Annotated in this window: 48 protein-coding genes and 1 pseudogene; 15 read left to right on the forward strand and 34 right to left on the reverse strand. The window is 44.3% G+C overall.

What is annotated here, in order from left to right; translation table 11 throughout:
- From gpAD87_RS21420 to gpAD87_RS21430, 4 genes are all read right to left on the reverse strand, one after another.
- Positions 1 to 1,336, reverse strand: a 1,336-nt coding sequence (locus gpAD87_RS21420) for a hypothetical protein (protein ID WP_197521458.1), incomplete at its 3' end; no start/stop codon positions are given.
- 17 nt (positions 1,337 to 1,353) lie between these two features.
- Entirely contained in the window at positions 1,354 to 3,027 is a 1,674-nt protein-coding gene (locus gpAD87_RS21425; RefSeq protein WP_064640493.1) for a hypothetical protein, read from the reverse strand.
- A gap of 692 nt (positions 3,028 to 3,719) precedes the next feature.
- The gene (locus tag gpAD87_RS32275; RefSeq protein WP_197521459.1) at positions 3,720 to 3,869 is read right to left on the reverse strand and encodes a hypothetical protein; all 150 of its coding nucleotides are present in this window, start codon (positions 3,867 to 3,869) and stop codon (positions 3,720 to 3,722) included.
- 397 nt (positions 3,870 to 4,266) lie between these two features.
- Positions 4,267 to 4,782, reverse strand: coding sequence for a HEPN domain-containing protein (locus tag gpAD87_RS21430; protein ID WP_197521460.1), 516 nt, complete (start codon positions 4,780 to 4,782; stop codon positions 4,267 to 4,269).
- Positions 4,783 to 4,923: 141 nt separating this feature from the next.
- On the opposite strand from gpAD87_RS21430, the gene gpAD87_RS21435 reads away from it, so the two are divergent.
- Positions 4,924 to 5,265, forward strand: coding sequence for a helix-turn-helix domain-containing protein (locus tag gpAD87_RS21435; RefSeq protein ID WP_036606225.1), 342 nt, complete (start codon positions 4,924 to 4,926; stop codon positions 5,263 to 5,265).
- Between the two features lie 73 nt (positions 5,266 to 5,338).
- Here gpAD87_RS21435 and gpAD87_RS21440 read toward each other — a convergent pair whose 3' ends face one another.
- Both gpAD87_RS21440 and gpAD87_RS33010 read right to left on the reverse strand, forming a co-directional pair.
- Positions 5,339 to 5,878, reverse strand: coding sequence for a DNA/RNA helicase domain-containing protein (locus tag gpAD87_RS21440; protein ID WP_064640494.1), 540 nt, complete (start codon positions 5,876 to 5,878; stop codon positions 5,339 to 5,341).
- A 122-nt stretch (positions 5,879 to 6,000) separates the two neighbouring features.
- Positions 6,001 to 6,191: pseudogene (locus tag gpAD87_RS33010) on the reverse strand (hypothetical protein); the annotation flags it as partial.
- A 243-nt stretch (positions 6,192 to 6,434) separates the two neighbouring features.
- Between gpAD87_RS33010 and gpAD87_RS21445 the strand changes: the two are divergent.
- Complete coding sequence (locus tag gpAD87_RS21445; RefSeq protein ID WP_064640495.1) at positions 6,435 to 7,304, forward strand: hypothetical protein; 870 nt, start codon at positions 6,435 to 6,437, stop codon at positions 7,302 to 7,304.
- A 75-nt stretch (positions 7,305 to 7,379) separates the two neighbouring features.
- Here gpAD87_RS21445 and gpAD87_RS21450 read toward each other — a convergent pair whose 3' ends face one another.
- The 7 genes from gpAD87_RS21450 to gpAD87_RS21480 all read right to left on the reverse strand — a co-directional run bounded on the left by gpAD87_RS21450 (position 7,380) and on the right by gpAD87_RS21480 (position 14,586).
- Positions 7,380 to 10,517 carry a DUF3427 domain-containing protein gene (locus gpAD87_RS21450; RefSeq protein WP_064640496.1) on the reverse strand — a complete coding sequence of 1,046 codons (3,138 nt, stop codon included), beginning with the start codon at positions 10,515 to 10,517 and terminating at the stop codon, positions 7,380 to 7,382.
- 232 nt (positions 10,518 to 10,749) lie between these two features.
- Positions 10,750 to 11,148: a hypothetical protein gene (locus gpAD87_RS21455; RefSeq protein WP_064640497.1), complete on the reverse strand. Its 399-nt coding sequence runs from the start codon at positions 11,146 to 11,148 to the stop codon at positions 10,750 to 10,752.
- Positions 11,145 to 11,411 carry a hypothetical protein gene (locus gpAD87_RS21460; protein ID WP_064640498.1) on the reverse strand — a complete coding sequence of 89 codons (267 nt, stop codon included), beginning with the start codon at positions 11,409 to 11,411 and terminating at the stop codon, positions 11,145 to 11,147. Before gpAD87_RS21460 ends, gpAD87_RS21455 begins: the two co-directional genes overlap by 4 nt.
- A gap of 104 nt (positions 11,412 to 11,515) precedes the next feature.
- The gene (locus tag gpAD87_RS21465) at positions 11,516 to 12,004 is read right to left on the reverse strand and encodes a hypothetical protein (protein ID WP_064640499.1); all 489 of its coding nucleotides are present in this window, start codon (positions 12,002 to 12,004) and stop codon (positions 11,516 to 11,518) included.
- 314 nt (positions 12,005 to 12,318) lie between these two features.
- Positions 12,319 to 12,792 carry a hypothetical protein gene (locus gpAD87_RS21470; RefSeq protein ID WP_064640500.1) on the reverse strand — a complete coding sequence of 158 codons (474 nt, stop codon included), beginning with the start codon at positions 12,790 to 12,792 and terminating at the stop codon, positions 12,319 to 12,321.
- A gap of 64 nt (positions 12,793 to 12,856) precedes the next feature.
- The gene (locus tag gpAD87_RS21475) at positions 12,857 to 13,339 is read right to left on the reverse strand and encodes a hypothetical protein (RefSeq protein ID WP_064640501.1); all 483 of its coding nucleotides are present in this window, start codon (positions 13,337 to 13,339) and stop codon (positions 12,857 to 12,859) included.
- A complete protein-coding gene (locus gpAD87_RS21480; protein ID WP_231952699.1) occupies positions 13,336 to 14,586 on the reverse strand; it encodes a WXG100 family type VII secretion target in 1,251 nt (416 codons plus the stop codon). The genes gpAD87_RS21475 and gpAD87_RS21480 overlap by 4 nt, the downstream gene beginning before the upstream one ends.
- A gap of 173 nt (positions 14,587 to 14,759) precedes the next feature.
- Here gpAD87_RS21480 and gpAD87_RS31925 point away from each other — a divergent pair, with 173 nt between their 5' ends.
- On the forward strand, positions 14,760 to 14,900 hold the full coding sequence (locus tag gpAD87_RS31925) for a hypothetical protein (RefSeq protein ID WP_157258502.1): 141 nt from the start codon (positions 14,760 to 14,762) through the stop codon (positions 14,898 to 14,900).
- Between the two features lie 71 nt (positions 14,901 to 14,971).
- Positions 14,972 to 15,358 carry a VOC family protein gene (locus gpAD87_RS21485; RefSeq protein WP_064640503.1) on the forward strand — a complete coding sequence of 129 codons (387 nt, stop codon included), beginning with the start codon at positions 14,972 to 14,974 and terminating at the stop codon, positions 15,356 to 15,358.
- Positions 15,359 to 15,488: 130 nt separating this feature from the next.
- Here gpAD87_RS21485 and gpAD87_RS21490 read toward each other — a convergent pair whose 3' ends face one another.
- Positions 15,489 to 15,959 (reverse strand): DUF4362 domain-containing protein, encoded by a 471-nt coding sequence (locus tag gpAD87_RS21490; RefSeq protein WP_064640504.1) that lies wholly within the window; start codon positions 15,957 to 15,959, stop codon positions 15,489 to 15,491.
- A 199-nt stretch (positions 15,960 to 16,158) separates the two neighbouring features.
- On the opposite strand from gpAD87_RS21490, the gene gpAD87_RS21495 reads away from it, so the two are divergent.
- On the forward strand, positions 16,159 to 17,730 hold the full coding sequence (locus gpAD87_RS21495) for a stalk domain-containing protein (RefSeq protein ID WP_064640505.1): 1,572 nt from the start codon (positions 16,159 to 16,161) through the stop codon (positions 17,728 to 17,730).
- A 179-nt stretch (positions 17,731 to 17,909) separates the two neighbouring features.
- Here gpAD87_RS21495 and gpAD87_RS21500 read toward each other — a convergent pair whose 3' ends face one another.
- The 3 genes from gpAD87_RS21500 to gpAD87_RS21510 form a co-directional block, all read right to left on the reverse strand.
- The gene (locus gpAD87_RS21500) at positions 17,910 to 18,725 is read right to left on the reverse strand and encodes a putative phage abortive infection protein (RefSeq protein ID WP_064640506.1); all 816 of its coding nucleotides are present in this window, start codon (positions 18,723 to 18,725) and stop codon (positions 17,910 to 17,912) included.
- A gap of 187 nt (positions 18,726 to 18,912) precedes the next feature.
- Positions 18,913 to 22,392, reverse strand: coding sequence for a glycoside hydrolase family 2 TIM barrel-domain containing protein (locus gpAD87_RS21505; protein WP_064640507.1), 3,480 nt, complete (start codon positions 22,390 to 22,392; stop codon positions 18,913 to 18,915).
- Between the two features lie 223 nt (positions 22,393 to 22,615).
- Positions 22,616 to 23,773 (reverse strand): epoxide hydrolase family protein, encoded by a 1,158-nt coding sequence (locus gpAD87_RS21510; RefSeq protein WP_064640508.1) that lies wholly within the window; start codon positions 23,771 to 23,773, stop codon positions 22,616 to 22,618.
- A 160-nt stretch (positions 23,774 to 23,933) separates the two neighbouring features.
- Here gpAD87_RS21510 and gpAD87_RS21515 point away from each other — a divergent pair, with 160 nt between their 5' ends.
- Entirely contained in the window at positions 23,934 to 24,512 is a 579-nt protein-coding gene (locus gpAD87_RS21515) for a hypothetical protein (protein ID WP_064640509.1), read from the forward strand.
- 256 nt (positions 24,513 to 24,768) lie between these two features.
- Positions 24,769 to 26,538 (forward strand): alpha-glycosidase, encoded by a 1,770-nt coding sequence (locus gpAD87_RS21520; RefSeq protein ID WP_064640510.1) that lies wholly within the window; start codon positions 24,769 to 24,771, stop codon positions 26,536 to 26,538.
- A 211-nt stretch (positions 26,539 to 26,749) separates the two neighbouring features.
- Here the strand turns inward: gpAD87_RS21520 and gpAD87_RS21525 are convergent, their stop codons facing one another.
- From gpAD87_RS21525 to gpAD87_RS21535, 3 genes are read right to left on the reverse strand one after another with little or no spacing between them, the layout of a single operon-like run.
- On the reverse strand, positions 26,750 to 28,171 hold the full coding sequence (locus tag gpAD87_RS21525) for an ANL family adenylate-forming protein (RefSeq protein WP_082935213.1): 1,422 nt from the start codon (positions 28,169 to 28,171) through the stop codon (positions 26,750 to 26,752).
- Positions 28,168 to 29,589, reverse strand: a complete 1,422-nt coding sequence (locus gpAD87_RS21530; protein WP_064640511.1) for a hypothetical protein — start codon at positions 29,587 to 29,589, stop codon at positions 28,168 to 28,170. The genes gpAD87_RS21525 and gpAD87_RS21530 overlap by 4 nt, the downstream gene beginning before the upstream one ends.
- A gap of 2 nt (positions 29,590 to 29,591) precedes the next feature.
- Positions 29,592 to 30,965 (reverse strand): alpha/beta hydrolase, encoded by a 1,374-nt coding sequence (locus tag gpAD87_RS21535; protein WP_064640512.1) that lies wholly within the window; start codon positions 30,963 to 30,965, stop codon positions 29,592 to 29,594.
- Positions 30,966 to 31,639: 674 nt separating this feature from the next.
- Here gpAD87_RS21535 and gpAD87_RS21540 point away from each other — a divergent pair.
- Positions 31,640 to 33,799, forward strand: coding sequence for an alpha-amylase family glycosyl hydrolase (locus gpAD87_RS21540; protein ID WP_064640513.1), 2,160 nt, complete (start codon positions 31,640 to 31,642; stop codon positions 33,797 to 33,799).
- A 99-nt stretch (positions 33,800 to 33,898) separates the two neighbouring features.
- On the opposite strand, the gene gpAD87_RS21545 is transcribed toward gpAD87_RS21540, so the two are convergent.
- From gpAD87_RS21545 to gpAD87_RS21560, 4 genes are all read right to left on the reverse strand, one after another.
- Positions 33,899 to 35,185 (reverse strand): MFS transporter, encoded by a 1,287-nt coding sequence (locus gpAD87_RS21545; protein ID WP_064640514.1) that lies wholly within the window; start codon positions 35,183 to 35,185, stop codon positions 33,899 to 33,901.
- A gap of 159 nt (positions 35,186 to 35,344) precedes the next feature.
- A complete protein-coding gene (locus gpAD87_RS21550) occupies positions 35,345 to 36,181 on the reverse strand; it encodes a sugar ABC transporter permease (RefSeq protein ID WP_024628944.1) in 837 nt (278 codons plus the stop codon).
- Positions 36,178 to 37,533 (reverse strand): carbohydrate ABC transporter permease, encoded by a 1,356-nt coding sequence (locus tag gpAD87_RS21555; RefSeq protein WP_064640515.1) that lies wholly within the window; start codon positions 37,531 to 37,533, stop codon positions 36,178 to 36,180. Before gpAD87_RS21555 ends, gpAD87_RS21550 begins: the two co-directional genes overlap by 4 nt.
- Positions 37,534 to 37,627: 94 nt before the next feature.
- Entirely contained in the window at positions 37,628 to 38,914 is a 1,287-nt protein-coding gene (locus gpAD87_RS21560; protein WP_064640516.1) for a sugar ABC transporter substrate-binding protein, read from the reverse strand.
- Positions 38,915 to 39,373: 459 nt separating this feature from the next.
- Between gpAD87_RS21560 and gpAD87_RS21565 the strand changes: the two genes are divergently transcribed.
- Positions 39,374 to 40,402, forward strand: a complete 1,029-nt coding sequence (locus gpAD87_RS21565; RefSeq protein WP_064640517.1) for a LacI family DNA-binding transcriptional regulator — start codon at positions 39,374 to 39,376, stop codon at positions 40,400 to 40,402.
- Between the two features lie 125 nt (positions 40,403 to 40,527).
- On the opposite strand, the gene gpAD87_RS21570 is transcribed toward gpAD87_RS21565, so the two are convergent.
- Entirely contained in the window at positions 40,528 to 41,286 is a 759-nt protein-coding gene (locus gpAD87_RS21570) for an SDR family oxidoreductase (RefSeq protein ID WP_064640518.1), read from the reverse strand.
- Positions 41,287 to 41,476: 190 nt separating this feature from the next.
- Here gpAD87_RS21570 and gpAD87_RS21575 point away from each other — a divergent pair, with 190 nt between their 5' ends.
- The 3 genes from gpAD87_RS21575 to gpAD87_RS21585 all read left to right on the forward strand — a co-directional run bounded on the left by gpAD87_RS21575 (position 41,477) and on the right by gpAD87_RS21585 (position 44,103).
- Positions 41,477 to 42,085 (forward strand): TetR/AcrR family transcriptional regulator, encoded by a 609-nt coding sequence (locus tag gpAD87_RS21575; protein WP_063566018.1) that lies wholly within the window; start codon positions 41,477 to 41,479, stop codon positions 42,083 to 42,085.
- A gap of 164 nt (positions 42,086 to 42,249) precedes the next feature.
- Positions 42,250 to 43,293 (forward strand): cupin domain-containing protein, encoded by a 1,044-nt coding sequence (locus tag gpAD87_RS21580; protein WP_231952700.1) that lies wholly within the window; start codon positions 42,250 to 42,252, stop codon positions 43,291 to 43,293.
- A gap of 102 nt (positions 43,294 to 43,395) precedes the next feature.
- On the forward strand, positions 43,396 to 44,103 hold the full coding sequence (locus tag gpAD87_RS21585; RefSeq protein ID WP_197521462.1) for a YoaK family protein: 708 nt from the start codon (positions 43,396 to 43,398) through the stop codon (positions 44,101 to 44,103).
- A 107-nt stretch (positions 44,104 to 44,210) separates the two neighbouring features.
- Here gpAD87_RS21585 and gpAD87_RS21590 read toward each other — a convergent pair whose 3' ends face one another.
- The 3 genes from gpAD87_RS21590 to gpAD87_RS21600 form a co-directional block, all read right to left on the reverse strand.
- On the reverse strand, positions 44,211 to 45,350 hold the full coding sequence (locus tag gpAD87_RS21590) for a toxic anion resistance protein (protein ID WP_064640519.1): 1,140 nt from the start codon (positions 45,348 to 45,350) through the stop codon (positions 44,211 to 44,213).
- A 79-nt stretch (positions 45,351 to 45,429) separates the two neighbouring features.
- Positions 45,430 to 47,118 (reverse strand): vWA domain-containing protein, encoded by a 1,689-nt coding sequence (locus gpAD87_RS21595; protein WP_064640520.1) that lies wholly within the window; start codon positions 47,116 to 47,118, stop codon positions 45,430 to 45,432.
- Positions 47,119 to 47,130: 12 nt separating this feature from the next.
- Positions 47,131 to 47,862 carry a hypothetical protein gene (locus tag gpAD87_RS21600; protein WP_063566066.1) on the reverse strand — a complete coding sequence of 244 codons (732 nt, stop codon included), beginning with the start codon at positions 47,860 to 47,862 and terminating at the stop codon, positions 47,131 to 47,133.
- A gap of 189 nt (positions 47,863 to 48,051) precedes the next feature.
- Here gpAD87_RS21600 and gpAD87_RS21605 point away from each other — a divergent pair, with 189 nt between their 5' ends.
- Positions 48,052 to 48,240, forward strand: coding sequence for a hypothetical protein (locus gpAD87_RS21605; RefSeq protein ID WP_064640521.1), 189 nt, complete (start codon positions 48,052 to 48,054; stop codon positions 48,238 to 48,240).
- On the opposite strand, the gene gpAD87_RS21610 is transcribed toward gpAD87_RS21605, so the two are convergent.
- Together gpAD87_RS21610 and gpAD87_RS21615 are read right to left on the reverse strand one after the other, a co-directional pair.
- Positions 48,223 to 48,789 carry a Uma2 family endonuclease gene (locus gpAD87_RS21610; RefSeq protein WP_064640522.1) on the reverse strand — a complete coding sequence of 189 codons (567 nt, stop codon included), beginning with the start codon at positions 48,787 to 48,789 and terminating at the stop codon, positions 48,223 to 48,225. The genes gpAD87_RS21605 and gpAD87_RS21610 overlap by 18 nt on opposite strands.
- Before the next feature lie 82 nt (positions 48,790 to 48,871).
- Positions 48,872 to 51,193, reverse strand: coding sequence for a glycoside hydrolase family 127 protein (locus gpAD87_RS21615; RefSeq protein ID WP_064640523.1), 2,322 nt, complete (start codon positions 51,191 to 51,193; stop codon positions 48,872 to 48,874).
- Between the two features lie 194 nt (positions 51,194 to 51,387).
- Here gpAD87_RS21615 and gpAD87_RS21620 point away from each other — a divergent pair, with 194 nt between their 5' ends.
- On the forward strand, positions 51,388 to 52,155 hold the full coding sequence (locus gpAD87_RS21620; protein ID WP_157258503.1) for an AraC family transcriptional regulator: 768 nt from the start codon (positions 51,388 to 51,390) through the stop codon (positions 52,153 to 52,155).
- Positions 52,156 to 52,326: 171 nt separating this feature from the next.
- Positions 52,327 to 52,836 carry a GNAT family N-acetyltransferase gene (locus tag gpAD87_RS21625; protein ID WP_064640524.1) on the forward strand — a complete coding sequence of 170 codons (510 nt, stop codon included), beginning with the start codon at positions 52,327 to 52,329 and terminating at the stop codon, positions 52,834 to 52,836.
- Between the two features lie 359 nt (positions 52,837 to 53,195).
- Here gpAD87_RS21625 and gpAD87_RS21630 read toward each other — a convergent pair whose 3' ends face one another.
- The 4 genes from gpAD87_RS21630 to gpAD87_RS21645 all read right to left on the reverse strand — a co-directional run bounded on the left by gpAD87_RS21630 (position 53,196) and on the right by gpAD87_RS21645 (position 56,668).
- Positions 53,196 to 53,396 carry a bacteriocin-like WGxF protein gene (locus tag gpAD87_RS21630; protein ID WP_064640525.1) on the reverse strand — a complete coding sequence of 67 codons (201 nt, stop codon included), beginning with the start codon at positions 53,394 to 53,396 and terminating at the stop codon, positions 53,196 to 53,198.
- Positions 53,397 to 53,398: 2 nt separating this feature from the next.
- Positions 53,399 to 54,031 (reverse strand): ATP-binding cassette domain-containing protein, encoded by a 633-nt coding sequence (locus gpAD87_RS21635; RefSeq protein WP_064640526.1) that lies wholly within the window; start codon positions 54,029 to 54,031, stop codon positions 53,399 to 53,401.
- Positions 54,028 to 56,214: a DUF1430 domain-containing protein gene (locus gpAD87_RS21640; protein WP_064640527.1), complete on the reverse strand. Its 2,187-nt coding sequence runs from the start codon at positions 56,212 to 56,214 to the stop codon at positions 54,028 to 54,030. The genes gpAD87_RS21635 and gpAD87_RS21640 overlap by 4 nt, the downstream gene beginning before the upstream one ends.
- A gap of 67 nt (positions 56,215 to 56,281) precedes the next feature.
- Positions 56,282 to 56,668, reverse strand: a complete 387-nt coding sequence (locus gpAD87_RS21645; RefSeq protein ID WP_231952783.1) for a lactococcin 972 family bacteriocin — start codon at positions 56,666 to 56,668, stop codon at positions 56,282 to 56,284.
- Positions 56,669 to 57,671 lie beyond the last annotated feature (1,003 nt).

The raw sequence follows: 57,671 nt of genomic DNA on the forward strand, positions 1-57,671 counted from the left end.
GCTTCACTTTAGTGAATACGAGCATTTGTAAAAAGGAATCCGATATAGTATACCGATAATTTGAAGCCGAACCACGACGGTACGTAGCAAACCCTCCATCTCTGGAGAGCACGCGTGTAACCTGGAGCTGCTTAAGCTGGGCAGCCACCACTTCACGTACACTGCTTTTGAGCTTGCTTAATACATCATCGGCGTTGTTACAGCGAAGAAGAACGCGTCTGATCGCTTCTTTACGGCTACGCATTTTGCTGAGTCCCATCATTTCAAAGAACACATCCGGTTGGGCCTTCCATAGCGGCAATTGCTTCTCTATATTTTCACGAGCACCAAAAACATCCTCTGCTTTAAGTCCAAATTCATCTTCAAACTTTTCTTTAAGGAAACTTTCGTTCTGCTCGAAACTTAACGCGGCCAATTGGGATATTTGTTTGTTTTTCCCATCTAGACAGTCGAAGAAGTACGTTCTTGTTTCCCATTCAGGACGAGCCCGTTCATGCATATAACGAGCCAATTGAAAGCAGGTAAGCGATGTGAGCAGGTAGAACATTTCATGAATATCGAGATCTAGGCAGAGCAAGCACTCCAGTTCCTCCCCGAAATGCTCAAACAACAGCCCATTGTCTAACGGTGCCGTTACTGGCAATATAGGTACATTCTCATCCTGTGACGAAGATCGAAGCTTGCAGGTGCGATCTTGGAAAGATTCAGACTCTTCAAATATGGACATGATTTTGTCCACTACTTTGGCAATAATTTTGTTTTTTGTCAGCAATTGCTGAAAGCGATTCTCGATAAACTGCCTTCTCTCCGGATGCCTATCTGTACCATAAGCAATCATAAGAAAATAAAGCTCGCCGCCGCGTGCAAAAAAGTTCCTTTCAAAAGAGAGCGCTTTGCCTTTCTTTCGAAGTTCTACATACAACAGCGATTCATGCAACGGATAAAGTGATCGGGCAAACCAGGATCGGTCGGCTTCCTTACCATCCGTGTCATACAAAATAATCTCAAGATTACGCAGAAATTGCTTCAGTACTATCATATCGTTCTCTTCCACCGCTTGTTTTAGCTTTTCTTTCTTATCCTCGTCCAGAACCAATATATTGTTAGCACCCTTACCTTCTTTAACACCTTCAAAAATGAACTCTCTCAGCCCTACCGATCTCTTGCGATAATATTTATCGCAATCAAAGGAATAATTTGCTCCAAACAACACATTCAGGAACTCCAGCACATATTCAGGACCTCGTTGTCCATCTTTGAAACGATGCCCCCAAATGTGAGACGAAAGTTGTGAAGTGAAGTCTTCTCGCTTATTTGTTGCTTCAACTGTTACCATATTGTAGCGCCTCCACGTTAAATATTTATTTCGCGACGCTTGTACACGCCTTTATCCAAATCCATTGCAAACACCTGTAGCAGGAACTCATCCAACTCACTGTGGTTGATCAGATCATTTCTGAATGTGCTCAGCAATATGTCTACTTCTTGTTTTAGCGTAGAGTACAGTCCACCTCCGGCAAGTCGCAGTAGATATTCAAACACCGGCAGCATGACCTCTAGCCGGGAATCATGATTCACTGTTATGTACAGCTTGGATGGAATGTAGTCAATATCGGATCTTTCCTTATCAACGTTCAGCACCACCTGGCTAGTAGAGAAGGCCTGGTGGATAAGCAAATTTTCATTGACTGCGAACAATTGGGCCTCCGCTCTATCAATCATTTTTTTCGAGAAGGCAAGATTTAATCCATGAATTAAGTCTTTACGAACAGCAGCTTGCTTCTGACGATTATTCAAACTATCTATAAACTTAAAAAAATGTATATATGGCACAAGCTTCTGACGGATATCGCTTTCTTTTTCATCGGATTCAAAAAAATATTTGCGCCGAAAGCCGGACATCAGATCCACTATTATATTGGAATCCCGGTTTGAATCCTGATTTCGGTACATCTCAATCTGCTTGCGATAGTAACCAAATAATAAATCGATCTCTTCATCAAACAGCTTCTTATGTTTCACCAAAATATGTTCCTCTCCGCTGATATCGCCGTTCAGCAGATAATCGTCTATAGAGGAAACCGACAATTGCCCTGGGTCCAATTTACGAAAATATTGCACAGCTCCCTGTTCAACAGAACCGCCATTAAGCATTTCCACTCCATAGAAATTGTTATAATAAGCTCGCCGAGCCTGCTCCTCAATACCTTTATAATCCGCGATCTGCACTTGTTCACAGGTCAGCCCACCTGTAAGAACATAGCTGATATGAATGAGTATTTCGCGCATCGTAACATGTATACCAAGACAGTCCAACAAGCGATACTGCTCTACAAGCTTCGCTCTAATGCTCTCCTGAGACATTCTGCGATAATTCAACCGAATGATACAATTGTTGTTTCTCTTACATGATTCGCAGTCCGCCCAGTTTTCCTTCCGAGTCCATTCCTTCATGATGCGATCTGCGTATATGGATGAAGTCACATCCTGCAAATTTACAAGGTGAAGCTGCCGATCATTCTTCTGATGATCCATAAACCGATCTTTCACCAGTTCAGCCAATTTTTTCAATGAGCTATGCTGCGAGAGAAATTTGGTTAACTTCCCTTCATTTGCGGCAATCAGATAATATGTGTTGTCGTTATACCCTCCCGTGATCCCGTTCTGAAGATGCTCAAGTCTCTCCGAAATAACCGTTTCCGTAAGTTCCGACAGATCCTTCACAATAATTAGGGTCCCGTGGCTAAAATTTACTTGTACAATCCCACTTTCCGGCCATTGTACTAATTGCTCACCGGTTAACATCTCATATACGGCTCTGCATAACCTTGTCTTTCCATCACCTGCATTCCCAGTCATAATGACGCTGCGAGGCGATTCTATAAATATAGACAGCAAAAATTGTTCTATCTTGGTTTGGATTGAGATACGATATGTATCTGTACTAGTCGTATATTCATCGTAAATCTTGGCGTGATTTGGCGAAAGCACGTTAAATTGATCCAAGTACTGAACAAATGAATTCATCCGCTTCCCTCCTTAATAGTTCTAAAGGCCCATTTCTATAATCCAATAGTCATCGTTAATATATTTTATATAATACAAAATTTAACCAATAAGTTCAATTGAACCATAAGAATATATTTACATTTTTCGACTATTTAATTTATCATTCAACCTATAAAAGTAAATTTATAATATAACTGGATAGCGAACAGTTATACAGCTCTAAAAGGCCATCAAGTCCTCGTCAAAATTGAACGTATTGTACTTGGATTTAATAATTTTCGTTATGGATAAGTGCAGATTTTGTACAAGCGGGGAAACAATAGACTTTGCCTAAATAATCAGCTACCTTAGCCTCGGAAACCGGGGCATGAGAGGTTGCACTCATATAACTGAAAAAGAGTCCTGGTGTCCGGTCTAAAAAGCGAAAAGTGGTCAGTTGCAGCAGTCCCATGGCAATGCACTAGAACACAAAACTTTTAATCGCTTAAACTGTTTGTTCAATCTTGCGTCGATCCTTCTAGTCCTGTACTGCCTTAAAAGTGTAACTTCCTCTTTCTTCGAAAATAGTTCAGCTTAGGCATGGATTGCTCAAGAAACTGTAGCCAAAGGCTACAGTTTCTCGTTTCATTTCCCGGAATGCGCAATCAAATTTGAAACGATAGCCGTATAAACAGATATGTCTGCGGGCGCTAAAGTCAGATCCGTATTGACTAGAATGGAGCAGCGACCCTGATAATGACCCGCACAAAACGCAATTCCTGATACCATTCTTGACCCCAAAGCAGTTCCAGGAAGAGATATTGAACCATCTCTTCATTGCTGTACCGGGGAACGATAGCAATTTTGAAGATCAGCAGCATGAGTTGAGAATAGTTCTTTCAGTTTGACGGAAGTTCCTTTTTTATGTGTCGTCCGCGACCGGGTTTCTCAGCAGAAGGATGTTCGTAAGCCACCGCGTTACATTTAGCTTTGGTTACCAGATACATCCGGCTTCGGAGTCTAGATAGCATGCCTACAGCTTCTGAAAGGCGGGAACAGACTAGAAGTATTTCATTAATAGAAAATAATCAAACAAACATACCAAAGGGCCGAACACCAGCAATACCGCCGTAGAACTGATTTATCAGCGACTCGTCCTCGGTTAACTCCTGTCGTGAAAAGAATATCCAGATTAAAAGGTATCTCACCCTAACAGAAATGGGATCATTCAACTATACATGCCCGGTTCATTATATGGATTCATCATGCTTTTGCCGATTATAATTTTTGATTATTCATTAATCGAGTGGCTAACTCGTCCAATATCTCTTCTGTTCGTTGAAGAAGCTTTTCGATGTTGTCCAGTTCTATTGGCTGGTCATGTGGGTAATCCGCTAGGGATGACATATGTTGTATCGTGCCGATGAACAAAGCGATATCCAATCCGGGTTCAGTGTTCGTATGCACTAAAGGCAAAATTTCGTTCATGGTGAGTTCCTTGGGTGGATGCGTTGAATGATACTTATGGATATAAAGCGCCTTAATCATTGAGGCTAGAGCCCAATCACATAGAATAAGGCAGGCTTTGAACTGATTGTGACTACGCATAATGTCGGCAAGTTTGAGATGATACTTAGCATGTTGGTGATAGTCCAGTATTGTAGTACGTAGCATACGGTAAGCAGGAGTATGTGTTGACTTGGATTGTATAGAGCTATCATGGTCTTGCGAACGTGGGGTAAAATCTACTTGGTGATTACAATGTGCTTCAGTTATGGACCAATTTCTTGCCATTGTCATCCCTCCAAAGAGTTAATACCAGTATTATACAATGAATTGATACATATAGTAATCAAATAAATTATTTGTATTCTTCGTTTGGTGTTTACCTTAAGGAAACTTGTCTACACTTTTGAACATAGAGAGGTGAATACCATGAACGAGGACAGAGAAGTTTTGAAGCTCGTCGGAGCCAGAATTCGCGCACTACGCAAAGAAAGAGGGTATTCACAGGAATCCCTCGGAGAAAAAGGTGGATTTCATTTTTCATACATAGGACAGATCGAACGTGGAGAAAAGAATGTTTCTTTGGTGAACTTGGCGAAAATCGCTGAGTCGTTGGATGTTAATTTGATTCAATTATTTGCTTATATAGAAGAAGAGTTCGAGGTAACTGAAGATGAGAAACAAATCAAAGAAATTGTACAACTGCTAAGAGATTCTTCTCCAGATAATATTCGTGTTGCCAAAAATGTTATTAAAGGAATATTGATGTGAAAACAGCAAACCCTATCCGTCCATTTATGGAATGATAGGGTTTCTCTCTACTTTGCATAGTCCATGGTGCACATCATCTTGAATTTGCTCTGCTGCATAAATAATTCATCAATTCTTGATCCCGACAGTAAACATAACAACCTTTCATACCCCGAGACATCAAAATTTTATATATATTTTTAATAAGTTTTGTTAGTTCCTCATTCTTAAATTTAAGCCCTCGTTTTCCCATTCTATCTTTGTACTCATCATAATCTGAATAAAGTTCCATTTTATCCGAATCATATTTTAGATCATTCCCTATAATTACGCCTACATAATCAAACTCAAGACCTTGAGACGTATGAACACATCCAATCTGGTCTATACCACTCTCATGGATAGCCCAAGTACTTGATATTGAACGAGCATTCCAAGGCATAGCAAAACGATGTTCTTCAATAATTGCATCCGGAATTTCTCCATTGCGATTACCTTCTTTATCAGCTGTCCAATTCCAAGCAAAATTTGCCAACATCCTCGCCGTATACCCCTGATCGTTTTTACTTTTGACTAGATCGTACACTTCGTTTGATGTGTTCGTTAACTTAAATTCAAAAGAATCTTGATCCATCCATCGAAATTAGCGGTAGGACGAATCTCCAATGCATCATCAACCCCAGGTCAGCGGCAGTCTGATGTCTTGCTGGGACGTTTGTAGATTCAGAACTAACGCTCTGCGATTAAGCTCATCTGCTTGAGGTTGCGCATGATATATTCCTTCGTCTGATTTTCAACTGAATGAACGTGCCTCGAGGCAGATTTGAGAACCCGTTCTCGATGTAATGTGAGATGGAGTGCTTGGTAGTGCCGGTCAAGGCCCGGAACTTATACTGAAAGTTGTACTCCTGATGCGCTTGTCCAAGCGCGTTGAGGCATTCTTTGCCCTTTGTCCTTGGAATATAAGTTCGTATAACAATGTTCAAGCAAACGCAGAAAGTCATGCAACAAATACACAGATGGGACCGTTTAGATTTACAAGTGCATCTTATAAAAATTCAAGTGGCGTTTGGACTGTAAATGACACAGCTCCAACCGCTGAAAGCCCTTATTCAGTCAGTAAGACCAGTAATGCAAATTTCCGAGTCTATGGGCCTTAAATTTAACTATTTATATGGAGGATAATTATAATGAGAAATAAAAAGTGGTTTCTTGTCGCAGCAGCAGTTATCGTCCTGAGCGGAGCGTTTTACATGAACTCTATTTCTGCTGAAAGTCCTACCCAACTAATCCAAGATCAGCTTGTTAAAGAAGGAGTGGCTATTTCAAAAATCACCTCCCAAGAGAGGAATTTAAAATTGGAAACAAAATCAACTTCTACTTCTGGAGAAGCAACCATAGAGGATATTAAAGCCATCCGAAAAATCCGGAATGAAGTAAGAAGTGGTGTTAATGGAACCTCCCAAATCAAAAATATTGATCTCACGATTACAGACAAAAACGGCCGGAATATATACAACGGTGTCTCTAACGACATTACCCAAATACCAGACTTCTCAGCTAAAATTGTAGGCAAGCTTGATTCTGAATCAGTCCAGAACGCTATTATTAGTGAACTGAAAGCAAATGATGTGATGGTGGAATCGACGAATGTAACGGATAACGAACTGGGTGGAAAACTCGCCTCGATCGTGCTAACAACGGAAATCTCAGAGGTGAACAGTCTTGTTCCCAAAATTGAGCAATGGATCACAGCGCTTAATAATTCTGATGGCATTGGAGTTTCTCAATATGAACTGACCATTAATGATAAAAGTAATCATTCAACGTTGTTATACTTGACAACAGATTTAGTGTATCGTGATTTTTATTGGTGGCAATCCCCGGCTCTTGGCGATGAAGTTTGGACAAAAACTAAACCAGAAAGCCAAGAATCAGCTGCTAGTAAAGACAAAGTTCCGGCGACAATTGAAGAAGGGATACATGCTGGGCCTCTGGAGCAGATAACAATGGATATGAAGGGCCTCAATTTAAAAAATAAAAAAACTGAGTTTATCTAAACTCTCGTTTGAAAGACACAACAGAATCTCTCTGAATTTGAGGAGACTCTGTTGTGTCTTTTGGTAATTACCCCCTCATACAATACACTTATTCGCCACCGCCACCATCTTCGCAGGCATCTCTTCTCTTAATCGCCATACAAAACTCATCGGTTTGTTCCCATCATGACTCACATAGTCCGCTTCGCCCAGGAAGACAAATGGAGATGTATAGCCATGCTCCTCCTTATACTCCCTTACGAACAGCACAATTCGGTTGCCCGTCTCTCGATGATGAATATAGCGCTGCGCGGTAGCCGTATGCTCCGACACCCGGCTCTGAGTCTGCCAGTGGAATAGACGCTCGCTGATCGCATAATCCTCATACAGCGTAGATGGTGAGAAATCTTTGTCCGATTTGTTCAGTGTAATGAAGAAAATATCCGTCTGTTCATCTGCAAAATACTTCACGCCTTCGCGGAAGGCGGGTGATTGCTCAGCGTTCCAGTAGCCGAAGGCTGCGAGCACTTGGTCGATGGAGTACATACAGTGGATATCCAGTGGACAAGTGTACGGGAACGAATTGCTTTTATCCACAAATCGCAGATGAGCCCAATTATATTTGAAAATATCCACAAGTTCTGCTCGGAATGCCGCACAAGACAGCACACGCCGTACTCCCTCCTCGATGCTGCTCAACCCTAATTTCTCGGGCGCAGCCCGGTGGAAGGTGTAATAGAACATGATGAACATTCGCCGTTCATCGGCGGTAGTAGGTTCTTTGCCTTTTTCAATAAAGTCGATCAGGAACGTCAGCCAGCTTCGGGAGTTAATCGTCAGCACAGAAGGCAGTCTTCGGATATACTCCTCCTGCTCGCCCTCGATAGGCGCGGTTAGTCCAGCTTCGGCCAACAGGCCGCGGAAATACCTTTTGCCCGTACGTCCACCATACAATTCATATAGTGTCATCCCGTGATGATCTACAAAATGAGCCAAGGTCAGCGGCAGTCCGGTATCTTGCTGGAACGTTTGCAGCTTCTGGATCAGCGCTCTGCGATTACGACTCATTTGTTTGAGGTTGCGCATGATGTATTCCTTCGCTTGCTTCTCTAATTGAATGAACGTGCCGCGTGGCAGGTTTGAAAAGCCGTTCTCGACGTAGTACGAGATGGAATGTTTGGTAGCGCCAATCAGGGCGCGGAATTTATCCTGGAACCTGTACTCCTGATGCGCTTGCCCGATGAAGTCGAGCACGGTCAGGCACTCTTTACCATCCGCCATCCGTAGTCCACGGCCCAACTGTTGCAGGAATACGGTCAGGCTCTCGGTAGGACGCAGGAACAGGATGGTGTTCACCTCAGGGATATCCACACCCTCATTGTACAGATCAACGACAAAGATCATGCGTAGTTCCCCGTTCACCAGCTGTCCTTTCACAGAATGACGCTCCTGTTCGCTCGACCCGCCATGTAGGGCCATGGATGGAATGCCGGCTTCGTTAAATATTTTTGCCATATACATCGCATGATCCACCCCTACGCAGAACCCAAGCCCCTTCACATCGTCCAGATCGGTTACGTATTTGTTCAGACTTTGGATGATCTGGTTGGCACGAATTTTGTTATGAGTGTAGAGCTTTTCCAGTTCGTTCAGATCGTAGCCTTTACGCGACCACTTCACCTGGGACAGATCGACGGTATCGGTGACGCCAAAATATTGAAAAGGACTCAGTAGCTTCCGGTCAATGGCATCGGTTAGGCGGATCTCGGCGGCAATCGTATGATCGAAGTAGGCGGTAATGTCTTTGCCATCCATCCGTTCAGGCGTCGCGGTGAGTCCCAGCAAAATCTTTGGTTCATAGTGAGACAACAGCTTCTGGTATGAAGGAGCAGCAGCATGGTGGAATTCATCCACAATGATGTAATCGTAATAGTCTGGGCTGGTGATCTCCGTCAGCTTCATGGAGTTAAGACTCTGAATACTAACAAACAAGTGATCCATCGCCTCTGCTCGGTAATTCCCGACATGCAGCTCACCAAAGTTCATATCCTTCAGGATATACCGGAACGTGTCCCGACTTTGCTTCAAGATTTCTTCCCGATGGGCGACAAAAAGTAGCTTGGCTCCCGCATGGCTTGCACAGAATCGCTTGTAGTCGAAGGCTGAAATGACTGTTTTGCCAACGCCTGTGGCGGCGACGATCAGATTGCGGGTTCGTCCGTACAGCGTACGCTCGGCGTGAAGCTGTTCCAGCACTTCTTTTTGGTAATCGTAAGGCTGAATGTCGAGGTGAAAGTGGTTGGACTGATCTTTTTTGCGATTCAGAGCCGCCTTCAACTGTGCCTCATGTCCCTCATCTTCAGCTACGTACCGCGTAAATTCGCGGTCATTCCAGTAACTCTCGAAGGTCGCCTCAATCTTGCGCAGTACGTCGAGTGAATCCTTCTCCGTTAACTTGAGGTTCCACTCCATACCACTGGTCAGCGCCGGGTTGGAAAGGTTGGAAGAGCCGACATAGGCTGTCGTGAATCCAGTATCGCGGTGGAAGATGTACGTTTTGGCGTGCAGTCGTGTCACTTTGGTATCATACGAAATCTGGATCTCTGTATTAGGTAATTTGCTGAGTTCAGTGATGGCCTTCAGGTCGGTTGCTTCCATGTATGTAGTTGTGATGATCCGCAGCTTGCCACCGCTCGCCGTGAATTGTTGAAGCTGTTCCAGCAGCAGGCGAAGCCCACTGAATTTGATAAACGATACCAGCCAATCGATCCGATCGGCTGTCACGATCTCCTTTTGCAACTCCAATAACATACTCGGTTCGGACTTGGCACCTGTGAATAATGAACTTTGGGAGATCGGCGTATCTGGACGAACGATTTTGGTATCCCGGACCGCACGAATGCTGTTCAGCTTGGAATACACATGGGTCAACACTTCCCCCTGCTCATCCAGTTGCAATTCGTTGTACTCTTCTTCCCCAAGTGTGCCTTTCAGGGTAGCAATAATCTCATTACATGTTCGGATCTGCGCCAACACTGCCGTTTTATCTTCCGTCTGTTCCCGTACAATCTTGAGCGCTCGCCGCGTTACTGCCGCCAAATACGTGGATAACAGCTTACGTGCTTCTTCTGCATCCAGCTTCTCTGTCCCAATGTTATACACATCCGGGTCCAGCGCAGAAATCTCCTGCCTGGTGATGGTGTTGATAAGCTGTTCATATATGCCTTGTTTCATGAATGTACCTCGTGTGGGTGTAGGATGGTTGTGGATAGTTCTCTATGTATATGGTGAGTTAGATAATTGGTATAACTAAGTATTACTTCTACTATATTATCGTCCAGTATGGGAATAATTTCATTAGTTGTTTTGATATAAAAAAGTGGAGTTCTTCCTATTGCCTCTAAACGGCAGGAATACTCCACTTCCAATGTGCATCTCATATCTAGTATCAATTAGCTCTTCTTCATCATTCGTACCTTGGATTCAAAGCATCTCTCCAAACGTCATCATCCATGAAATCAACCTTTTTCTCACTAAAATAAGCTCGGGTCACTTGCTCCAGATCATTCAATATTTGGGGCCAATCATTCTCGTTAATTTCCTTGGATTCAAAATCCCCAACAATGTTCAGCCATCGATGATTTAACTGCCGGTACTCCTCGATTCTGGCTTTAAGTTCAGCTGTTACAGGATAACTGGTTATATCCAGCCTCTCGAACGTCATTCGCATGCGGTGAAGCGTAGGTGGCAAAATGTCATCTTGGCCTAAGTCGTTTGTAAATAATGCTGCGGGTTGTACCAGCCAGTTGGCTTCTTCGCTGAAGCTTAGATTCATCAAGTTATACTTATCTATAAACTGTGTCATATCTGTAAGTTGTAATAGAGCTGGCTGGCTTGTTCTCCATCCTCAACCATCTCGTTTGTTATTTTCTCATTCGTAAGTATTCGGTTAAACAAAATATCATTATTTATAATGGCACTCTTCATATCAACCATATCTTGTCGTACATTCATCGTTAGATACTCTTCATACATTCTTTTTTCTTTATAAAAGCTATAGGTTAGAACAAGCAAGATCACAAAGGCAATACAACATCCGATCATTAAAAGTCGTTTTTTTAGTACCATGGCAAGCTATTCTCCTAAGATTTTATAGTAAGAAGCACCTCTACGTTTGTGTGGTAGAAGTGCTCTTCCATAATACGTTTATTTGACGTATCTACCTGAATGATCTATAAATTATTAATATCAATTGGATTTTTATCCGCAAACTTCTCATACCAATTGTTTAGTGGGAAATGTGATACTTTAATAATCTCTAGAGAAAGTGGCTTAATCGTGAAAGCTCCACCACGTTCAAAAAGTTTAATTAAAGGTTCATATATCTCTAAATATTGACAAATCCCCGGTCTATCCTCTGAGTAATTCGCCAGTTGTAGATAATATTCAAATATTCTTTTTACATATGAGTTTTGATTCAAATAAGCAACAGCATCTGAACTACAATAAGCTGAAATATCTAATTCCTCTTCTTGATCTCCTAACAGTTTCGCCACATTTGTAAATGCAGGTGGCATAGGCTTCAGCTGCTCCGCTTTAAAAAACTGAGCCATTCTTCTGAGAAATTCATAGCCGAGGTTAGTATCCTCCTCAGAGATAACAGTACCTACTGAGCCCCAATTTATACTATTTAGTTTGGATACTGCATTTTCCAATAACATTCTGTTTCACCTCAACATTTAGTAATCAATCTCATAATCGTAGTACTTGCTAGTATCCTTACTAAGTCCAAAACCTGAAAAGGGTGGCGCACTCTCTATTGCATCTGAACGGCAGGGCTACTCAATTTCTCCATATGTATATTTCTGTAGGAACTGTAATTGGACTTAATATCCACAGACATTAACTTTAAGCTCCCATACAAAGTATCATCCAGAAAACACCATCCATTATTAAATTCCATAAAAATGCACCTCTACTTTTTGTCTGGTAGAAGTGCCTGTAAGCATTATCAATTAATGGACATGTTGGTTTTTTACATGTTCTTGCGATCAATATAACACCAATCATTATTGTAGGATGCCTTTATCTGTTTCATATCTTCTAAATTGTAAAACCAATCTTCTTCAATCCATACTCTTGCATCGGGGAATTCATTCAGAAAAGCAAAAAGGAATTTAAATAATAAATCCTCATTATCATCAAAGTCATCAGAAACTACTGCTTTAAAATATTCATTTTTAATATCATCCCAGTCATAAGTAACGGTTTGAAATTCGTAAGGTTCATCATATACACTAAAGCTAAGGGTCCTTGAATAATTCTCCTTAAATGGCGTGTCGTTTATATATAGTCGAGTATATTTTAATGTACCTTCGCTATCGTAAGTTTCTTCATCATTATCAAAGAATAGTTTCTCTTTTATACATATATTATTAATAGTACTCAATAAATTACTTGCTGACGTGCTTTCTCCACGTTTAAATAATAAAAAAGATGACATTCCCATTATTTCAATACTCCTCGACTAGTCTAATCCCTAGTAAAACCTCGTTATTTTCAAATTTATAAAACTAGACAATCTTTTCACTGCACCAGTTCGGATTATATGGCATGTGACTTAATTTTAAAATATCATCAGCTGTGTAATACCACTCGGCATCATCAAACCATAAATAATCCTCGCCATTATCTTTAAAATACTCTACAACAAATCTAAAAATAAACTTGTACTCATGATTTATATTTTCAATATCTAAAGCCCAGAAGTAATTTTCGTCTTGAGTAAGCCAAGTGAAACTATCAACTGAGTCTTCTTCTACTTGATTAACATTAAATGTGAAGTACTTTAAGTTGTCCTTATTATCCATGTTTTTAAAAGTAAATTCATCAACTTCTGATAGTGTTCCTTCAGCTGATATGAAGAGATCATCACGGTATTTATCTTTTATCAAAATACAAAACATGTTCGCTTTTTGCGCTGCTTTCTTAAAATCCTCAATGGCTTTTTCAGGGGAGTAGTTTTCTATCTTTTTCAAAAAAATCAAAGAACTCACTTCTTCAAGACCTCCTCTAATTCTTCAGCAGAACTTATTATTTTTATTCCTTTATTTTGAATCATTTTAACTAGATTTTCCTGGGTTCTATTATTTACAGTAATATCTTCAATATAATATATGATTTCCTTATTATCGTAGTTAAAGTATTTCTCATTTAATGGATCGGTCAATTTATCAAATTGTTTTTTACTTACTGCACTTAAAGACTTTTTCACTTCAATAAGATGTGAATCTGTTAACACGTCAATATCCCCTGCTATTGTATCATCTTGCAATTTCAACTGTATTCCAGTCCCCTGCAATCTTCCTGTACCTTTTACAGTCTGTGCTACTTCACCCTCTAAAGCATCACCAGCTTTTGGACTTTTTAAATTCTTCTCGATAATAGCATCTATATCTTTAGAACCTTGTTTGGTCCAAGATATCTCATTACCGAATTGATTAGGGTATATAGTTTTATTTCCTTCCATTCTTAACCTTGAGTCATTAGTTAAACCGCTACCTTTCCCCGGCTCTACCTTCCCCCCACCCGATCCTCCCAGATCGCTATGCTTATTCTCTACCGAACGAAGCGCCTTGCCAACAAAGGCATAGGCCAACACCTGACCCATCATGGAGCCACTGTAATAACCAAGCCCGTTCTCACCCACCTGTTTCTTCTGCTCATCCACAAATTGGCTTACATCATCCCTGGCTGTTCCGTTTCCCCAGGCTGCATCCCAAGCAAACTTAATGCCTCGCCCAACATCGACCACCTTACCCAAAGTCAGCCCATAGGCCACACTAGCGACCGTGCCGAATGGATCATAAAAGAGCGCCTCCGCCGTCTGTCCCATTCCGGTTACTGTTTCTCCCACCGACTTGTCCAGGAGTCCAACACCGAAATTTCGTTTCAGTTCTTCAGGTATATATAGAGCAACCTCACCCGAACCATCGGCTGTTCTGAAATTCTTAGCTATAAATATAAATTCGTTCTGAATTTTATCCAAAAGACCCAGTGTAGCAGGAAAAACTTCTTTCACCTGCATAAAATCCCAGAAGAACCGCTCTCCAGTGACACCAGACCATTCGGACTGCAACAGGTAAATTGACTTTTCCAGTTCCCGTACCATTCGCTCCAGTTCCAGCTTCTTCTGCTGGACGAGCCGGGCTTTTTCCTCTAATACATCGGGATGTACCTGAATACGCTGCATTCTATCTTCACCGCCAACCTGACCGTAGTAGTTATCCCTAAATTTTAACAAGTTAGAACGGGGATTGTAATCAAACGGAGGATTCATTTTCACATAGGTTAGCTGGAAGATGGTAAACATCCATAGGCAGATATTGCGCATTCGTGCATGTTACTCCAATTGGTTAATATATAGGTTATATACCCATTGTGCTAGATTCTATTTTTCCGAAAGGAGCCTTTAAATTGAACAAAAAGAGTATCATCGTCGCTGTGATTATCGGTCTAATCTTGCTCGCTCTTCCCTTCATATTCTACTTTTCCACTAAAATGTCCGAAGGCTCGGCGTTTCCTAAACCGATTACCACACCAAGCTCTAAGGTATAATAAATGACATACTATTATATACAACCCTCGTTTTACAGGAGCTAATGATCCAATACGAAGGAGGCTCATCCATGAAATTAGAACGACTTGATCATCTCGTGTTAACCGTAGAGAATCTGGAAGCAACGATTGCATTTTATACGAATGTATTAGGCATGCAAGCGGTCGAATTCGGTCAGGGCCGAAAAGCATTACAGTTTGGACAGCAAAAAATCAATCTGCATGAACGTGGCAAAGAGTTTGAACCCAAAGCCCATATCCCCACGCCGGGTTCAGCAGATCTTTGTTTTCTGGTCAGCACACCGCTGGAGGAAGTCATTGCACATTTAACACACCAGAACATCAAAATCGAAGAAGGACCAGTCAAGCGGACAGGTGCACTGGGACCAATCTGTTCGGTGTATATACGTGATCCTGACGGTAATCTGATCGAACTATCCAATGCTTTGTATGCATAAGCCATCAGCTCTCACTCTCCATATGGCAGCAAAAAGATCCTAAAAAGCCTCGGCTTCGCAGGATCTTTTTTTTGATTTACAGCATGAATAATTACATAGCTCAACTATTTACGGTTAGATACCGTTCTCATCACTTGGGAATCGAAAAGGTACTGCCTGCCTTCTCACAACCGGTTAACACGTTAAAAACACGTCCTTGCTCACTCTTCATCGTACCGATCCCTTCGCAGGTGTTGGTCGTAATCCCCTGTTTGGAGCCATAGGCATCCCTTGAGTTATCATAAGTCGATTGAATGACTGAGCCATCGTATATCAATTCATAGATAATGGCCCCACCTTCGATGGTATACATCGTCACACGAACCTGATCCTGCTGTTTGTTCTTCACATTCTTCACAAAAGTATTCCACTTATCCTTGTTCCGCATGCCTTCGAGAAGCACAACGACATCCCCGCTTTGCTCCGCTTGCTCAGGGCTATGGGGCTCATTAATTTCCGGAAATGAATTCAAAACCACTGGAGAATCCACTGTTGGATCATTTGCCTCACAGGCTGTTAACATCATTAACGCTAACAAAAGCGTGAGCAGTAATCTTTTCATCCAATCACCTCATGAATTAAGACGCTAAAATCTCCGTACATGTTACCTATGTGCTGTTAGAAATAAAGTAAACACACTCAGCACGGATCTTCAATATAAAGGATTTTTTATCATTTGTATGTAACTCCAACCCACCATAAAGTGTTTATATAACAATGCATCATTTACGTCCATCTCATCTGAAAAAGAGGCGATACACATGCGTTCGGTTAACCCATTCGATGACATAGCAAAAGAAAAACGACGTCCCACTTCACGCTTGAATCATAGACCTAATAGTAAAAGTAAATCGTCCCGACGATTCGCCATTGCAATGGCTGCAGCACTATTTGCGTCCAGCTTGTTGTTGGAACTGACAGCTGAGCCAATTACTCATGCAGCCCCTAACGTACAGCATTCCGCCAGTAACACTTCTGTTCAATCGAATGCAGCAAATACACAGAAGAAACTCCACTATACCGCTGTAGAGGGAGCTTATTATTACACAGTCGCCTTGAGAAGTGATGGTTCGGTCTGGACCTGGGGCCGCAATCTGTTTGGAGAGCTGGGTGTGAGCGAGAACATTCGATATCGTCATACATTTAGTCCCATCCGCGTACCGGAACTATCTAATGTAATAGCTATTTCAGCCGCCGGTGGTGGAATCAACGCAGCCGTTCAGGCAGATGGAACGGTCTGGGAGTGGGGTGCTGGCAAACTACCAAGCAAAGTCGAAAGCATCAACTCTGCGAAGGATGTAGTGACTGGTTCTTTCACTGTCGCCCTTCTCCAGAACGGGACAGTCTGGTCATGGCATCGCCCTAACGCTCAAGGAATCAATTCAGATGATCTCATACGTAAACCACATGCGATTAGCGGACTGAAAGATGTCATCCAGGTTGGTTCCGCAGGTCTGCACGGTTATGCTCTGAAGAAAGATGGCTCCGTATGGACGTGGAACGAGCCCGACGAACCCGATAAAGTCCTGTCCAAACCTACCAAGATAAAAGGTCTGACCAACATATCTTCGATCACAAGAACAGATACGTCCCTGCTTGCACTGGATAAGAACGGGAAAGTCTGGGGTGTGGACGAGACAGGGAAAGCATTCGCCTTTCATTACGACTTCAAGGTGAAGAAGATGGATGGAAATACGCAATATATGTTATTACTTACGACATCCGGTGAGGTGTACAGCTACGGAAGGAGCGTGAACGGTAAAGAAGGAAAAGTAAACCATTTATCCGGTATTACCGATATTTCAGCAGGATATTACCATAGTCTTGCCTTATCCTCGGATGGAACCGTCTGGGGCTGGGGAAGTGATAAATACGAGGAAGCGGGTGCACCTGCAACGTCATCTGGAGGAATGGTCTACAAACCCGTTCAAGCCAAAATTGGCACAGATGTATATCTGAACGGCGAGCTGTTCCAGTCGATGTATGCCGCTGTTGAAACGCCTAAGACCGTGCAAATTCCAATAAAATCAATCGCCACAGCACTCGGAGCAAAGTTTGAGATTCTTAAGGGAGAAGGTAGCCTAGACTACTATACGTTGAAATATGACAATCGGACAATCACAATTCGACCTAACGAAACACAGTATGTTATAACTTCCTCAGATGCATCTGAGGAGCGAGTCATGCAGATACCTGAACCCATAAATAACTACTCGGGAGCAACTACAGTGCCTTATGAGGTATTGCGTGGTTTGGGATTGAACGTGTCCTGGGATTCAGAGAAAGCGATACTGACCATTGACGATGCTGATAAGAAAGATTCAGGAAGCTAAACAAGATAAAAAAGTCCATTTCTTTCTAAAAGCACGCTTCTTGTGACTTCTGCATTTTCTAAATACAGCATCTCCTTTTTGGTTACTAAGAGTCTAAGCGTATTAATTAGATGAAAGAACTTCGTAAAGAATCTAATCTAAATAAAAAAGAGTGACGGTTATCCGTCACTCTTCAATAACTAAGAAGTCATCCACTTATAATGATGCCGAGCGAAATGATTTAATTCACTTATATCAGTAAATTTCTCCAAAAATAATCTCGTATCACTCTTGTATCCCAATGTATAGAAAATCAGAAATCGTTCGTCCTCTGATAATTGTGAGAGAGCAATACGGGTATAATTTGAATCTCTCAAATCTTCTTCTGTGTTCAGACCATGCTGCTCAATCAATTCAAGTATACAATAATAGTTATTAAGGTAATGTTTAATATGCCGACCTTTAAGGCTAAGAAAATCTTCTATTGTTTTATTCAAATCACGCTTATCATTAGCACGTTTCAATTCATCATAGAGAAACTCTCGTAGTTTCTCTATGGCTCTTCTTCCCTCATAAGGTTTATCATTCATTGATGCAATTAAATTGTGATGGAGTTCGATCATTTTAAAAAAAGTGTTTTCAAAGCTTTGCTGAATCATTACATTTTTTTGTTGTTCTAATTGATCACCATTACGAGCCACTTCCAGTCGTTGCATCTCCAACTCTTTTCTTTGTAAACTCAACTCATATCTCTGAATGAAAAGAGTGTACACTAATCCTCCAAAAGCAAAAGCAGAGAAAAGTGCATTGATCGCTCCAAACATATCGCCAAATGTTCCCCTGTCGCTCCAATCCGAGAATGCATAATAAATAATTACTCCGGATAGACACCAGATAACCAAAAATCCTAATAAAATTGCTTTAAAGTTCACAATAACATTCGGCTTGTCTTGTTTTTTAATTGAATCCAAATCTTCTAACATAAACTTTCTAACACTAGACTTAAGACGATTCATATGTATATTTTCTCCTTTAGGTAACTTTCTCAGGAAAATTATACATAACAACAAGCAATGTGACCATCCTGAACAAAGAGATTTAAAAAATCCCCTTCAGGTAAACGTCCTGTTCTTAAAGAACACCGTTTACTTGAAGAGGATTGATATATATCATCTCTATCCCTGAACTACTATATCTGGCGTCCTACTTCTCGAACCGGAACCAGCCAAAGTCAAACTGACTGCCCGGCAGGAATATAAAGGTCACCTTCTGCACACCTTTCACCTGCTCAAACTCAAACACTCGCTCCTCATATCCATCGGACTGTGTGAATTCGACCAGCTGATTGCTCTGTCCATCCTCACCTGCAAAGCGGATATGAATCGTATTTTTATCAATCGGCGAACGTCCATAGATCACAAGCTTGGACGTGCCTTCTGCCGTGAAGTCCATATTTTCAAACTCCAGCGACACATTGTTTCCGATCCCCTCGACATGCTCACCCTCGATCTTGAACGTATCCCCGTAGAGATGGTCGCATGATGCAGCCGTATTCTGTTCAAATGCCCGGCTTTGGCGCTCGAATGAGAAGCCTTTGATATGAATCTTCTGCTTCAGTACAAAACAGATCGACGTAATTCCGCTTAGCCGCTTGGACAGTTGATACGTCTCTTCCTGATATACATTCCATCTAGACTCTTTGTCATACACCACATCTGCCAGCAGTGTACTTCTCTCTTCATCCGGCATACCTTCCCAGATCTGAATGAAGTACTCTTCACTCGACAACGCAAAGATTGGAATCGTAATGGTATCGGAGCCGTAAGGCCCGAAGTCGATATTGTGGAAGCCCACATGCGTCTCCCCATCCCGGCTTGTCGCTACCCCACGTTCATTGCCGTTGCCGACATCCCCTTTGGTGTAATCGTACAGTCCGCCAGTAATAAAGCCGTATGGATCTTTGTAAGCCGTGCCCAGACCCGATGCTTTGAATTCCAGTTGAGAGATTAGTTTCGTTTTATCGGTACCGTTACTGCTCGTCGCACGAAGACGGAATTCCCCATCGCCCAGAGCGGATACGTTGACTTCCAGGCCATTGGCTTCGACCTTGGCAATGTTGGATTCGATACCTGCAGCGTTCACCACCGCCCACTCGATATCACGATAAGATGTGTTCTCCGGATACAGCTTGGCGCTAACCGTCATCTGCTGTTTCGATGGATCGAATAGCTGTCCTCCTTCGCTGATAATCTCGATTTTCCGTAAAGGAATCTCCTGCGCGCGGCCCGTCAACACCGGACGTTCCGTATTACTCATGAGTACGGTTTGCTCCTGACTTGCAGCCGCCTCGGAATCACCTAAGGTACGATCTCCAGCGCCTGCAACAGCTTGTGATTCGAACTCGGCAGCTGCACTTTCCAATCCTTCCGAAGTCACCTCGATCCGTACTGTTCCCGATTCGTTCGTTGCCCCGATGATTGCCATCAGCTTGCCGCTGAACAATCTTCTACTAAGACCTTTGTATGGATCATAGTCCGTGCTGTCCCCGTTATCGAGACCCAACAGACGACCTGCACCTGTCACTTGGACCTGCACACGGTTGTTTGCATTTTGCACGGGATTGCCCGCTTCATCTTCCACTTGAATTTCCACGAAAATAAGATCTGTACCGTCCGCTTGCAGCTGCTCCCGATCGGCTTGCAGACGAATCTTCTTCGCATCTGTATAGGATTTTTGCACATCCGTTGCAATTACGTTGCCGTGTTCATCATAAGCGATCGCTTTGAGCTCGCCCTCTTCATATGGCACTTTCCACCAGCCTGCCAGCTGGGTTCCCTTTGCATGGTCGATATCATACGTGCCGATTGTCTTGCCATTCAGCTGCAATTCAATCTTCGGCGCATTACTGCACACGCGTACATCGATCAGCTGACCCGGGCTGAAATCCCAGTAAGGGAACAGGTGAACCATCGGACTTTTCTTGTAATCCGTCCAGGCTGCTTGGTAGATATAGTAGGAATCTTTCGGGAACGTTGCTGTATCCAGCTGTCCAAAATACGAATTCTTCGTATGATACGGTGTTGGTTCTCCAATATAATCGAATCCCGTCCACAGGAACTGCCCCAAGGAATACGGCGTATCTCGTTCTGCCAAAATGCAATATTCTGCTGACTTTGCGCCCCAGCTTGTTGTACTGTTGCCCAAAGCCGAGCACTGCTCATCATCATCAGCCAGTATGGATTGCTCAAACGGGAAGTGATAGATCCCACGGCTCTGCACCACAGACGACGTTTCACTACCATAGATAATCCAGTCCGGATGTTCTTCGTGATGTTTGTCGTAGTATTTCTCCGCGTAGTTATATCCTGCGAGCTTCACGATATCAGCGCATTTTTGTGCGTTTTCCCACGGCATATAGTTCGAACCAATGGTCACGCCTGCATTCCCTTTTGGATCAAATTCCAGTACATAATCCATTAGCATGCGGGTTACTTCCTGCCCCCGCTCATCCGCATGGGTATCGTAAATCTCATTACCGATACTCCACATGATCAGACTTGCATGGTTACGGTCACGCTTCACCCAGCTCTTCACATCAGTATGTGCCCATTCCGGGAAAAATCTCGCATAGTCGTAAGGGGTCTTGGCTCTCTCCCACATATCGAACGCTTCCGAAACGATCAGCATACCCATCTCATCCGCAAGTTCCATGAACTCTTTGGCAGGCATGTTATGAGCGGTCCGAATGGCGTTAACGCCCATTTCTTTCAAAAGCACAAATCTTCTGCGCAGTGCCGTCAGGTTAAAAGCAGCCCCAAGCGCACCGAGATCATGGTGTTCACACACACCGTTCAGCTTCATCTTGACCCCATTCAGGTGGAATCCTTCGCTCGCATCCAGCTTGATATCCCTGAAGCCAATCCGCTGTGTGACGGACTCGATTGTCTCATAGCCCTGCTCACCTGTAGCTAATTGAAGTTCCGTTACCAGATCATACAGATTCGGTTCATCCGGGCTCCATAACTTCGGAAGATCGACCGTCAGCTGTTGGGTGTTGGATTGTATCTCTTCATGTCCGGTGTCTTTGCCCGCTGCAGCTGTAACGTCCGCTTTGCTGGATACGATCTGATTACCCTGATACCAAATCGTGTGCACCAGTTGTGCGTTCTGATTGAGACTTAGCTCCGTATCCACCTCAACCTGCCAGCCTTCTGGCTGCTGCTGAATCGAAACATAGGTACCGTCTGTGACGATATGATTCCGATCTCTCGTTTTGAGCCACACATTGCGATAAATTCCGGCCCCCGAATACCATCTGCTGTTGGGACTCTGATGCACAACTTTGACTACAATTTCGTTGTCACCTTCCACCAAAGCACTCGTGATCTCATGCTCAAAAGCCGAATAGCCGTATTTCCACTCTCCAACAAGCTGACCGTTTACATATACGGAAGAATCCATATACACCCCGTCAAAGCAAAGCAGAAGCTGCTGGTCATCCTTCGTATATGGGAATGTCTTGCGATACCATCCGATGCTGTCCTCATACAGTTCAAGCGTATTATAGATCAGCCAATCATGAGGAAGCTCAACCGGTTCAAACGTTAATCCCGCAGACTCCGTAACTTCCAGCTTACTTTTCGCAAATTGCCATCCATCCGTAAAAAGCTTTTTCTGATTCATCTCAGCTCTCACTTTCTGTGTGTATTATGATTGCGGTTACAAACAAAAACAGACTATTTCCCGAAAACCTTTTCGAAAATAACTTGGTGAGACAATAACACTTCACCCGATTATATCATCTGACCGCCTCTGTACGTCACTTTTTGAGCAGATTCAAGAAAAAAAGATCCCGCTTTTAGATATCCAAGTCGGGACCTTATGAATTCAACTATATATAACTACATTAATTGTTCATTGCTCGAATCGGTCTGTAGAATGCCCGAATATCATCCGCCAGCAACTCCGGTTCTTCCAAAGCCGTAAAATGCCCTCCACTAGGCATGGAGGTCCAACGCGTTACGTTCAGGTTTTGCATCGCCCAAGATTTGGGAGGTAGCACGATATCCGCAGGAAATATGGCAATGCCTGTCGGAACTTCTATACGGCCCAGCGGTGGCAAGGAATGCGAATTTTCGTAGTACATACGTGTGGATGATCCTATGGTATTCGTAACCCAATAGATCATAATATGAGTCAGCAACTCATCCTTGCTAAATAGTTGATTGAGGTCACCTTTACAGTCGCTCCAAGCACGAAATTTCTCAATGATCCAAGCGGCCAAACCTACTGGGGAATCGGAAAGTCCATACGCAAGTGTCTGAGGTTTGGTTGATTGAATGGACATATAACCCCCCTCTTGTGAAATCCATGTTGAAGCATTTTTCTTGTACTCTCGTTCTTCCTCTGAGCGTTCTGCCTCATCCTGGGAAGATAAGAGATCTCTTATGATACCAATATCCGTTAAGTGGATTCCAACTAGAAGTTCAGGATTATTCGATGCCAGATAACGTGTAACGCCAGAGCCAATATCTCCACCTGCAGCAGCGAATTTGTTGTAGCCTAATTCTTTGGTCATTAGTTTGGCCCACATCTGGGAGACACGAGAATTGTTGAAGCCAGGTTGGTCAGGGCGACTAGAGAATCCAAATCCAGGCAGTGAAGGCACAATGACATCAAAAGAGTCCTCCGGATTACCTCCATGACTCGCGGGATCGGTCAGGAGAGGGATAATCTTTTGGTAACGAAGATAGCTATCGGGCCAGCCATGGGTAAGAATAATCGGCAGAGGATTAGGCCCTTTACCACGCTCATGTACGAAGTGCACATCCACCCCATCCAACTGGCAATGAAACTGGGAAAATTGATTCAGCCTGGACTCTTGTGCTCGCCAGTCATAATGATCGCTCCAATAGGAAACGAGTGATTTTAAATAACTAATATCTGTTCCTCGCCCCCAGCCGGAGTCTACCAATTGATCTGGCCAACGGATGTGATGCAGCCGATATTGCAAATCGTCCAGAATCTCATCGGAGACATGAATATGAAAACGTTCAACAGTCATCAAGATTTCCTCCCTTTTTGTTGATTCACAACGTTATTATATCCTTTTATTGCTATTCATAGATTCCATCTCTGTCAATCGATTCCTGTAATTTCTTGTCGTGCTATGTTAGATTATCCATTGGAATAATATCACATATATAGATAGGGGAAATTAGAACGTGAAGAAATCATGGGTACTATCAATCATTATGAGTTTTGTTTTGCTCGGCGGGGTATTCGCACCTGCAGGGTCCTATGCCGCTGCTGCGGATGACTCAACTACTACATATTCGGAAGATGAATACTACGAAGTTGACACAACAGAAGAAGAGCCGGAACTTACAGCCGACGAAGCAGATTTCTTGAACTACATGGATCAACTAGATAGCGCATCCGTATATGAGGAGAAAGCTTTCGATGCTTTGGGAGGGGGATTTTACATTACATCTTCCAATCGCAAGTCCGTTTTTCTGAAATTGACCAACACAGCGATTCCTAACTACACCAAATATGTATCCAAGCTGAAGCTGATTAAACCGCAAAATGCCGAGTTGCAAAAAATCCATGCCAGCTTGATCAAAGGTAGCTATACACAGCTGGAAGGATTCCAACTCGCTAAAAAAGCGGTCTCCAAAACAACGGTAAACAGCGCTGTCCTGAAACAAGCCAACGCCAAAATTGATGCCGGCAAGAAAAATATTGAGAAATACCAAAAAGAATTGTCTGCCTATGCCAATAAACTTGGGTATGAGTTTTAAAAAATAGCACCTAAATTCAAACGTTAAATTCAGGTAAACTTCACCTCATATATGAAGCGAAAAGCACCCTGCGTTTCGAATTCGATATATTGAGATTTCAGGAAAAAAAAGTGTTTTCTTTTTCCGATTTAGTTCGTATAATAGCACTATAATCAAAAGGCTATGCTGCCGAAAGGTACAACCTCGTAAACATTGGGGTTGTGCCTTTTTTTGCGTTTATAGCCGCATGATTCATCCCAGATAAGGAGTGAATGCTATGTTACTTGAAGCTATTTATCATCGTCCCAAAATGAATTGGTCCTACGTATATGACCGTTCGACCATGCACTTGAGACTCCGTTCCAAGCGGGGCGACCTGGATGCTGTTATCGCCATCATCGGGGATAAATATGCATGGGATCGTACGGTCCTCCACCTTCCAATGCGAATCTTTGCCCGTGATGCCCTGTTCGATTATTGGGAAGTGGAAGCGCAACCACCGTACCGCAGATTACGCTACGGCTTCCAACTGATCGAGGGAGAAAAATCGGTCTGGATGACAGAACGGGGATTCGAACAGGCTCTGCCTGATCATCCGTTGGAATTTTTCGATTTTCCATTTATGAATCCGGTGGATTTCTTCGAGGCACCTGCTTGGGTTAAGGATGCTGTATTCTATCAGATCTTCCCTGAACGTTTTGCCAATGGTGATCCGTCGATCAGTCCAAAGAATGCTGAACCCTGGGGCGGCGAACCGACGCCTGTCAATTTTTTCGGAGGTGACCTTCAAGGAGTTCTGGACCACCTCGATCATCTGAGTACACTTGGCATTAACGCCATTTATTTCTGCCCAGTGTTCCAGGCTACAACCAACCATAAGTACAATACCGCAGACTATATGAGGGTCGATCCGCACTTTGGCACCAATGAGAAATTGAAGGAACTTGTGGATGCATGCCATGAACGCGGCATACGGGTAGTTCTGGACGCGGTGTTTAACCATTCAGGCAGAGAGTTCCTTCCATTCGCGGATGTGCTTGAAAAAGGGGCTGCTTCCCGTTATGCGGATTGGTTCCATGTCAGAGAATGGCCGGCACGTATCGAGGATGGTATTCCCACATATGATACCTTTGCCTTTGAACCTCTTATGCCTAAACTGAACACAGAGCATCCCGAGGTTAAGGAATATTTGCTGGAGGTGGCCCGTTACTGGATTCAGGATATGGGTATCGACGGTTGGAGGCTGGATGTTGCCAATGAGGTAGACCATCAATTCTGGCGTGAATTCCGGCAAACGGTCAAATCACTTAACCCGGATGCCTATCTACTAGGCGAAATCTGGCATGATTCCATCATGTGGCTGCAGGGGGATCAGTTTGATGCAGTCATGAACTACCCTTTCACGAATTCAGTCATGGATTACGCTGTGCTTGGCAAGCTGGACGGCCTCGGATTTGCCAACGAGGTTGGCAAACTGCTTGCTGCGTATTCACAGCCTGTAACCGAAGCAGCTTTCAACCTGCTCGGAAGTCATGATACGCCAAGACTGCTCACCCTATGTGAAGGGGATGTACGCAAGATGAAGCTGGCTGTCATTCTGCTGCTTACGTACCCAGGTGCTCCTTGTATTTACTATGGTGACGAGGTAGGGCTGGATGGTGGCTATGATCCAGGTTGTCGCAAATGTATGGAGTGGGACGAACAGAAGCAGAACAAGGATCTGCTCGATTTCTTCACCCAAGCCATTGCCCTGCGTAAACAACACGCTGCATTGCGCAGTGCGGACATCTCCATGATTTACGCGGAAGCCGGAGACCCGTGCATTGCCATCGGACGCAAGGATCAAGATACCGGGGAACAATTCGTGCTTGTCCTGAATGCAAGTGAAGAACCATGCAGTATGGAGTTGCCACTACACCAAGGAACTTGGCGTAATGTATTCTCAGCCACAACTCGTGAAACTCAGCAGAATAAGCTGAAGTTGGACTTGGAAGCGTACGGTTTCTCCCTGTTGCAGTTGGATGTCAAATCACACGTGAAGGCATAACATCTTGCTTCATTCTAAATCCTTTCTCCGATGAGACTCTTGGTACGTCGTATGAGGCTATCTCCCATTAAATTGTGTGAAAGGAAATCTCTCGTACGAATCACTTCGACTCTGTTCAACAAAAGGGGAACCATCGGTGCGTCATGCATCCGAAGGTTCCCCTCTCCTATTACAACTCATGATGTCCCCTGCTGTATTGGCATTCATGGAGTCACTTTATTTCAGTGCTGTGTCCCTCCAACTCTTCCTCTTGGCTTGCCGCAACCTCATCCCGAACGGAGCAGTTTGGACCGGAATTTCTTATTTTCTTCATTCTTGGACTTGTTAATGTCTCCTGAGTAATCACAATCTTTTGCGGGATTTTGTACTGGGGCAGCTTGTCTCGGCAAAAATCCCAGATTTGTCTGCGTAGTTCCGTAAGAGTCTGCTCACCTGTAAGTCTGACCGTGGCCTTTACCATCTGTCCCATGATCCCACTTGACTCGCCACTCACGACTGCTGTTTCAATGAATTCCATTTGTTCCAGAATACTCTCCACTTCCGCAGGATAAACCTTACGTCCGCCTACATTAATGATCTCGGAGCGGCGACCCAAAATGCGAATGTAACCATCCTCCATCTCCGCTTCATCCCCGGTCTGGAGCCAGCCATCTTCCGTGAACGGAGACGGAGCGTTCAGATACCCAATCATGGCCGTTTTTGTTTGGATCTCAAGCAACCCGTCCACAATCCGATAACGGACTTCTCCGTCACGAACCGTAAATAGCAATGAACCGGAATTTTTGGAGCGTGTCGGCAGAATACCAAGCTCCGACATACCATAAGCCTGCACCGTACGTACATTCGGAAACTGTCTATTCCATGCGGTAAGCAGCGCCTCTGGCATAACCTCTGAACCATAGGAGACCACTTCGAGACTGGATAGATCGAACTCCTGATAGACTCCGCTAAGAAGCAGCAAATTCATGAACGTTGGTGAGACTGGCAGTGCCTGAACACGGTACTTTTCAATGGTTTTGCATACTTCCAGGGGGGAGCGATCCGGTATGACGCATAAACAGCCGCCGCTGGAGAGGGATTGCAGCATCGTGTTTAAGCCGCCAATGTGGTCAAACATCATGAAAGGGATCGTACACAGCGGCCGAACTTGCCGCCTGAACCCGTGCAACAGACGATCCGCGCTGTGAACAGCAGCTTTGCTTTGCCCTGTCGATCCGGATGAGAAGATCACCAGACCTGCTTTCTTTTCCTGACCCAGCCTTTCCAATATCGGGGACTGACTTCCTTGCACAGAGCAATGTCTGGCAATAGCTTCCCCTTCCCCAACACTCAAGCGCCATTCTGCCTGAGCAAGGACTGTATACTCATTCCGTTTGGCCTCAACCAAATGCCGATCCATCGGAACCACAATACAATTCCGCTCCAGAAGAGCGATCAATGCCGCTGCGGCATAAGGAGAATAATCCTCTTCAAGCACAACGATCGCCCCTTCGAGCCCTTCACTGGAAATCCACTGGCTAAAGGTGTGAACCTGATCCAATAACCAGTTATAACTATACTGCTCGTCCTTCCATATCAACGCAGGGCGATGGTTATACGCGGCGAACCGTTCCAGAAGAAAAGTGATATTCATCCCTCATCATCCTTTGGGAAATGTTTCAATTGCGCCTCCAGATACTCAACCAGTGATTCCACCGTTCGATAAGGACTTTCTGGCATAGAAGCTGCCGCCATTTCCGCGAGGGTTATCCCTACACCGAACGTATCTTCAACACTTTGCTCGACAACGGCAAGTAAAGTTACAAGTTCAAGGGAGTCCAGTCTTCCCCGACTTCCATATAGGGGCGCCTGCAAGCCATGCTCTAGAGGAATGGGCGCGTTATGGTACCGATTAAGCTCATCGCAGCTGTCCAGCACAATCCGCTCAATGACTTCCCGATGTGAAGGCGTAGGCGCGGGATTTTCCACAGTCGATGGGATCTGTTTGAAGCGATCGGCATGCTGATGTGTCGTCATTAGCGCTTCGTACCAGCGTAATTCGTCCGCCGCCAATTGTTCGATAATATCCGTTAACTGCTCACGCCATTCAGGGCTTCGTTTCATTCTGGCGATCTGCAGCAGCTTATGCGCCTGTTCCCACCGGGCTATCATTGCACCGAATTCCTCAACATATTGATCATGAGGAGAATCGAGCCATTTGGCTGCTTCCTCCAGCAAATCGTGGAAAAAGTAGCGGCTCCAGCGCATGTCGAACAGGAACGCGGAGATGGCTTTCTCCTGTTCCCGATCCACCTCGGCATCCGGGTGCAATCTTTGTAACAATTGTGATGTGACAGCCTGTCCAAAATAATAGCTTCGATTGCCCTCCCAGATCGTTCTGCCCGCGATGAATTCATAGGCCTGTGTCGCCAGCGCAGAGCGCAACATGTTCCGATAGCCTGCGGAGTCGAGTGTTTCCACAGCACGGATCTCCATCGTGCCATATGTTCGTAATGTTTCTTTGCGCCGGGCTATTTCGAGCTCGGAGATATTTTTGTTTCCTTTCCAGAACTCTTGGAAATCAGGTGATGACACAGCTCCCATGTATTTGGAGGGAACGGGGTCATAGACATAGAAATGCTCCTCATCCATTCCGTACACAGCCAGCCAATGATCGACCAGATGCAGGCGTGAATCTTGTTTAACGAGTTTATGAATATACTCTGGATTTCGATAATCATCCCCATAAGGCAAGCAGTAACTTGTGCCTGTAACGACCAAAGGCCCCTCATTTTCAAGCCGTTCCCGAATATAGGCCTTTCCTTGTTCGAAGCTGTCAAACTCCCGTTCTCCAAACACTTCCCACATCGGCTCCTCATAATCCAGCTTATGAAAGTAAGGCTTGATCAGGCCACGATCTGAACAGGAAGTCAGACTATATAAGCGGCTGGAAGCTAATAGGCCGAGACTGCTTATCGAGCCCTGACGCTGAAGGATTTCGTGAATCAAAGGAAAATTACAGGGATAATAATACGGAATATCCATCGTTGGTTGAAATGGTTGACTAATCATGGCTACCTCCTGTTCCCGGCTTTGGCAGCCGTGCTGCCCCAAGACTGGATTTTGTAATGAAGAGACAGATTATCATGGGCACGAAACACCCGATTGAGCAGAGCCTTGCCATCTGCATCGGTTTCAAACTGCCGGAAGCCTCGCGTGAACCTGAACCGAAATGCGCTGTCACGTGGAACCTCGAAGCAGCCCTCATAATGGCCACCTTCGGTGTGCAGAAGCTTCATGCCCATGCCTCCGTAGATCGAGTCATCATACATGTCTTGAAACGGTACCTCGGCACTCATGCAGACTGTCACGTGACCCGATAATTCTTCCACAACAGTGTACATGCGTGATGCCGTCAACTCTCCCACCGTCAGGGTAACCACTGCATGACCCATCTTGACAGGAACCAGTTCCCCATTGGGTCGAACCTCAAGAACATCAGGGTGATCGGACCTATAATCCCCTTCAAGCACACTCATGGTGAACCCGCTATCGTAATGAAGCAGCGCATTGATGTGCCCGCTCATGCCGCCCTTCAATCCAATAACGTCCCTTCCCATCAGCTCCAGAGAGACTGGATTGCCGATTCGGCCGAACATATACAGTAGCGGAATATGAACTCGCTCTCCCCAATCCGCTTCCTGATGACCTGCATCCGGCTGTTCCAGAAATGCGATGTCCTTGCCAGACTTATATCCCAGTTCGAGCATCTGATGGACTACATTCCTTACCTGGGAAGGAAGAAACAACCCTTCTGCATCCCCTATATCCATCCACATTCGAATCGGAGCACTGCCCTTAGGCATGAGGTACATATTCTCCTCCTGTAACCTGCTTTCCGACGTTTCATCCAGCTGCACGTCCACGAAAAAGGGAGAGAGCATGATCAGTTTGCCAAAAATATCAGGATGACGTGTTCCTATATGGAAGGTGCTGAGTGCCGCTGCGGAAGAACCAAGCAGTCCCGTATTGTCCTTGTCTGGAAGTGTGCGGTAATGCTCGTCAATGAATGGTTTCAGTTCATGAATGATAAAGTGTTCATAATCCAGGCCTGAGCAGCCCACACTCACCGCTTCTCTTGCAGGCGCAATGAAATGATAGAATTCATTGTGTGTAACTGGACGAACATGGGCAATTCCGACAATGATCAGCCCATCCATCAAGCCTTGATCAATCAGTTGGTCTGCCGCCTGATCTACGTGCCACGTTTCATTTCCCGCAGTCGAAGAGCCGAAGGCCCTCTGACCCGCATGCATGTATAACACCGGATAGCGTTGATCCACATGCTCCTTATAGCCTGGTGGCAAATAGATAAAAATCTTTCTTGTGTTGTCCAGCCTGGACGCCTTGAAACCTTCCACACATTCGATAACAGAATGAGTGTTCACTGATCCATCAACCGCCTCTCCTATAGACTTCGCTTTTACACTAACGGGGTTTTCTGTTAGTTCTGATTCGTTCTTCCCTCGGCTACATCGACAAACAACCCCGTCTCTGAAGAGACGGGGTTGTTTTAAAACACCGAAATGTTCTAAAATGCATAGCCCTTATATTGGTGGGTCTGCGAATAGTTTAAATCTGTTGAGCCTGATTTGTAAATATAGAAATAGAAAAAAAATGCTCAAGAAAAAGTTATTGACAACCAAACCATTATTTAATTATCATAACGTTGTGATTATAACTAGAGGGCCATGCTTTTAAACCCAATCGGTTTAGGACAACCCCGGTAACTCCAGCAGGAGGTGCCGGGGTTGTTGGCGTTCATAAAGGGGGGATATCGTTAAGAATAACCTACCAACGTCCAATGTTGAAAGCGCTTTTCTAATCAAAAAAGAGATCACAAATCTATATAAATTGAACTACACATTTGCACGAGAACGGAGAGGACAGAAATAACCTGAAGAAGTGAAACGTTCGCCTTTATCCCCGGATTTCCCCCTTTGAAAAGGGCATCAAAAAAAATCTGGGGATAACAGCGATCGGAAGGTTGTTCTGTCATCGGAGTGGTAAGTGTAAATATTCTTTATTTCAATTTATATAATAAACGAAGGGTGGATTACCAATGTTCAAATGGACCAAGCGAATCATCCTCAGTACCACGCTGAGCTTCAGCTTGCTGGCCGGAAGTGCACTGCCAATATTCCCGGCGGCCTCCGTATTCGCAGATGCTGATACGGCTGTTACCAACAAGCAGAACTTCAGCACCGATGTTATTTATCAAGTATTTACCGACCGTTTTCTGGACGGAAATCCCTCCAACAACCCTACTGGGGCGGCCTATGACGCCTCCTGTTCTAACCTGAAGCTCTATTGCGGGGGCGACTGGCAAGGACTGATCAACAAGATTAATGACAACTACTTTTCCGATCTGGGTATTACGGCACTCTGGATTTCCCAGCCTGTGGAGAACATATACTCACTGATTAACTATTCCGGTGTCAACAATACGGCTTATCACGGCTATTGGGCACGTGACTTCAAGAAGACCAATCCTGCTTTCGGTACGATGACCGATTTTCAGAACCTGATCAATACGGCACATGCCAAAGGCATTAAAGTCATCATTGATTTTGCTCCTAACCATACCTCTCCTGCCATGGAAACCGACACCTCGTTCGCAGAGAATGGAAAGTTATACAATAACGGCACTCTGCTTGGTGGCTACACCAATGATACGAACAAATTATTCCACCACAATGGCGGCTCTGACTTCTCCACACTGGAGAACGGTATCTACAAAAATCTCTATGATCTTGCTGACCTGAACCACAATAACAGCACCATTGACACCTATTTCAAGGATGCGATCAAACTCTGGCTGGATATGGGTATTGACGGAATCCGGGTGGATGCGGTGAAGCATATGCCGATGGGATGGCAAAAGAACTGGATGTCCTCCATCTATGGCTACAAACCGGTATTCACGTTTGGTGAATGGTTCCTGGGTTCATCCGCATCCGATGCAGACAATACCAACTTCGCCAACCAATCCGGTATGAGTCTGCTCGACTTCCGTTTCAACAATGAAGTACGTAACGTGTTCCGTGATAACACATCCACGATGGTTGCCCTGGATTCCATGATCACCAGCACAGCCGCTGATTATGCCCAGGTGAATGACCAAGTGACCTTCATTGATAACCATGACATGGATCGCTTCAAAACAAGTGCTGTCAATAACCGTCGCTTGGAACAAGCTCTTGCATTTACACTTACCTCGCGGGGCGTACCAGCCATCTATTATGGCACTGAGCAGTATTTGACAGGTAACGGCGACCCTAACAACCGTGCCAAAATGCCTTCGTTCTCCAAAACAACAACTGCTTTTAACGTCATCAGCAAGCTCGCTCCATTGCGTAAAACCAATCCAGCCATCGCCTATGGAACAACCCAGCAGCGCTGGATTAACAACGATGTGTATGTGTATGAACGTAAATTCGGCAACAACGTGGCCGTCGTAGCGGTTAACCGTAATCTTTCGACTTCCACTTCCATCAGTGGCCTGACCACTTCACTTCCTTCGGGTACATACAACGACGTTCTTGCAGGTGCATTAAGTGGGAATAACATTACCTCTACAGGAGGTAACGTCGCTAACTTCACTTTGGCAGCAGGAGCTACAGCGGTCTGGCAGTATACAGCCAATACCACTACACCAACTATCGGGCATGTGGGCCCTGTAATGGGTAAAGCGGGTAATACTGTTACCATTGATGGTCGAGGATTTGGTACTACCAAAGGCACTGTCTATTTCGGTACAACCGCTGTTACCGGTTCAGCCATCACATCATGGGAAGATACTCAGATCAAAGTGACCATCCCTGCTGTTGCCGCGGGCAACTATGCCGTTAAAGTCGCAGCGAGCGGAGTCAACAGCAACACTTATAACAATTTCACGATTCTTAGTGGCAACCAGGTTTCCGTCCGCTTTGTCATCAACAATGCATCTACTACACTCGGTCAGAATCTCTATCTGACAGGCAATGTTGCGGAGCTGGGGAACTGGTCTACAGGCCCTCTCGCCATTGGTCCGGTCTTCAATCAGGTCATCTATTCTTATCCAACCTGGTATTATGACGTGAGCGTGCCTGCCGGAACGAATCTGGAATTCAAGTTTTTCAAAAAGAACGGCTCTACGATTACGTGGGAAAATGGCAATAATCATACCTTCACCACACCAACCAGTGGAACCGCAACCGTTACAGTGGACTGGCAGCCTTAATTCCTTCACCGTCCTATCATTCAACCCGGAAGCAGACGCGACGAGCGTCTGCTTCCGGGTTCTTTGATTAGGCTCGTCCTTATCTATGGCATGCATTTACTATCGATAGTTCCGAATGGATTTTAATCCTGCTGCCGCAATAATTCCTACCACCAACAGCAATGCTCCCAGGCTCTCCAGCACGGTTTGGGCACCCCACTGATCAGCCAAAACGGAAACCACCGTTAATCCCAGGATCGGGGCTGTACTTGTTATGGTTCCGAGCACCCCGTAGATTCTCCCCTGCAGCTCATCGGGAACCTCGGCACGCATCATGATCTGGGTTAACATCGTACAGCACGCAAACATGGCTCCCCCAGCAATGATCAGCGGCAAGGCCACCAAAGGAGAAGATACATTGGCTAACAGCATATACAGTGGGCCGAGAACCAGCAGACCGATGAACACCCATCGTCCCCTTCGTTTCAACCGATTGCCTGAGGCGATCAGAATCCCGGAACCCAGCATGTACCCCAGTGGAATACATGTCTCAATCAGTCCGAACTGGACAGGATTCGCCTGCCATACTTTGACGGCCATGACTTGAACAAGCATGATGGCTGACATGAAGAAAAGAATCAGCAGCGGATTTAGGATAACGATTGAACGAATCAGAGGATGTGCAAAGATGTAGGAAAATGAACCTCCCCACTCCTTTACAAACGATCCTCTATGCATCGAAGAGCGTTGTACATCCGGAAAACGCCCAGCCAACATTACACATATCGCAGACAGCAGAAAGGTCACACCCGTAATCATAATAGCCGTAAATCCTCCAAATGCAGAAACCGCAATCCCCGCTGCTGCCAATCCGCTGATCCGGGCAATATTATCGACCAGATGAATGGTTCCTGTAGCTTGTTGCAGATGCTCCCTCCCCACCAGACTGGTTACCGAAGCATGAAATGCAGGCGCCTGAAAGAGGCTGGAGAACATCGAAAGGGAAAGCATGAGCAGTACGATTGGGAAAGGAGCGTGCAGCACAAACAGACTCACCGCGATGATAAACGCCATAGCCCCACGAAACAAATCCGACGACAGCATCAATGTTCTGCGATCCAGTCTGTCAGCAAACGTGCCCGCGAATGATCCGAACAAAAAACTGACGACCATATTACATACTTGTACAGCTGCCATGCTCTTCGCACTTCCCGTGGTCTGCAACACCCATAGACTGATGGCAATACCGTTGAAACAATCACCAAATACGGAGATGCCATAGCCACACAAAATTCTGCGATAAGCAACATTACGCCAAAGCGCCCTATTGTCCATTTTCTGACTCTCCGCAGCAGTAAGAGCCCCGTTCGGTCCCAATTCCGGTTCTGGGGACTGTAGCGTTCCCATCGATCTTTTCCTCCTCTTGTCATTCGGATCTCAAACAGCAGGCAGGCGCTTCCGGAGCAGTTCCAGCGATGAATGGAACCTCTCAGAAGCGCCTGATTGGTGGCCTGGGTATGTTCTACAGGCTGTCTATGCGATTTGGGTGTTTATCTTCTTATCCTTTTATCCTTTGGAGGCGCCAGAGGTCAGCCCCTGCACAAGGAAGCGTTGCAAGAATACAAACAACAACGTAATCGGAATGGCGATCAGTACCGCCCCGGCAGCAAACATCGTAAAGTTACTGTCCTGATAGCGGCTAACCAGATCCCACATGCCAACCGCAAGTGTCCAGTTCTCTTTTGTCCGAAGTACCAGCCGGGCAAAGATAAAGTCCATCCACGCACCAGTGAAGCTGGTTAAGGCTACATAGGTCAGCATCGGCCGGGACAACGGCAGAATGATGCTGGTGAACACACGCAGATGACTGGCACCATCAATTCGTGCTGCTTCATCCAAACTGCGCGGGATGGTATCAAAGAACCCTTTGACAATAAATCCACCCAGCACGGCCCCAGACGAATAGACCAGAATCAACGCGGCATGAGTGTCCAGCAATTTGATCTGAAGCAAAATAATATAAATGGCAATCATGCTCATGAAGCTCGGGAACATCCCGAGAATCAGCATGGTGGATAGAATGGTCTTGCGACCGCGAAACCGGAACCGGGATAAGGCATACATGCCCAAAGTGACCATGAGCGTTGAGAAAATCATCGTGAAAAAGGCGATCTTCAACGTGTTCAGATACCATGTTCCATACATGAACGACGGGTTGTTAAACAGTTCCCCATAATGGGCCAGCGTGAACGCTTCAGGCCACAGACGTTCACTGAACAGGGCCGCACCTGGACGCAGTGACGAGAGAAATATCCACAAGACGGGATACACCGATACGATGGCAATGATGACCAGCAGCACATAGCTGATCGTCAGACGCATGGGATTGTTGCGCTTTTTCATTGAATCATGTCCTCCTCCTTGAACGATTTGGAACGACGGAAATTCCAGATGGAGAACGACGCAATAATCAGGAAAATAATGATACCGACCGCCGAAGCCATATTGAACTTGTTGTTATCCAACGTCAGTTTGTACAACCAGGTCACGAGGAGATCAGTTGATCCCGCATACTGATAATCGCCACGCAGCGGATTACCGTTCGTCAACAGGAAGATGACATTGAAGTTGTTGAAATTCCCGGCAAATTGCATAATGAGCACCGGTGTCGTAGCGAACATGATAAAAGGAAGCGTAATGATGCGGAACTTCTGAAAGCCGGACGCACCGTCTACCTCAGCCGCTTCATACAAATCCCGTGGAATCGCCGTTAGCACGCCCAGTATGAGCACCATGCTGACCGGAATTCCGATCCACATGTTTACAATGACGACTGTAACTTTTGCCCAGAACGGATCAGTTAACCATGGCAACCCCTCAAGGCCAAAAGCCTTCATATACGTATTAATGGGACCAAACTGTCCGTTGAACAGGTTACGCATCAGAAGCAGTGAGATAATCTGCGGAATGGCATACGGAAGAATGAAGATCGTCCGCCACAACTTTTTGAAACGAATACCCTTCTGCTCGATGAGAAGTGCAACCAGCACCCCACCAAAATACGTAGTCACCGTTGCCAGAATGGCCCAGATCACGGTCCATGTTAATACTCCAAAGAAGGTATGGCTCCACGATTTAAGCTGAATTAGATCCGTAAAAGTCTTGAAACCGACCCAGTCCACCAGCTTGGCGGGCGGAATATGATCCGGCGCCGAGTAATTGGTAAAGGCCAGGGTAATCGTAAATAAAATCGGCATAATGGTGAAAAACAGGATGCCGAGCGCAGGAATGGATAGGAAAAGATACGGAAATTGTTTATCAAGCAGATATCTCAGGGAAGCAGAAGCTCCGGTGGCCTGCTTGCCTTCCTCTCTTAATTTTCCCGTGATGTACGCATCCCGGATATTGAATATATACAGAAGAAGAAAAACGAAAAATACCAAAAGTACTATGATTCCGTTGAGCAGCAAAAAGATGGAGTGGTCGCCCTGTTGCAGCACCGTTGATCCATTGACCTTGACGAAACGCTGCGTCTGCTCGCCCAGCGTCCATACTCCCCATACGGCCTGATTCAAACGGGGAATCAGATATGCGAGTCCCACTCCCTCTAAGATCAGAAAACAAATTCCCTTGATCCATTGACGGTTATACAACTGTCCAAGTCCTTGCAGGACAACGGACAACACAGCCGCTGTCATGCGATGCTGTCTTTCTCGATTCGGCTTAACAGTGACTGGAACATGCTGTTGTTTCATTCATTCCTACTCCTTCCCGGCAAGCGAAGTTACCGATCAGTAATAGCAGAGTGCAGAGGACCTGTTGGCTTCCCCTGCACCTGCTCTTTCTTTTTTATTGGACAGTTGCAAGGCTCTCCTTGACTTGGTTGACTGCGTTATCCAGAGAGGTTTTCACATCCTTGCCTCCATCCCATATGTCGGTAATTGCCGCGCTGATGGGACCCCATACGCTATCCATGGCAGGAAGCGAAGGCATTGGGGTGGAGTTGTTGAATTGCTCAAGGAATGCCTTTGTGATTTCATCCCCTTGAATCTTCGGATCTGCCGCCACGTCTTTATTAGCCGGGAGAGTTCCGTTCATCTCAAAGTTGACCATCTGGGATTCGGCACTGGAGAGATAGGCCGCAAACAGCTTGGCAGCGTTCGGATAGGTTGTGAATGCATTGACGTAATATGCCTTGACTCCAGAGAAGGAAGTCATTGGTTTGCCTTCAATTGCCGGGAGTGGAGCCACACCGAAGTCAATGCCAGCATTGCGATAATCGGCGATGGACCAAGGTCCGTTAATATCCATGGCCAGTTTCCCGCTTGAGAAGAGACCTTTCTTGATGTCATAGTTCACATCGCCCATTTTTACAGGCAGCACTTCCGATTTCAGCGTTTGCAGGAACTGACCGCCCTTGATGGCTCCCTCATTGTTGAGGCCAATGTCCTCGCTGTTCATGCCTTCATCGCCGAAGATATATCCACCTTGGGAAGCCAGATAAGCAAAGTTATAATAGAACTGCTGTAGCTCCCACATCAGAGTGTACTTGTTGTTTTTGGTGTCATTAAAGGTTTTGGCAAAGCTGATAATGTCATCAAATGATTTTGGTGCTTCGGGATAAAGCTTTTTGTTATAAAACAACGCATAGGTTTCTACGCTGTAGGGATATCCGTATAAGATGTCTTTGAAGGTTACGGCTTTAACCGCATTGTCACTAGTGGATTGTGTAGTCTGTTGCTCAAAAATATCGTTCGGCAAAATCAGTCCAGCTTCTGAAGCGCTGCCAATCTTGTCATGTGGGAAAACGACCACATCCGCAGCCAATCCCGCGGGTCCGTCCGTAGTGAGCTTGGTCACTTGATCCGTCGGCGGCAATTCCTCAATCTTTACAGAAACGCCGTACTCCTCTTCAAATTTCTTCGCCCGTTCTTCGATAAAGCTGCGCTGATTTTTATCCTCCCATATGACAAGGCTTGCGCCCTCTTCTGGCTGAATATTTTCCGCGGTTACTGTGGTTTCTCCAGTCTCACCGCTGTCTGTTGTGGTTGGCGCAGCGCCACCACCTCCGCTTGAACACGCGGTAAGTGTGAGTGCCATGAATCCTGCAAGTGCTGCTTGCTGCCATTTTCTCATTGAATTTCCCCCTTTTCGTAGTCATGATCGATGCTGTACTCGCGCTTTTCACCCGTTTCTCTGTGTACTGTTCCTGTACTCCGAAGTTCGCCGTGTATCCGTTTGAAAGTAATACAAACGTTTGCTCATAATTAACCTCGAACTGGTCCAATCCTTATGTAATCGGGATGAATTCTCTAAGAAGTATGTTGATTTAATTAATGTAAGCGCTATAATGACAATAACATCATACAACAGCAAACTTTATTTGTACAAACGTTTGCACAAGTCATTTTCGTTCATTTTCCGTCACTTTTGTGGTGTTTCTTTCTGTAATTTCCTATTTGCTTGATCTCCCACCATCTTCCTTTATTTTTCGTTTCCCCTCTTCATCATGAAACAGTTAGCAATTGATTTATCGAAGTCTTTGAATTAACATAGGAGACATGTTGAAATGCTTGTACAGAAGGGATTTTTCACATGATTACAATCAAAGATATTGCCAAATTGGCGGGTGTATCCCCTTCTACGGTCTCACGGGTTATTTCCAACCATCCCAGAATCAGTTCGGAAACATCACTCAAAGTGAAGCAAATCATGAAAGAAATGAATTATCATCCAAATATGATGGCCAAAAGCCTTGTTTCCAAAACGACTCAAACCCTGGGTATCATGCTGCCCCGACCTGCTGAAGAGCTGTTTCAGAACTACTTTTTCGGAGAATTGCTTCGGGGAATCATTACCCATGCCACCCGCATGAATTATGAACTTCTTCTCTCAACCGAAACGTCTTCCAGCGATGAATTAAATGCCATATCTCGCCTGGTACATGGGCGGCGCGTGGATGGCATCTTGCTGCTTGGCTCCAAACGGGAAGATCCGATTATTTCGTTTTTGGAGGCGGAAAAGTTCCCTTTTGTACTGATTGGCCGCAGCGAAACGCATCCTGATGCTCCGATGGTGGACAATAACAATGTACAGACGGCTTTCGATGCAACTACACATCTGATTGCCCAAGGGCATAAACGCGTTGGATTTGTTAGCGGACCACCAGATTTGACGTTGTCTCATGATCGCCTGCTCGGTTACAAAAATGCGCTTGAAGAAGCGGGTCTTGATGCTAACAATGACTGGATCGTGGAGGGAGAATTCCTGCAGGAAAGCGGCTTCCGGTCGATGTCCCTGTTCATGTCGCTACCCGACAGGCCAACCGCGCTCGTCGTTATCGACGACAATGTTGCCTTTGGCGTGCTTCGTGCTCTGGCCGAGCTGGGATATAACGTTCCTGAAGATATAAGTGTTGTGAGCTTTAACAATATTGCTTTATCGGAACTTGCTTCGCCGCCGCTTAGTTCCATTGATATCGGGACTTATCAGCTGGGCTATACTGCGGTTCAGGTATTGTTAAAAATTCTAAACGGTGAACACCTGCCTCAGAATCCAGTGATTATTCCGCACCGCTTGATTGTTCGGGATTCTTCCCTATTTACGTTATCCGGGAACGCGTAGACATGTTTGTGCAAACGTTTGTCCTAATGTCCTAATGTTCCACATTCTCGCCTGTTACGGACATGCAAAAAGAAGCCCATACACTGGTATGAGCTTCTTTGAATATTTCAGTTACGGACGACGGATTAGTATGAACTCCATCCTGCATCTGCCGTTACGACTGTTCCGTTCACGAAGCTGGATTCGTCCGAACCAAGGAACAGGGCCACCTGTGCAATTTCTTCACTTTTACCTGCACGCGGATTGATCGCCATTCCCAGCTGTTGTCTGCTGGCACCGAAGTGATTAATGTTTGTCATTGTGGAAGCAATATTGGTTTCAACCCCACCCGGAGCAATTGCGTTACAGCGAATACCTTGTTGAGCATACATGAAGCCTGTATTTTTGGTGAATCCCACAACTGCATGTTTGGAAGCCGTGTAAGCCGCGCCTGCACGTGCACCATGCAATCCGCCGGCTGAAGCGATGTTGACGATAACGCCTTTTTGTTTTTCCAGGAAGATTGGCAGCACTTTGCGGGTAGCACGCATGACACTTGTTGTGTTGATTGCAAAGATCCGCTCCCACTTGTCATCCACAATGTCACCAGCTGGTTCCATACTGTCCATAATGCCTGCATTATTGACCAGAATGTCCACTGTTCCATATGTGTTAACTGTCGTATCGATCAGGTTCTGAATATCTTCTTCCTTCGCCACATTCGCAACCACAAACGTCGCTTCTCCACCATTTGCCTTGATATCCTCAGCCACCGCCTGCGCTGAGGCTTCATTGATATCCGATACAACCACCTTAGCACCTTCTTGCGCGTACAGTGTTGCAATTGCTTTGCCCATGCCGGAACCCGCACCTGTTACTACAGCCACTTTATCTTGAAGTCTCATGTTGTATCATCCTCCATGTATTCGTTTACAATAAGTTAACAAACAAATGTTCATTAACTCTTATCCTTAGTATAATAAGTCATAGCATTCCTGTTCAATCAGTAAAAGCTTTCCCAATTGTACGTTAATCAACACTTCTAATACCGAATGTACTTTATCTTAAAATACCTATTTACGAGGAGTACTGCATATGACCGAACTTCCGAGTTCCATGGATCGAAGAATCAAGAAATCCAAAGCGGCGCTGAAGGATGCCCTCATTCAATTAATGCAAAAGCAGTCATTCAAAGAAATATCCATTACCGATATTGTGCAGCTGGCAGATCTGAATCGGGGCACCTTTTACAGACATTATCAATACAAAGAAGACCTGTTCAATGAGATTATTGATGACATCATTAAGGATCTGGTCTTATCCTATCGTGAGCCCTATCTGGATAAAGAAATATTTGAAGTAAGTCATATGCCCTCTTCTGCAATCAAAATTTTCGAACATGTGCATCAGCATGCGCAATTCTACACCCTTGTCGTGAAATCGGAGGCATCGTCCAATTTTCAGCAAATGATCTGCGATGTTCTGCGTGACCTTGCTCTTCAGGACCTCAACGAAATATTTCCGTCCCACATCAATCGCGAGCTGCTGGCAAGTTATCAATCCCATGCGATCTTTGGAATGATTATTGAATGGATTCGGCAGGAATTCAAGCATAGTCCCACTTATATGGCAGATGAGTTATTTAAAATCATTAATTACAAACCTGGCAATGTAGCGTATCACACCTCGTATAAGGCACCCTAAGTACAATATGTACACACAAATCAGCATAAAGTTTGAATGAAAGTCTCTCTTTTGCCTCATATTAATCAGGAATCAATTGAATAGTTTCTCAAAATATGGGTAAAAGATATGAACGCCATATTTAACTATTTACATGTGTACCTAATATAATATGAGGAGGAATCATGATGACATCTTTCAAATATCGGCTTGAACAAAAAGAACCCCGTACGGGCCCTGGCGGTATTACCCGCGGTGCTTCCGTTCGGGATTTTCCTGCGTCCATTGGAATAGCGGGCGTATCCATGCGCCTCGAACCGGGAGGCATGCGTGAATTGCACTGGCATGCGAATGCGGCAGAATGGGCTTATGTGATCAGCGGCTCCTGTCGCACCACTGTCATTCATCCGGACGGACATGCGTACACCGATACATTTGAGCCAGGAGATGTGTGGTATTTCCCACGTGGTTACGGACACTCCATTCAGGGATTGGGACCGGACGAATGCCATTTTATTCTGATATTTGATAATGGTGATTTCTCGGAAGATCACACGTTCAGCATTACCGATTTCCTGTCTCATACACCGAACAACATTGTTGCCCAGAATCTTGGAATTACCCCAGAGCGTGCAGCGAAGCTGCCTCAGGGAGAAGCGTATTTTGTCAAAGGGCCTGTCCCTAATGACAGCTCCTCTTCTGGAACCTATCGCCGCAATTCGGAGTTGACGACTCCCCACCGATACCCGCTGCATGCCAAACAGCCAAGACGCGCGCCAGGCGGCGGAACCCAGCGCACGGTTACTGTCGAAGATTTCCCCATCTCCACCACGATGGCCGGATCATTGATCGAGCTGCAACCAGGCGCATTACGAGAAATGCATTGGCATCCCAACGCCGACGAATGGCAGTATTACATTAGCGGCACTGCCGAAATGACGGTATTTCTGGCAGAAGGTCATGCGGTGACAGAGCAATTCGAAGCAGGCGATGTGGGTTATGCCCCGATGGGTGCAGGTCACTATATCAAAAATACGGGAGATGAGGTCTGTCGTGTGTTAATTGGGTTCAACAGCGGACACTATGAAGCTATTGATCTGAGCGAGTGGCTAGCAGGCAACCCGGATGATGTGCTGTCCACTAATCTGGAAATGTCCAAAGAGGAAGCCGAACAGCTTCCGAATGATACTCTTTTTATCGCTCCTGACCCGAATAAATCGAAGTCATAGTCCAACCACTACCGGTACCTATTGAATATAGGTTTGGAATAATGATCCTTCTGTCATATATCACGGAACCAATCCATTATCATGGAAAAGGGGTTGGACATCATGGCTTCTGCTTCCGATTCGACCAGTGATCGCAAACGTGTGGGACATACCGTAGAACGACTGGAGCCGGGTCTTTCCCGGCTTCTACTGTCATGTGTACTTGTGCTGATCTCCGGTTTCATTGATGCCGTCGGCTATCTGCAGCTGGGGAAAATCTATCTTTCTTTCATGAGTGGTAACAGTACCAAGCTTGGTATCGCGCTATTTGAAGGAGACTCCGCTGTATTAACGAATATAGGTCTGGTCATTTTTTTATTCGTTGTAGGCGCCTTTATCGGTACGTTGATCACAGATCGATCGGGAAAATGGAAACTGGCGGGCATCTTGGGCTTTGAATCCCTGCTGTTTGCCGGCGCCATTGTATTTTTGCTATTCCTCCATACCCAGAGTGTGCTTTTCCCGATTGCCATCGCCATGGGCATGCAAAACACCATGCACCAGATGGTTGCTCATGCTGATGTGGGCAAAGGATTTGTGACAGGCACATTATTCGGTATTGGACAGGCACTGGCCAAAGCCGTTCGGGGTAAGGCTCCTGCTTCCGAATGGGCAGTACTCGCCCTGTCCTGGGTTATTTTTGTGATCGGTGCAGCTCTGGGAGCATTGCTATTAACCCAAGGAAGCCTGCTGCTTGCCCTGATAGCTTCACTGGCTCTGCTTCTTCTGCTGATCCCCTACGTCCTCCATGTTCAACGTGATTTGACCTAAGCAGCAGAAAGGCAAAAAAAAACGGTTGAACCAGATCTTATCTGTGTTCAACCGTTTTTTGATCTCATGTACGAACTTCCACTATACCCCTCTGACTACCTTTCAAACTACAGCCCCAGCTTCTGCCCTTTCTCCAACCGCTGAATCTGCTGCTCTCCGGTATCCGCCAGTTCACGGAACTGATTAATGGTCTCCCGCATCCGTGGCAAAGCCTCCTGCTTATAGAGACTGATGGAGTCGAGCGCGGAAAGCACATCTGTGAAGGCCTGCTTCATCGTATCAACGGAAATGCTGGCCTCATAAGCTTGCTTCTGGATGGCAATGCCCTGATCTTTCAGCATTTTGGACGTACCTGCGATCAGGTCGTTGGTCGTCCGGTTAAGCAGTTCAATTTTCTGCAATACAATCTTCTGATTGTACAGTGCACTCGCAACGGTGACGGCAATTTTCAATGCCGAGATCGTTACATTTTTGGCCCGATCCACACCGCGGATCAATTCCTTGTTATTGCGGATGACAACTTCAATCGCCATGATGCCCTGCTGGTTCACCACCAGCATTTGCTGCAAATCCATGACCCGCTGACGAAGTGGGAACAGCACTTCTTCCGTAATGAAGCGAACTTTCTCCGGGTCCTCGTTACGCACTTTGGCGGCTTCGATCTGTGCGTCAATCGACTCATCCATCAGCACCCCAAGCTGAATTTCCTTTTGCAATCTTTTGGTGAGCTCCCGCAGATTTTGCTGTTCAATCTCCAGTGTTGTATTGTCGTTTCTCAAGGTCGCTCTGCCTTTATCCAGTGAGGTCACAATATCGGCGATGACCGCGTCAGCCTTCTGGTATTTCAGGAAATAGGCCCGCAGCGGATTAAACAATTTGCCGAGAAATCCGGTCTTGGCGAAATCGACCACACTCGGGTCGAGATCCTTCAGTTGCATATGCAGCTCGGTCAAGCCTTTGGCGACCTGACCGCCCTCGTCTCCCGTCTTGGACAGATGTCCAACGGAGACTTGAAGCAACGCGTTTTTCTCGGAAGAGGATCTCATCGTGTTCATGCCAAAGCCGTCAATGGATTGCAGAATCTCCTTGCGTTTCTCCAACGATTCGAGATCCAGTGTCATGATCATCTCCACGTTGGCATCCGCCACTTGTTGCAGCTCTGCCACCTCGGCAGGTACAGGCTTTATTTCTTCCTCAATCACCTTCTGAATTTCCTTCTGGCTAGGTATCTCCATCGAAAACGACATCCAAGTTCCCCCTCAAATTACGTGCTATATAATTAACATAATGAACTTACACTAGGTCACTTTGAGTGCAGTATCTGTGTTACATCTGCACGTTGAACAGGTTACCGATTTTGTAAACAACATCGTCGGTATCCGCGTTAATGCTCGCCGCTTCGTTAATACTGGAGATGCTCTCCAAAGCTTTGATGTCCGCGTTATAACCAATCGTGTAGATTGGCACTTTGTACGTCTCAACCAGATCACGAATATCCTTCAGTGTATGTCCTTCATTGGTTTCTCCATCACTTAGGACAAAGATCAGTGGCTTCACATTTGGATCAGTAGCCATATAATCTTCCAGCATCTTCATCGCCACAACGATCCCATCAAAGGTTGCCGTACCGCCACCCGCTTGCAGGCTATCCACCGTACCGACAAACATCGACTGCTGATTCGTATCATACTTGGCAATTGGCAGATTCACCGTTACTCCACTAGAGTAGGAGACGAGGCCGATACTGTTATCTGTGCCCAGGAATTTCTGGCCTTTGCGCAATGATTCCTTGAGTCGGTTCAGCGGTTCGCCGTCCATACTCCCGGATACGTCGGTTACAAATACGGCTGCAATGGGTTTACTGCCGTTCTTTTTCTCTTTCCATACTTTCTGAGCGGACAACAAGGTGCCACCATCCACTGTGTTCAATTCGGACTTATAATCCTGCAAACCGTTGAAGCCGAATTCCTCAGCCGATTGCTGATACTTCGCTTGGGTTACGAATTCCGCATACTTCTTAATGATCTCTTGCTTGTTCTGCGGCAGTTGTCCCAGTGCATACAGCGGGCTGTCATGTCTTACGCCAAAAGGGGTAAAGACGTATCCGCTTTTCAGATCTGCGGTGTTTACGTAAGTCTGGTACTCTAGTACAAACGCGTCCAATCGCCCTGACTTGGCTGCCTCACGCATCTGAATGGTTGTGGACGCCGTAAACGGCACGTTCGCTTGGAACTTCTCAAAACCCTCAATCGCTTTCTCTCCAAGCGGATTGGAGCTGTCGTATGTGTTGAGTGCCGTCACGAGAAAGTTCAGCCCCGTGGAGCTGGCGAACGGATCGGTGTACCCCATCGCGAGCTCATTATTGGCAATCGCTTCGGTCACAGTTTTTACATTAACTGAGCCGTACGTGTCAACCAGCGCATCATATTTGGCTTTGGAGATGACAATACCGGGAACGTTCCCCACTAGTCTTTTGGATACCAGGTCGGTCTTTACTCCGCTTGCAGCTACCATCTCGCCCCATAACTCATTCGAAGGTGTAAACGCATCAGGCACATATTTGCCAGACTTGATATAATCAGCCGCCGTACCGGATGCGATATTGCGTAATTTTACCGAAACCTGTTTGCCGCCAACGGTAATGTTAGCCTTGTTGAACTCTTCGGTTACTTCGGTTAACCAGCCATCCGCTCCGGTTCCCGCCTTCTCGATGGAAGAAAAGATCTCTACATAATCATTCGTTGTATTCTCGACCGTGATCGGAAATTTGGAGATGTCCGGCAGTGATTCAGCCACATCCACCGGGTCGAGATCAATCTGTCCCTTCACAGGTTCAGCCGTTGCCGGAGCAATGTCCGCATACAGCTTGCCTAACTCTTTGCCTGCATTCTCTGTCGTTACCTGTGTGCTGGATTTACCAACATTCGACGTCAGCGTAATCCCTGCATATACGAGGCCAAACACAAGTACCAGCATTAAGATCGATATGAAAAAAAACTTTCCTTTCTTAGCCATACGTACAACCCCTCACTGTCTGTATAATTTGGTGTGCTTGATTAATTGGTCAATTTCCTGCATACAAGGCATCTGTTCAATATCTCCTGCTTCAAAGCTGTCCAGGCGGGAGATTTCCAACATCAATTGGTCCAGCTTCAAAAGAATTTCCTCATTGGTATGAAGCGAGTTTTTCACATAGCTTAGATAGTCGTTATATACTTTGGTCTTTTCTTGAAAAAGCTTCTGGGGAAGTGTTGCGGATTTGGACTTCATCAGGCTGGCGTACTCCGCTTCATCGAACACATTAAGTCGGTTAAGTACACTTCGGATGTTGAGGTATAACAGCTTCTCCACCTCGAGGGTGACCGAAGCAAATTTCTTGTAACTCAGTTCCCCCGGATCAAATCGCTGATTCAGCACGTTCAGGAGGGTTTCTTTCTTTTTCTTCATGCGGCTTAGTTGAGATAATCCCAATGTGATATCTTCCTCAAGCACTTTAATGCGTCGATAAAAGGATAACGCTTCCACATAATCTTCATGGGTTTCGATATTCTTCACGGGCAAGACTACAGGCTGTCTGAACAACAAGGTGTAGCTTCCATAGAAGAGCGCCATCACGCTGCCGAACAGAAATGTCACCGAGAGCGCTGTTGTAAATGCTCCTCCGCCAAACTCCAGTCCGATGAATCCTGGTGAGAACAATAGAACATTCATGACCACAACGCCGAAGATCAGCCCCAGCAGTTTTATGTACTTTATCATGTAAATCATCAGACCTCCTTTCGCGCTATGTGTTGAAGCTTTATGTCGATATTTACCATTGGAACTTTATTTCATTGTACATGATGTTGCCGCATTCGGGTGGATTAATATGGATATTCATAATATACGTGGCTTGGGCTTATCCCATTTCATCTTTAGAGGGACAACGTGGATAAGATTTTGTAACCTTTGGGAACCGAACCTGATGCCCTTGAACAATCGGTGGCGGAAAAAGAAATGTTATCAGGTAATACGTGGAAATTTGCAGTGCGTGTCATTTTTTATATAGGGCTTGTTCAATACGATAAAAAGCAAAAACACCCCGACGCCAGCGCCGGAGTGATGATGATATTGACAGATCTAATTCAGCTTGAATAAATTTCGAAGCGGAATCGCAAGTTCCGGATATAACACCGATTGAATCGTTTCTTGCTCCGTGTACAGTTGACGGTTCTGGTAACTGCCTTCTTCCAATGTGTACACATGAACGGTCTGATTGCCAGGGTCAACAATCCAGTATTCATTCACACCATATTTCTGATACAGATTAAACTTCTCGTTAAAATCCTTCAGCGCAGTTGAAGGAGAAAGTACTTCTATGATTAGAGACGGCGCACCTTGACAGCCGTTTTTGGATATTTGGTCTTTGGAACAAACCACCGATAAATCCGGTTGGACAACATGATCAGGTACGTCATACTGTTCATTCTCACTGAAATACACGTCAAAGGGAGCAACAAATACGATACATTTCCGATTCTGAAAAAAAGTACGCAAGGAGAAGTGCAGCTCACCCACAATAAACTGGTGTAATGAGGTAGGGGCTGGAGACATATTGAACGCTTTGCCGTTAATTAACTCCCAAGTTCCCTCCCAAGTTAACCAATCCTGAAAACTATAGATGCCTTTATTATCCGGTTTTGCCACACTTCCAACCTCCTCTTTTACCTAATCAGCATTTTGCTCTTATTATAACATTGTGTTTGCCCATTTTCATACAACGCCTCTTTTATGAGAAGATAGATTCCGGTTTGCTGCGCGTTGTACGTACCTCCACGACTTTCCCGGCACAACCGTTGTCATCCAACGCCTGGAATGCAACTCGCACACTTTCTTTGCCTGACGTAACCTTCTCAGGGATATCATAGGTAACGTAGAATACTTCACCGATCTTGTTCATATGAATTCGCTGTTCTCCGACCACATGGCCATCGACGGCGATATTAAATATTCTCTCATGCCGTGTTCCTTCCCGTTCAAAAGGAGAATGATCCCCGCCCCAGTATGCCACGCATACATAGTTCGGTGCAGCACCATCCACTGCCAGCTGGTAGCTGAAGTAAGCTCCGCTGACACCAAATGCTTCTCGCCACATATGCAGCTTGTTGCGGCTGTCTGTATATGAACCGTTATGATGTTCTGCGCGGCAATTGCTTTCCAGATGATGTCCAATCTCATCCTGCTGACCATCAGGCTGCACCCTGTCGATGGTGATATCATTCAATTCCTTCTCCAGTGCATCCCCTTCATCGTTAAACGGCCAATAGACCGTATAGAACTCATGATGTACATCATAGAACGGAATCAGTTTCACCGGGTTACCGTCTGAAGTGACATCCTTGCTGATCTCAAACGTCAACGTACTTGCGTCCACGACCTTGATCCACTCGTGCACATCCTCCTGCTCTGTCCAGATCACAGGTACAGGTGCAGTTTTGGGATTCAGTGCCGTTTCGTCCACGATGGTATCCTCGGGCAGCCCTTCGCTTCCCAAAGCCCCTGCCAGCACAATCGGGCCGTACAGGAATGCCACCTTGTGTGTATCGTCCCTGGACGTGTATTGGTGGAGCGACATCGGCAGCGTGATGGTGATGACATCGCCAGCGGTCCATGTGCGCTCGATGTCGAGGTATCCGGGTTCCATCCGGGTATGCGGATGGGCCGTATCCCCGTTGACCGTTGCCGTCATTGGCTCCTGTAGCCATGAGGGCACGCGTAGCCTAAGATTGGCCGAGGCGCTGCCTTCGGTGATCGTAAGGGTTACCTTTTCCGAATAAGGAAAGTCGGTTTCGAGCTTCAGCGATATGCCTTGGGATCTCCAGTCCAACTGGGAAGCAATATACAGGTTAACGTACAGAGCCTGCTCATCCTCGAAATAGATCGCCTCGGCGTATTTGCCCGGGTTCTCCATGCCAGATCCTGTGCAGCACCACCAGGCGGTATCGTGAGTACCGTAGATTTTGTAGTGGCCTTGCAGTGTTGATGCAAAATACGTTTTGTTCCCTGTGTCCGGGTCCTGTGTGCCCAGGATGTGGTTGTAGATCGCATTTTCATAATAGTCCATGTAGGCACTGTCGGGATTCCAGGTATAAAGCTGCTTCGTCAGATGCATCATGTTGTGGGTACAGCAGCTCTCTCCGGTTTTGATGCCCAAACTCTCCATGCCTTTCGCTTCATAATGCTCCGAAATGCTCGTTGCACCAAATACATAAGACCGATGATGAATCGTGGTATCCCAGAAAAACTCCGCCGCTGTCCGGTAACTCTCATGGTTATGGTCCTGGTTATAGATTTCGGCGACACCGATGACTTTCGGAATCTGCGTATTCGCATGTTTGCCCTGAAGATCATCCTGCTTGTATTCCAACGGTTCGAGGATTAATTGATGTGTGAATTTGTTGGCTATCTCAAGGTATACGGGCTTCCCGGTGATTCCATACAAATGTGCAAACACTTCGTTCATACCGCCGTGTTCACATAGAAGCATGACCTGCATCTGTTCTTCTGTCATCGGGCTTAGACCGTCCACCGCCCAGTCAGCAAACCGCGTTACTACCTCAAGGGCCTGTTGATTACCCGTTAATTTGTAAGCGTCAATCAGACCACGATAGATTTTGTGCACGCTGTACCAAGGCACCCAGTATTCACCGATGTTAAAACCACCAATATGTTCTGCCCGAAATGCAATACGGAAAGCTTCTTCGGACAGGCCGCCGACATACCCGCTGCCTGTATGCTGCTGAATGGATGCAAGCTCACTGACGGCATAATCCAGCGTCTGCTTTAACGTTTCATTACCTGTCGCCTGATAGGTCACAGCCAGGGCAGACAGATAGTGTCCAAGGGAATGCCCGCTAATCGAGCGTGCCTCCCAACCCGCGTATCGTTCCTTTTTTGCCGGTAACCCATGGGCCTCAAAACATGGTGCCAGAAAACGGTCAATGTCCAGGGATAACAAATACTTTTCTCCAACTTCCTGTGACGTTTGAAAAACGCCATTTAACAGATTGACATGCTCAGGTCCCAGAAATCCCTTTTTGGTTTCAATCATTCTGCTCGCTCCTCCTCGGTATGTAGTGGATATTTAGAAATACTTTTATAGATATACAAAGGGTAAAATCCGTGTTGCAATTCAATTGTCTCTTGCGTTCTTTCTTCATACAGGCCTTGAATATCCTCATATTATCAAATAAAATACAACTACATCAGACTCATAATCCAAGAAAAGGTGGAGAAACCCGTCCTATGCAAAAGCCATTGGAACATTACCTGTGCGGCAAGTTCATAACCGAAGGTAATTGGAGCCACATGAAGCGCAGCATGCCTGTTCACGAGGTCATTTTGATGTTGGAAGGCGAGATGTACATTGCGGAGGAGGACGAGCAGTTCGTGGTTCGTGCAAATGATCTGCTATTTCTGAGGGCTGGACGCACCCATTATGGCTATCAGGTTAGCGATGCTCCCGTCAGCTTTTACTGGGTTCATTATGATTCGATTGAGAAAGAGTTCGACCAGTATCCCACCCATGCGACTATTCAGGTTCCGTCCACCGCCAATCAGCTGTTCAAGCAATTGCTGCATAGTTCATCGTTCTCACCGGAAGAAGCAGACGCGGCATTGCTGCTGTTGCTCAAAGAACTGGAACGCAATACACAGGCGGGTTATCGGCCGCACAATGCGATCGTTGACCACATCTGCAAGTGGGTGGATATTCATCTGCATACCGACATTACGGTTGGAAAGATTGCCGAGACTTTTAATTTTAACAAGGACTATATCTCCAAAATGGTGAAACGTGAGAAAGGCATTGGGCTCAAAACCTATATCCTCACGGAACGGATTCGCCGGGCTAAGCAGATGCTGCTCAATACAAATGCCAGTGTGAAAGAAATTGCCGGGCAATGTGGTTTTTCGGATTACAAACTTTTCCTGCGCATGTTCAAACAATACGAAGGCAATACACCCACCGAATATCGCAATAATTTGTATTCCACACAGCTCAACCTTCTATAATGAACCTTATACGTGCGAACCTTGGTTGTGCTTGTGCGGATATACCAACTCATAGAATTTTATGAGTCATATATAGAAAATTTGAATGAATCCAGTACCATTGGGTGTGATACAATTCAAGTCAACTATATCTCTTATCAAACCAAGATTAGATCAGAAGGAGAACTTGAGATGACAACGGCAGTAACGATTCATCCCGCTACAGAAGCTGACCATGAAGAAATTGTACATATTCTCATTGAAAGTTACTCCGAGTACCGGGACACATTCCAAACACAGGAACAATGGGAACATTATTTGAAGGATATTCGGGAATCGCCGAGCAATCCTTATATCAAGCAATTATGGATTGCCAAAATAGATAATCAGATTGTCGGAACGGTCCAATTGTTCGAGACCGCGCATAAGGCTTACCCGAACTTCGAGTTGCCTATTGATTATCCGTTTATTCGACTGTTGGGCGTCGATCCCAAGTGGAGAGGTCACGGTATTGCCAGAGAACTGCTTCAACAATGCGTTGAATCTGCCAAAGACATGGGCAAAAATACGGTGTATTTATATACGGGGGGTCAGATGGTCAACGCGATTCGATTATACGAACGTTTTGGTTTTGTAGAAGACCCGGAATTCAGTTCCGAGAGTGGCGGAGGCAAAGCGATCTGCTACCGTTATGATTCATAATTCATGTGAGAACATGGCATTAGGAGCACAACTGAAGGAAACGAACAAGGATATGAGTTTGAGTGCATTTAACTCGTAAAAAAACGAAAAGGCCGCTCATCATGGTATTATCCCCTTTTATGGAGCCTCTTCAAACCAATTCAAGACTTTCATCCTAAAAATCATACAACAAAACAGGCTGTCGATATTTTTCGACAGCCTGAAGCAACTGAAATAGCAGCTTTGGATCTTTGATGGTTTAATTCATTGTTCTTAATCACTAAATTGAATATGAAATCTTAAAAATAATAATAAATAACCGATAGTTATTTTAGCTGCATTAATCATTAGATTAAGTTTATATGCAATCAAATTACAAACTAATTTGATAATTCACTTTTTCCTTTTAGGAAGAAAATGTTGATTAGTACGCTTAACACGAAGAATACACCAACAAAAATTCCCCAATATAAAACTAAACTATCATATGATAATAATAAAATTCGATAAATAACTTTATGAATTAAAACAGTAAGAAGAATTGCTACGCTATTTATGATCGCCAGACCAAATATTTTCATTGTTATTCCCCTTCACCTATAATTTGAATTACTCTATCAGATTGGTTAGCAATTTTTGCATCGTGAGTAACACATACAATTGTTTTTCCAATATTTCTCATCTCATGGAGCAAGTTGACTACAATCTGTTTGTTAATATCATCCAAATTCCCTGTAGGTTCATCAGCCAATATGATCTCGAAGGGTTTCAATAGTACTCTAGCAAGCGCAACTCTTTGCTGTTCTCCACCACTTAATTGATATATTTTTTTGTTTAAGAGGTTTGTATTTAGACCAACCTTCTCTAAAGTATCCACCATCGCTTTTTCGTTAAATGCAGTATTATATGTTTTCGATATTAACAAGTTATTTAACACAGTATCATTATCCATGAGAACATAATTTTGAAAAACATATCCAAAAAACACCCTTCTCAACTGCATTACTTCTTTTTTATTGGGATTACTAATGCCGCCTATTTTTACAACACCATAGTCTGGATTATCAAGTAACCCTATTAAATTGAGTACCGTAGTCTTCCCTGCTCCACTCGGCCCAACTATTGATACAAATTCATTCTTTTTTATACTTAGAGAGAAATTTGATAGTATAGGCCTTCCATCATAGCTCTTCCCTACATTAATTAAATCAATCATATGTGGTCTCCCTTTAGAATCTTATTCATTTTTCCCTTTCTAAAAGAACTACTTAATAATCTAATTATGAATAAATCAATAATTAAAACAATACAAACCATAGTTAGAATAATCACTTTATTGTATAAGAGAAATACAATTATTCCAGCAATGACATTAGACGCAAAAATAGTTAAGATTACATCTCTGTTAATCGCCCAATTAGAATGCCCAAATAAATATTTAATACTAATTCTGTATATATTAGAGCTGTAATACGCCCAGGCAAAAGAAGCAACAAGTATTATAGATAATATAACGCTGATAAAAAACCCAATTATTTGTTGAAATAGAACCCATTTTCTGTTTACTACCTCATCGTGGGCTTCATTATACACAGAAACAACATTATTAATTTCATGAACATTTGTTTTAGAAATTGAAGGCAGAATATTATTATATGCACTCCCTTGAGACAGGTCCTCAAAAAAGAGTGAAGTTGTCGCATATGCTCCCATATTAGAAGTATCTAAACTATCATTATAAATAATCGCAATGGGATCAAGAATTTTATTTTCTTTGTCGCCAGTCTGACTGTTAAATGTAAAATACTCTTGATCATTTTTCACGTATACAATATTTATTTTTAAATCTTTAATTGATTTATCATTAATTGGGTAGCCTAATTCCTCATTGTAGATATTACTCACATGAACTTTTTGAAAATAGAACCATTCACGGTAAGTCGAGGTAATTTTATTTTCTATCTGTTTGAATTGCTCAGGTACTAATATATTTAAAACATCTTCTTCACTTTCAATTTTATTTATAATATCTTTTCCGTCGCTACTAGCAATAGGGTTAACCCTTAAATAATTCATGTTGATTATAACCCTTCTTCCATAAGGAGAATATAATTCATCATTTGTAGTATTAATAGTATACTGATATACAGGCTCTCCCTCTTTCTGGTAGCCAGTATTACGAAAGTTCTCAGAGTTTATCAAGAATGCCTGATTACTCAATTCTACATCTTTGTAAAATGCAAAAAGTCTGTTATTTAAATCTCTTTCTGCTGCCAGATCATTTGTGATATTTTTCCCTAAAACCCCTAATTGAACTCTAAAAACATTTAGACTCTGATTCCAATAATCCAGTGCCCTCAACTTAGTATTCAATTCATTCATGTTAGTTAAGGCGGTACTCATTACAACAAAGAGTACGACACTAACGACTGTTTTTAGTACCGCTGAAGCCCACTGAATCTTTTCATAAGGCAGTTTCCCTCTTAGGCTGTACATTTTTTCATCCAATTTTTGCACCACACGTAAACCTAGATAAACAAACAAAAACAAAAAAAACATAACTAAAATATTATTTATTAAAAAAAACAACAAAAAACCGACTAGAAAATATTGTTGCTCGAAAATAATAACAGACGCTATAATTCCTCCTATAAAAATCAAAAGTAAATATAATGAGAATTTAAAAAACATATTTGAAATGGAAATTAAAGTTCGCCACGTAGAAAAACCCCATAAAATTTTTACAGCAATAGTCTTTCTTATTAATGATAAGTAATAAAAAAGTCCTATTCCAAAAAGAAAAACAGAAAAAAGTGTAACCACGAGAAGATTTATATTAATCAAAGATAAATTACTTATCTCCACATTTGTTTTCGATATAGTCCCGTAAATAGAAAATTCTTCTATAAAGGCTTTTATTGTATCATTACTAGCTCCTCTAATATAGAATTCTTCACCGAGTCCAACATTCTTAACATCATCTATGTTGTAGATCCTCAAATCCCATGTGGATAAAGGAAAATGTATCTGTCCTATTTGTCCTGTAGTATCTTCGTTTGAATTATTAGTTAAAAAAACACCCTTTTCGAGGGATATCTGGCCTGATTTTAATTTCAATTTACTATCCTGCATAATATTGGTCGAATATATATTCAACTGATTTTCGCTTAAAAATTTATATTGGGAGATGTTAATATTTTTTTCCCTCGAAAAAGAGATCAAAGAATTAATTAAATAATTATTATCAGCTTCGGGATTAGCCTTTCCATAATCTATATGTAAAATGGTATTATCACCGTAAATCATATCTACCATGTTCTTGCTATTCTGAAAGAATAACATAAATAAATTTGAAGATAACAGCACCAGACCTATTAAGACACACAATATCTTACTCAAAAAAACGACCCCTTTAAATAAACTAACATAGTGCGATCAATCGCACTATGTTAGTTTATTTCGTATTTTATCTAGTCTGCCAATTAGCTTTGTTTCCCGTTAAAGAAGACTTGATCCAAGCAGAAGCTTGAATCTTGGCAGGTTGCCACTCACTACGTATAGTTGTGGAACTGTTAGAAACACTAGCTAAGTGTTCTTTATCAGGATGGTTGTAATATGCAGTATGTCGATCAAGCCCCCATTCTACACTGAACGTTCCACCACCATGTTCTTCAGAAGCTAACGTCACAACAGAACTAGATTGACGTAATGTTTGAGCTACCGATTGTTGATTCATAAGCTGATCTAAGTCAACGCCACCACTGTTCTGAATATCAGCAGATGAAGCTGACACACTAACAGCAGATCCTACAATACAAGTAATAACAGCCAAAAAAGTTGCTATTTTTTTCATTTTTTTCAAAATAATAACCTCTTTTCTTTTTTTTGTTTAATTACAAATCGAATATATCATAACATTTCAAAAAATACCATATATTTCTTTTTATAATATAACAAATTTTATAGGTTATTAGAGAGAGAACAATAATAAGCTAAGCAGAACAAACAATTCGAAATCCAAAATTACATTTTATTCCCAAATTCATTCCAATGCATAATATACCAGTTAGATGTTAAATGTAAACAAACATACATATTATACGAGCACATATCATTCACCACCATAAATGAGTTAAACTAGTGAGCGTATTCAAATAGTCTAAGTGGTACTACAGGGGTTAAATATATTAGATGAATACACGATACGAAATAAAAGAGACACAATGGCAGCGAGTTCAAGAACTGTTTCAACCCGATTGAAAACATTAAGGAGGATGTCCGCAATTGATGTCATGCTTTGGATTGCTCGTTCAGGCGCAGAATGCGTGATTTTCCTGACCACTTTCCTAACTTGAAATCCGTACACTCTGCTTTCGGCCCTGGAAGAAAACTAGGATTTGGGATGAGGTGCTAGCATGTGTTTCTCTGGATGAGGATGAGGAAAGTGTCATGATTGATGCTTCGATTGTGAGTGCTCACCAGCATAGATCAGGGGAAAGTAAGCGATCGGACGTTCCCTCGTGGGATTAAGCACTAAAATCCATGTCGTGGTCGATGTGTTAGGCCATTCACTTCGTTTCGAATTAACGGGCGGCGAAGCTCATGACTCCGTTCAATGCTATGAACTTCTTAAAGCGATGAAACTGACAATACAGTCAGGCGACCATTAAAAGGTTTATCGATTAATGGAACAATTAGGAATCTGTTCTGTCATTCGAAAGAAGCGTCGATTCTTTCGAAGACAAGCTTCCTGTGATGAATCAGAATCGGCTTCAGCGCCAGTTTCAGGCAGATAAACCTCGAACTAAACTCGTCACAGATATTACCTATATTCATACCAGAGAACATTTTGTCTA

This window comes from Paenibacillus sp. AD87, from assembly GCF_001659845.1.
GTDB classification, from domain to species: domain Bacteria; phylum Bacillota; class Bacilli; order Paenibacillales; family Paenibacillaceae; genus Paenibacillus; species Paenibacillus marchantiae.

Excerpts from the sequence above, each read along its gene's own strand:
- gpAD87_RS21425 (WP_064640493.1), bottom strand. The coding sequence starts at position 3,027 with ATGAATTCATTTGTTCAGTACTTGGATCAATTTAACGTGCTTTCGCCA.
- gpAD87_RS32275 (WP_197521459.1), bottom strand. The coding sequence starts at position 3,869 with ATGCTGCTGATCTTCAAAATTGCTATCGTTCCCCGGTACAGCAATGAA.
- gpAD87_RS21430 (WP_197521460.1), bottom strand. The coding sequence starts at position 4,782 with ATGGCAAGAAATTGGTCCATAACTGAAGCACATTGTAATCACCAAGTA.
- gpAD87_RS21435 (WP_036606225.1), top strand. The coding sequence starts at position 4,924 with ATGAACGAGGACAGAGAAGTTTTGAAGCTCGTCGGAGCCAGAATTCGC.
- gpAD87_RS21440 (WP_064640494.1), bottom strand. The coding sequence starts at position 5,878 with ATGGATCAAGATTCTTTTGAATTTAAGTTAACGAACACATCAAACGAA.
- gpAD87_RS21445 (WP_064640495.1), top strand. The coding sequence starts at position 6,435 with ATGAGAAATAAAAAGTGGTTTCTTGTCGCAGCAGCAGTTATCGTCCTG.
- gpAD87_RS21450 (WP_064640496.1), bottom strand. The coding sequence starts at position 10,517 with ATGAAACAAGGCATATATGAACAGCTTATCAACACCATCACCAGGCAG.
- gpAD87_RS21455 (WP_064640497.1), bottom strand. The coding sequence starts at position 11,148 with ATGACACAGTTTATAGATAAGTATAACTTGATGAATCTAAGCTTCAGC.
- gpAD87_RS21460 (WP_064640498.1), bottom strand. The coding sequence starts at position 11,411 with ATGGTACTAAAAAAACGACTTTTAATGATCGGATGTTGTATTGCCTTT.
- gpAD87_RS21465 (WP_064640499.1), bottom strand. The coding sequence starts at position 12,004 with ATGTTATTGGAAAATGCAGTATCCAAACTAAATAGTATAAATTGGGGC.
- gpAD87_RS21470 (WP_064640500.1), bottom strand. The coding sequence starts at position 12,792 with ATGGGAATGTCATCTTTTTTATTATTTAAACGTGGAGAAAGCACGTCA.
- gpAD87_RS21485 (WP_064640503.1), top strand. The coding sequence starts at position 14,972 with ATGAAATTAGAACGACTTGATCATCTCGTGTTAACCGTAGAGAATCTG.
- gpAD87_RS21490 (WP_064640504.1), bottom strand. The coding sequence starts at position 15,959 with ATGAAAAGATTACTGCTCACGCTTTTGTTAGCGTTAATGATGTTAACA.
- gpAD87_RS21495 (WP_064640505.1), top strand. The coding sequence starts at position 16,159 with ATGCGTTCGGTTAACCCATTCGATGACATAGCAAAAGAAAAACGACGT.
- gpAD87_RS21500 (WP_064640506.1), bottom strand. The coding sequence starts at position 18,725 with ATGAATCGTCTTAAGTCTAGTGTTAGAAAGTTTATGTTAGAAGATTTG.
- gpAD87_RS21505 (WP_064640507.1), bottom strand. The coding sequence starts at position 22,392 with ATGAATCAGAAAAAGCTTTTTACGGATGGATGGCAATTTGCGAAAAGT.
- gpAD87_RS21510 (WP_064640508.1), bottom strand. The coding sequence starts at position 23,773 with ATGACTGTTGAACGTTTTCATATTCATGTCTCCGATGAGATTCTGGAC.
- gpAD87_RS21520 (WP_064640510.1), top strand. The coding sequence starts at position 24,769 with ATGTTACTTGAAGCTATTTATCATCGTCCCAAAATGAATTGGTCCTAC.
- gpAD87_RS21525 (WP_082935213.1), bottom strand. The coding sequence starts at position 28,171 with ATGAATATCACTTTTCTTCTGGAACGGTTCGCCGCGTATAACCATCGC.
- gpAD87_RS21530 (WP_064640511.1), bottom strand. The coding sequence starts at position 29,589 with ATGATTAGTCAACCATTTCAACCAACGATGGATATTCCGTATTATTAT.
- gpAD87_RS21540 (WP_064640513.1), top strand. The coding sequence starts at position 31,640 with ATGTTCAAATGGACCAAGCGAATCATCCTCAGTACCACGCTGAGCTTC.
- gpAD87_RS21545 (WP_064640514.1), bottom strand. The coding sequence starts at position 35,185 with ATGGGAACGCTACAGTCCCCAGAACCGGAATTGGGACCGAACGGGGCT.
- gpAD87_RS21550 (WP_024628944.1), bottom strand. The coding sequence starts at position 36,181 with ATGAAAAAGCGCAACAATCCCATGCGTCTGACGATCAGCTATGTGCTG.
- gpAD87_RS21555 (WP_064640515.1), bottom strand. The coding sequence starts at position 37,533 with ATGAAACAACAGCATGTTCCAGTCACTGTTAAGCCGAATCGAGAAAGA.
- gpAD87_RS21560 (WP_064640516.1), bottom strand. The coding sequence starts at position 38,914 with ATGAGAAAATGGCAGCAAGCAGCACTTGCAGGATTCATGGCACTCACA.
- gpAD87_RS21565 (WP_064640517.1), top strand. The coding sequence starts at position 39,374 with ATGATTACAATCAAAGATATTGCCAAATTGGCGGGTGTATCCCCTTCT.
- gpAD87_RS21570 (WP_064640518.1), bottom strand. The coding sequence starts at position 41,286 with ATGAGACTTCAAGATAAAGTGGCTGTAGTAACAGGTGCGGGTTCCGGC.
- gpAD87_RS21575 (WP_063566018.1), top strand. The coding sequence starts at position 41,477 with ATGACCGAACTTCCGAGTTCCATGGATCGAAGAATCAAGAAATCCAAA.
- gpAD87_RS21580 (WP_231952700.1), top strand. The coding sequence starts at position 42,250 with ATGATGACATCTTTCAAATATCGGCTTGAACAAAAAGAACCCCGTACG.
- gpAD87_RS21585 (WP_197521462.1), top strand. The coding sequence starts at position 43,396 with ATGGCTTCTGCTTCCGATTCGACCAGTGATCGCAAACGTGTGGGACAT.
- gpAD87_RS21590 (WP_064640519.1), bottom strand. The coding sequence starts at position 45,350 with ATGTCGTTTTCGATGGAGATACCTAGCCAGAAGGAAATTCAGAAGGTG.
- gpAD87_RS21595 (WP_064640520.1), bottom strand. The coding sequence starts at position 47,118 with ATGGCTAAGAAAGGAAAGTTTTTTTTCATATCGATCTTAATGCTGGTA.
- gpAD87_RS21600 (WP_063566066.1), bottom strand. The coding sequence starts at position 47,862 with ATGATAAAGTACATAAAACTGCTGGGGCTGATCTTCGGCGTTGTGGTC.
- gpAD87_RS21615 (WP_064640523.1), bottom strand. The coding sequence starts at position 51,193 with ATGATTGAAACCAAAAAGGGATTTCTGGGACCTGAGCATGTCAATCTG.
- gpAD87_RS21620 (WP_157258503.1), top strand. The coding sequence starts at position 51,388 with ATGCAAAAGCCATTGGAACATTACCTGTGCGGCAAGTTCATAACCGAA.
- gpAD87_RS21625 (WP_064640524.1), top strand. The coding sequence starts at position 52,327 with ATGACAACGGCAGTAACGATTCATCCCGCTACAGAAGCTGACCATGAA.
- gpAD87_RS21630 (WP_064640525.1), bottom strand. The coding sequence starts at position 53,396 with ATGAAAATATTTGGTCTGGCGATCATAAATAGCGTAGCAATTCTTCTT.
- gpAD87_RS21635 (WP_064640526.1), bottom strand. The coding sequence starts at position 54,031 with ATGATTGATTTAATTAATGTAGGGAAGAGCTATGATGGAAGGCCTATA.
- gpAD87_RS21645 (WP_231952783.1), bottom strand. The coding sequence starts at position 56,668 with ATGAAAAAAATAGCAACTTTTTTGGCTGTTATTACTTGTATTGTAGGA.